A 52,391-nucleotide genomic window follows, 5' to 3' on the forward strand; every position below is an offset into this window, starting at 1 on the left:
CGGGCAGGTCACGGCGGATGGTGTCACCGAAGGCGAGGTCGTCGAACACCTCGAGCACGCGGGCGCGGTCCCCGCCTCCGAGGGCGTAGTACGCGGGGTCCTCGGGCAGATCCAGGGTGGTGAAGGCGGCGTTCATCAAGCGGTTCCGCTCGACAGCCTCCAGATGGTCGCGCAGAGACTGGCCGGCCTTGCCCTTGATCTCACCGGCATGGGCGATCACCCCGGGCAGGTCGCCGTACTGGAGGATCCACTTCGCGGCGGTCTTCGGGCCGACGCCCGGGACGCCGGGGAGATTGTCCGCCGCCTCCCCCACCAGCGCCGCGAGATCCGGGTAGCGCTCCGGGGGAATGCCGTACCTCTCCACCACGCCCGCCGGGGTCATCCGACGCATCTCGGTGACGCCCTTGATCGGCTGGAGCAGCGTGACCTTCTCGCCGACCAGCTGGATCGCATCGCGGTCGCTCGTGACGATCAGGGCTTCGTCGCCCGCCGCCTCGGCGCGCGTGGCGAGGGTGGCGATGATGTCGTCCGCCTCATAGTCCTCGTAGGTGAGCCAGCGCACTCCCAATGCGTCCAGGACCTGCTGGATCAGAGCGATCTGACCATGGAAGGCGGCGGGGGTCTCGTCCCGACCGCCCTTGTACTGGTCATAGATGCGGTCGCGGAAAGTGCCGCCGGGCAGATCGAACGCCACCGCCAGGTGCGTCGGCCGCTCGGAGGCGACCACGTTGATGATCATGCGGGTGAACCCGTACACGGCATTGGTGGCCTGGCCTCGGCCGTCGCTGAAGCCCTCCGCCGGCAGGGCGAAGAAGGCGCGGAACGCCATGGCATGCCCGTCGATGAGGAGGATGCGCTGGTCGTCGGTGTCACTCGCATTCATGGGGAGCAGTCTCCCATGTCGTGCCGACACCCGCTCCCCCGCCGGGCTGTGGCACGCTCTTTCCATGACCGACAGCAACCGCCCTGATCACACCGCCGCGCCACCACTCAGCCCAGAGCTGCGGGCGCACTTCGCCCCGCTCCTGCGCGGCACGCTGGTGGAGCGGTGCGGGATGGAGCTGCTGACGCTGGATGCCTCGGGCGGGACGATCAGCATGCCGGTGACGGGCAACCTGCAGCCGGCCGGGCTGCTGCACGGCGGTGCGACGATCGCACTGGCGGAGACCATCGCGTCCTTCTCGGCGATCCTGCGGGCCCGTGAGGTCCACGGCGAGGGGGCGCAGGCGGTGGGGACCTCCGTCTCCGCTCTGCACCATCGCTCGGCGAAGCAGGGCAACGTGATGGGAACCTGCCGGGCCCTCCACCTCGGGCGCCAGGTGGCCAGCTATCTGGTGGAGGTGCACGACGAGCAGGGCACGCTGCTGAGCACGATCACCGTCTCCACCCAGCTGCTCGCACCACGCTGACGCCTCCCACCGATCTGACCGGCCGGCATGCGACGCGTCACGCTCCCGCCCGTCCTACTCGGGCGCCTCGAAGTTCTTCGCTGTGCCGGGCTCCAGCACATTGGCCTCTGACCAAGTGTACTCACGGAGCTCTCCGAGCCGGGCGTCGAACTCAGGCCCCAGCTCGAACTTCCCCATCCTCCCGGAGTACGCGACCGTCGCAGTCTCCTCCGCCTCCAGGCCCGTCCTCATCACCTGCCGGCACATGCCGTAGTCGGTGCAGGCCTCCGAGCCGGTCAAGATCGCCGGGATCGCCCCCGCGAGCGCGGTCCCCTCGACCGAGAGCGCATGCTGAGCTGCCAGGCAGGCCATCGTGAACGCGTCGTATCCCTGCTGCGAATAGGCGTATCCGGTGCGCAGGAAGTCGGCATTGAGGTTGAGCATCATATTCTGGTGCTCCTTCGTGATCTCTGCGCCGGGTTCATAGCTGGTCGCCGAGGTGAGGCATTCGGGCACGAGGTCCTCCGCCACCTGCTCCCGCGAGAAGTCGACCGTCGCCGCCGGCGCGAGGCGCTTGGGGAACTCGACCTTGGGGCGCTGGCCGGGATCTAGGGTCGCCGAGTAGAGCGCCGACAGGAAGGGCGCCGCCTCTGCACCGCCGTTGAAGATCAGCAGAGCAGGCGGAGCGTCCATCACCGCCTTCACCCGGGCCGCGATGTCACCGAAGTTCCCGACCTCGTAGAACTGCTGGGAGACCACGCTCCCGTTGCGTGGGACGAGTTCCTGCTCGAGCTCGTAGAGCAGGCTCCGGCCCTGCAGGGTGTCCTCCGAGAGATAGGCGATCGTCCCCTGCGGCCCGGCCTTCTCCGCCGTGCTGCCCAGCGCGATATCCGCATACTGCAGCGCCATCGTGAGGTCCGAGGGAGAGAGCCGCACCAGCAGGTTCGCCGTCTGCACCTCGGGCTGGCGCAGATCGCGTCCGGAGGTGAACACATCGATCACCGCAATCCCCGCCTCGACCAGGGCCGGCATCGCCGCGATCAGCGACTCCTCATCGATCGAGGTGATCACACAGGTCACACCAGAATCGGCCATGCCCTGGATGACCGGGGTGAGATCCTCCCCCGGCTCCTGCATCACATACCGGTCGGAGAGCTCGACCTCGTACCCGAACAGCCCGTCCCATCGCGCGTTCACGTCGATCCTGGCCATGGTGATCGACACCGCGATCGCTTCCTCGAACTTCGCCATCCGGCCGTAGTTCGCACCGATCTGGCCGATCACCAGAGGCGTCTCGGGCTCCGAGAGGGCTTCAGCGGTAGGCGGGGGCGTGGTCGCACGGCGGCGGCCTCGACGCATCCCGCCTTCGCCGCAGGCCGTCAGCGCGCCGGCACCGAGCATCCCCGCTCCGAGCCCGCGCACCAGCGTACGTCGTGAGATCGCCATAGCCCCGCTGCTCCCCTTCTCGTCCCGGCCCACCCCGGCCCTGGTGACCTCAGTCCTTGCTCTGACCGCCCAGCTGATCGATCACGGCATCCGCCACCTCGCGCATCGTCAGGCGACGATCCATCGAGGTCTTCTGGATCCAGCGGAACGCCTCCGGCTCGGACAGTCCCATGTTGGTCTGCAGCAGGCCCTTGGCGCGGTCCACGCGCTTGCGGGTCTCGAAGCGCTCCCCGAGGTCGGCGATCTCGGACTCCAGCTGCGTGATCTGCTGGAAGCGCGAGATCGCGATCTCGATCGCCGGGAGCAGATCAGCGGGGGTGAAGGGCTTGACGACGTACGCCATCGCGCCGGCGTCCCGTGCGCGCTCGACCAGCTCGGTCTGCGAGAAGGCGGTGAGCATGACGACCGGCGCCAGGTTCTCCTCGCCGATCCGCTCGGCCGCGGTGACGCCGTCCATCTGCGGCATCTTGACATCCATCACCACCACATCGGGGCGCAGCTCGCGGGCCTTCGCCACGGCGCTCTCGCCGTCACCCACGGCTACCAGCACCTCGAATCCGGCCTCGGCGAGGGTCTCGACGATGTCCATGCGGATGAGGCTCTCGTCCTCAGCCACCACGGCAGTGCGACGCGGCGCACCGTCACCGGGCAGAGTCTCGTCCTGGGCGTCGTCGGGAAGTGAAGTCATATCGTCAGTCATGTCGCCCTGTGTCTCGGTGTGGGCCTGGCGTACAGGTGGCGTGCACCCGCGCGTTCGAGGCCGGTGGTCATCAGCGGTATCCTAATCCAGCACTCCCTCGTGGGGGGCCAGCCGGGTTGGCGGAATGGTAGACGCGGCGCACTCAAAATGCGCTGTCCGTGAGGGCGTGCGGGTTCGAGTCCCGCACCCGGCACCAGTTCCAACATCACAATGGCGCCCGACGGCTTTGCAGCCGCGGGCGCCATTGTCGTGATGAGGGTCTCGCTCAGCCCTCCTGACTCGCTGCGCTCCTACCGCTCGCGAGCTCACAGAACGTCGCTCAGCCCTGCTGGATCAGCCCTGCGGGCCGGCGGCGATGTTGCTCGCCTCGATGCGAGCCGACTCGGTGCCGTCGAGGTCACCGATGCGGTGCACGCGCAGGGTGTTGGTCGAGCCGTGGACGCCGGGGGGCGAACCGGCGGCGACGATGACCAGGTCGTTCTTCTGGAGGCCCTTCTGCTCGCGGAGCAGATCGTCGACCTTGCCGACCATTGCGTCGGTGTCGTTCTGCATCGGCACCAGGTGCGACTCGATGCCCCAGGTCAGGGACAGCTGGCGGGCGACCTCGGGGTACGGGGTCAGCGCCAGCAGGGGGATGGTGGGCCGCAGGCGAGAGAGCCGGCGGGCGGTGTCTCCGGACTCGGTGAAGGTCACCAGGTACTGCGCGGAGAGCTGATCGCCGATCTCGGCGGCCGCGCGGGTGATCGCACCGCCGCGGGTGTGCGGAATGGTGCCCAGCGGGAGGATGCGGTCTGCGCCGTTCTCCTCCGTGTTGGTGATGATGCGTGCCATGGTGCGCACGGCCTCGAAGGGGTACTTGCCCACGCTGGTCTCGCCCGAGAGCATGACCGCATCGGCACCGTCGAGGATCGCGTTCGCGCAGTCCGATGCCTCTGCACGCGTGGGACGCGGGCTCTCGATCATCGACTCGAGCACCTGGGTGGCGACGATCACGGGCTTCGCGTTGCGGCGGGCCAGCTCGATGGCGCGCTTCTGCACCAGCGGGACCTGCTCCAGCGGCATCTCGACACCCAGGTCGCCGCGGGCGACCATGATGCCGTCGAAGGCGCCGACGATCGAGCGCAGCGCCCGGACCGCCTGCGGCTTCTCGATCTTCGCGATGACGGGGACGCGGCGGCCCTCTTCCTGCATGATCCGCAGGACGTCATCCATGTCATGCGCGTCACGCACGAAGGACAGCGCGACGAGATCTGCGCCGAGGCGGAGGCCGAAGCGGAGGTCCGCCACGTCCTTCTCGCTCATGGCGGGCACGGACACGGCGACACCGGGCAGATTGATGCCCTTGTTGTTAGACACCGGTCCGGGGACCTCGACGACGGTGACGACCTCGGTCTCGGTCACCTCGGTGACGCGCACCGAGACCTTGCCGTCGTCGATCAGCAGCACGTCGCCGGGGCGGCAGTCGCCCGGCAGGCCCTTGAAGGTGGTCGAAACCCGTTCCCGGGTGCCCTCGATGTCATCGGTGGTGATGGTGAGGCTGTCGCCCACCTCGAGCTTGTGCGGGCCGTCGGTGAACTTTCCGAGCCGGATCTTCGGACCCTGCAGATCGACCAGCACGGCGACGTTCTTGCCGAGGTCCTCCGCGGCACGACGGATGTTCGCGTAGACCTTCGCGTGATCATCGTGCGTTCCGTGGCTGAAGTTCATCCGGGCGACATTCATCCCCGCTTCGATCAGCGTTCGGACCTGCTCGTAGGAATCGGTCGCCGGCCCGAGTGTGCAGACGATCTTGGCTTTCCGCATGTCAACCCATCTGTAGTTCGTATGTAGGGCCGCGACCCTAGTCAGCGGGCCCGCGCGCGTGCGCTGCCCAAGGGCCGCAGCATCGCGTGTCGAACCCTAGTCTTTCATACTGTGACAGGCTTCTCGCCGGGGCGCACGGGCTGTGGCAGGGACGTGACCCCCATCAGGTGCTCATCCACCGCTGCGGCGCATGAGCGACCCTCCGCGATCGCCCACACGATGAGGCTCTGACCGCGTGCGCAGTCCCCCGCGGTGAACACCCCGTCCACACTGGTGGCCCAGTCGGCATCGTGCACGATGTTGCCGCGTGAGGTGATGTCCACTCCCAGCGTGGTGAGCAGCCCCTCCTCACTGGCACCGGTGAAGCCCATGGCGATCAGCACGAGCGTGGCGGGCAGCACCGTCGCGGTGTCCGGGGTGGGCACGCGGGTGCCGTCGACGAAGCGGGTGCGTGCGACCTCGAGCCCGCTGACCGCGCCCTCGGAGTCGACCTCGAAGCCGGTGGTCGAGGCGAGATAGGAGCGGTCGCCGCCCTCCTCGTGCGCGGTGGACACCTCGAACAGGACCGGGTGGATGGGCCAGGGCTGGCGCTCGTCCCGCGCGGACGGCGGCTGGGTGCCGATCGCGAGGGTCGTCACCGAGCGGGCCCCCTGCCGCAGGGCGGTGCCCAGGCAGTCGGCGCCGGTATCGCCGCCGCCGATGATCACGACGTCCTTGCCCTCGGCCGAGAGCGGATCCTCGATCCAGTCCCCCTCCACCAAACGGTTCGCCTGGGTGAGGTATTCCATCGCCGGGTGGATGCCAGTGGCCTCGCGGCCGGGGACGGTGAGCTCGCGCGGGACGCTCGCACCGGTGGCGAGCACCACTGCGTCGAAGCGGGAGCGGAGCTCCTCGACGCTCAAGGCGCCCTCCCCCGTGCCGCCCACGTCGATACCGGTGCGGAAGCGGGTGCCCTCGGCGCGCATCTGCTGAAGGCGTCGGTCCACGAAGCGCTTCTCGAGCTTGAACTCGGGGATGCCGTAGCGCATGAGGCCGCCGAGGCGGTCGTCGCGCTCGAGCACCACCACGGAGTGACCGGCCCGGGTGAGCTGCTGAGCGGCGGCCAGGCCCGCAGGGCCCGAGCCGACGACGGCGACCGAGCGGCCGGTCTGGCGGGTGGGCTCGACCGGATCGAGCCAGCCCTCCTCGAAGGCCCGCTCGACGATCGAGAGCTCGATGTTCTTGATCGTCACCGGTGGCTGGTTGATGCCCAGCACGCAGCTGGACTCGCACGGCGCCGGGCAGGCGCGGCCGGTGAACTCCGGGAAGTTGTTGGTGGCGTGCAGGCGCTCGCTCGCCTCCCGCCAATCCTCCCGGTAGACCAGGTCGTTCCACTCGGGGATCAGGTTGCCCAGCGGGCAGCCCTGGTGGCAGAAGGGGATGCCGCAGTTCATGCAGCGCCCGGCCTGGCGGGAGACGACGTCGAGGGTGCCCTTCTCACGAGCCTCGTACACCTCGCGCCAGTCCATCAGTCGCAACGGCACGGGCCGGCGGGCCGGCAGCTCACGGTCTCGGTAGCGCAGGAATCCGCGGGGATCAGCCATGGGTGGCCTCCAGTATCTCGTTCCAGACATCGTTCGCATCGGGGTCGTTGCCCCGGGCCACCGCATCCTCACGGAGCGCGGTGATGGTGAGGAAGGCGCGCGGCGCGATCTCGGTGAGCCGACCGAACAGCTCCTCCTCGTCCGCGAGCAGCGCGGCCGCCCGGTCGGAGCCGGTGCGCGCGGCGTGATCACGCACCGCCTCAAGCACGAACTCGCGGTGCTCGTCCTTGACGGCGCTGAGCTCGAAGCCGGCGGCGTCGGCCGGATTCAGGCGGCTGGGATCCAGATCCAGCACGAACAGCGTGCCGCCGCTCATCCCGGCGCCGAGGTTGCGTCCCGTCGGGCCCAGCACCAGCACCGCACCGCCGGTCATGTACTCCGCGCCGTGGTCGCCGATGCCCTCGACCACGAGGGTGGCTCCGGAGTTGCGCACCCCGAACCGTTCCCCTGCCGCGCCGGCCAGCAGCAGACGGCCGCTGGTCGCTCCGTAGGCGCAGGTGTTCCCCGCGATCGGTGCGGAGGTCAGCGACGGCGAGGTCCCGGCACCGTGGCCCACAGCGATGATCCCGCCCGAGAGGCCCTTGCCGACGTAGTCGTTGGCGTCCCCGGTCAGATGCATGCTGATGCCTCGCGGCAGGAAGGCGCCGAAGGACTGCCCGCCGGTGCCGTCGAGATCGAGCACGATCGAGTCGTCGGGGAGCCCGTCGCCGCCGGTGCGGCGCGTGACCTCATGACCGAGCAGGGTGCCGGCGCTGCGCTGCACGTTGCGGAGCGTGTCGCGGAGGCAGATCGAGCGCTCGATCCCCTCGATCACGGCGTCGGCCTGCGCGATCCAGGAATGGTCGGGAGCACGGTCCAGGTGATGGTCCTGGCCACGTCGACGACGGGGGAAGTCCCCCTCGTGGATGGTCGGCGCGGCGAGGATCGCCGCGAGGTCCAGTCCCTCCCGCTTGGCGGCGCCGAGCGCGGTGCCGGCATGCCCACCCTCGGCCAGGGCAAGCAGGTCGCTGCGACCGATCGCCTCGTCGAGGGAGCGCAGTCCCAGGGCCGCCAGGTGCTCGCGCACCTGCTCGGCGATGAAGCGGAAGAAGGTCACCACATGCTCCGCCTTCCCAGTGAAGCGTGCGCGCAGCTCCGGGTTCTGGGTGGCGACGCCCACGGGGCAGGTGTCCAGGTGGCAGACGCGCATCATGACGCAGCCGGAGACGACCAGCGGGGCCGAGGCGAAGCCGTACTCCTCTGCGCCCAGCAATGCGGCGATCACGACGTCACGGCCGGTCTTCAGCTGGCCGTCGACCTGCACCGTGATCCGGTCCCGCAGGCCGTTCAGCAGCAGAGTCTGCTGCGTCTCGGCGAGGCCCAGCTCCCACGGGGTGCCCGCGTGCTTGAGCGAGTTCAGCGGACTCGCGCCGGTGCCGCCGTCATGGCCGGAGATCAGCACGACATCCGCATGCGCCTTGGAGACGCCCGACGCGACCGTGCCCACGCCGAAGCGGGAGACCAGCTTGACGTGAACGCGCGCAGCCGGGTTCGCGGACTTCGCGTCGTGGATCAGCTGGGCCAGGTCCTCGATCGAGTAGATGTCGTGGTGCGGCGGCGGGGAGATCAGCCCGATGCCGGGCGTGGAGTGCCGGGTGCGGGCGATCCACGGGTACACCTTCTCCGGCGGCAGCTGCCCGCCCTCACCGGGCTTGGCGCCCTGGGCGATCTTGATCTGGATGTCCTTGGCGAAGGTGAGGTACTCGCTGGTGACGCCGAAGCGGCCCGAAGCGATCTGCTTGATCGCGCTGCGGCGCTCCGGGTCGCGCAGGCGCTCGGGGTCCTCGCCGCCCTCGCCGCTGTTGGACATGCCGCCGAGCTGATTCATCGCGATCGCGAGCGTCTCGTGAGCCTCCTGGGAGATCGAGCCGTAGCTCATCGCGCCGGTCATGAAGCGACGGGTGATCGCGTCGACCCCCTCCACCTCCGTCAGCGGCACCGGCTCCAGGGCCCCGGTGCGCAGGCGCAGCAGGCCGCGGATGGTCATCAACCGCTCGTGCTGGTCGTCGACCTCGTCGGTGTAGCGGCGGAACTCCTCGTACTGACGGGTGCGCGTGGAGTGCTGGAGACGGAAGACCGCCTCGGGGGTGAACAGGTGCGGCTCGCCCTCGCGACGCCACTGGTACTCGCCGCCCACGGGGAGGCTGCGGTGCGCGGGGCGCTGGCCGTCCACCGGGTAGGCGAGTGCGTGGCGGGCCGCGTTCTCCTGAGCGATCACGTCGAGCGTGATGCCGCCGATCCGGCTGATGGTGCCGGAGAACCACTCCTCCACAAGGTCGTGGGCGAGACCGACAGCCTCGAAGATCTGCGCGCCGCGGTACGAGGCGACCGTCGCGATGCCCATCTTGGACATGATCTTCAGGACGCCCTTGCCGAGGGCCTTGTTGAGGTTCGCGACCGCCTTCTCGGGGGTCACGTCGCTGATCACGCCGCGCTCGACGAGCTCCTCGACGCTCTCCATCGCGAGATAGGGGTTGATCGCGCTCGCGCCGTAGCCGATCAGCAGCGCGGCATGGTGGACCTCGCGCACATCGCCCGCCTCGACCAGCAGCGCCGCAGAGGTGCGCCGCCCGGTGCGCACCAGGTGGTGCTGGACCGCGCTGGTGAGCAGGAGGGACGGGATCGGGGCGAGGACCTGGTTCGCATCGCGGTCCGAGAGCACCAGGAAGGTGGCGCCCTCGTCGATCGCGCGGCCCGCCTCCTCACAGATCTCGTGCAGGCGCAGCTCGAGCGCCGCGGTGCCGCCTCCCACGGGGTACAGGCCGCGCAGGCGCACGGTGTGGAAGTCGGCGGTGTCCGGGTTCGCGTCGATCGCGATGATCTTCGCGAGCTCGTCGTTGTCGAGGATCGGGAAGTCGAGGGACAGCTGGCGGGCATGCTGCGGGGTCGCGTCCAGCAGGTTGCGTGAGCGACCGAGCGTCACGCCCAGAGAGGTCACGATCTCCTCGCGCAGGGAGTCCAGGGGCGGGTTCGTCACCTGCGCGAACATCTGGGTGAAGTAGTCGAACAGGAGACGCGGACGCTCCGAGAGCACGGCGATGGGGGTGTCCGTGCCCATCGCACCGAGCGGCTCGGCGCCCATAGACGCCATCGGCGCGAGCAGGATGCGCAGCTCCTCCTCGGTGTAGCCGAAGGTCTGCTGGCGGCGCACCACGGAAGCGCGGGAGTGGGTGATGTGCTCGCGCTCGGGAAGCTCGGAGAGGGAGACCTTCTGCTCGCGCACCCAGGTGCGGTACGGGTGCTCGGTGGCGACCTCGCGGGTGATCTCCTCGCTGGGCACGATCTCGCCGCGCTCGAGATCGAGCAGGAAGATCTCCCCCGGCGCGACGCGGCCGGTGCGCACCACGCCGCTGCGCGGCAGGTCCACCAGACCCGTCTCCGAGCCGAGCACCACCAGGTCGTCCTCCATCACCCAGTAGCGCAGGGGACGCAGCCCGTTGCGGTCCAGACGCGCGCCCACCCGGGTGCCGTCGGTGAAGACGGCCGCGGCCGGGCCGTCCCATGGCTCCTGGAGCGCGGCATGGAACTCGTAGAAGGCTCGCAGGTCCGGGTCCATCGACTCGTCGTTCTCCCACGGCTCGGGGATGAGCATCATGAGGGAGTGCACGAGGGAGCGGCCGCTGAGGTGGAGCAGCTCGAGCGCCTCGTCGAGGCTCGCCGAGTCCGAGGCTCCAGGGGTGTTCACCGGCAGCAGGCGGGCGAAGTCCTCGCCGAAGGCACCGGTGACCATCGACCCCTCGGCCGCACGGAGCCGGTTGCGGTTGCCGATCACGGTGTTGATCTCGCCGTTGTGCGCGAGGGTGCGGAACGGCTGGGCGAGCGGCCAGGCCGGGAAGGTGTTCGTGGAGAACCTCGAGTGCACGACGGCGATCCGGGTGGCCAGGCGGGGATCGCGCAGGTCCGGGTAGAACTCGTCGAGCTGGAAGGGCGTGAGCATGCCCTTGTAGACCATCACTCGCGTGGAGAGGGAGGGGAAGTACCCGGCGGTGGCGTGCTCGACCCGGCGCCGCACCGCGAAGGCGGCCCGCTCGAGGTCCAGCCCGTTGCGCGCCTCGGCCGCATCGGCGAGGAAGACCTGGACCATGTCCGGCCGCACGGCCTCCGCCGAGGGGCCGACGAGCCCGTCGGTGGTGGGGACCTCGCGGATGCCCAGGAGCTGCAGCCCCTCCTCCGCGGAGATCCGCTCGACGGCGCCGAGGACCTCGGCCCGGCCCGCGGCGTCGCGCGGCACGAAGGCGGTGCCCGCGGCGTAGGAGCCCGCGGGCGGCAGGTCGAGCCCGCTGACCTCGCGCAGGAAGGCGTCCGGCAGCTGGAGGATGATGCCGGTGCCGTCGCCGGTGTTCTCCTCGGCGCCGACTGCGCCGCGGTGGTCGAGGTTGCGCAGCGCCGTGAGGGCGTGCTCGACGATGTGGTGTCCGGGCTCGCGGAGGGTGGCGATCATCGCCACGCCGCACGAGTCGACCTCGGAGTCGGGGTGGTAGAGGCCCTGCGGGCCGGGGAAGGACGAGAAACGGGAGGTGAGCGGGAGCATGACGCAGAGAGCCCTTCGGAGTGGGCGGCCAGTGACGGGTTCGTCGGATTCGACGAGCACCCGGTGCCGGGGCTCGCCACCCGTCCTGGCGATCTGCGTCGCTCGGGGGTGCGGTGCCTACGGTCCGGGTGAGGGATCCGTGGCTGGGGACGGAGGCGTGCCGGACTTCTCCGTCTCGTCCTCGTCAGGGCCGTTGCCCGCCGTCTGCGCGGGCAGCTCGAAGGAACCGTCCGCGGCGACGACCTCTCCCCCACGCTGCTGCTTGCGATGGGTGAGCAGGAGGAACATGGCGACGCCCACCAGCGCCATCACGATCGCGACCACGGTGTGGATGCGCAGCGGGCCGATCATCAGCACCGGCTCGGAGCGGATCGCGTCGATCCAGGCGCGACCGGTGGAGTAGATCGCGACGTAGGCCCAGAAGATCCTGCCGCCGGCCCACTGGTAGCGGCGGCTGAGCAGCAGCAGCACGGCCAGGCCGGCGAGGAGCCACAGCTGCTCATACAGGAAGGTGGGGTGGTAGGTGCCGGGCACGCAGCCGCCGATGGTCTGTCCGTTGGTCACGCAGGTGACGTCCCAGGCCCACCAGGCGTTCAGCGGCGGGCCGTAGAGCTCCTGGTTGAACCAGTTCCCGGTGCGTCCCAGCGCCTGGGCGATCATCAGGGTGGGGGCGACGGTGTCGGCCAGGGCGGTGAAGGAGACGCCCTTCACCTTCGCCATGATCCACACTGCCAGCGCACCACCGGCGACTCCGCCGTAGATGGCGAGTCCGCCCTGCCAGATGTAGAGCACCGCGAGCGGGTCGCCGTCGGGTCCGAAGAAGGGCGCCGGCGAGGTGAGCACGTGCCAGATGCGGGAGCCGATGATGCCGGCGATCACCGCGACGAAGATGATGTCGAACAGCGTGTCGCCGTCTCCGCCGCGCTTCTCCCAGCGCTTGGTCGCCCACCACATCGCCACCGCGATCCCGGAGAGGATGCACAGGGCGTAGAAGTGGATCGTCAGCGGGCCGAGGGAGAGCGCAGAGATCGGAGAGCTGGGGATCATCGCGGCATCTCCTGTTCTCGGCTCATCGGGCTATCGGGGCTTCAGGTCATTCGCTGGCGGTCACGCGCGGGCGCGTTCGACGCCGGCGCGGAGGTCATCGGCCACGGCCGCGAGCGCGGTGCGGGCTGCGGCGTCGTCGTCCTGGTTCTCGAGCAGGGCACGGACGAACGCGGACCCGACGATAACTCCATCAGCGTACGCGCCGACCTGGGAGGCCTGTTCACCGTTCGAGACGCCGAGTCCCACGCAGACGTTCTTCGCGCCGGCCGCGCGAGTGCGCTCGACCAGGCCCTCCGTCGCTGCGGAGACGCTCGCGCGGGTTCCGGTCACGCCCATGGTGCTCGCTGCGTACACGAAGCCCCGGGTGTGCGAGACCACATGCTCGAGCCGATCACGGGGCGAGCTGGGCGCGACCAGGAACACCCGGTCCACGCCGTGCTTCTCGCTCGCGGCGATCCAGTCCGCGCCTTCATCGGGGATCAGATCCGGGGTGATCACGCCGGCGCCGCCGGCTGCGGCGAGATCGCGGGCGAAGGCGTCGGGCCCGTAGGCGAGGATCGGGTTCCAGTAGCTCATCACGAGGATCGCGGCGCCGCGGCCGGAGAGCGCCTCGACGGCCTGGAGCACGTGGCGGGTGCGGGTCCCGCCCTCGAGTGCGGCGGCGGCGGCCTCCTGGATGACCGCTCCGTCCATGACCGGATCGGAATAGGGCAGTCCCAGCTCGATCATGTCGGCGCCGTGGTCGATGAGGATCCGCGCGGCCTCGATCGAGCGCTCCAGATCCGGGAAGCCGACGGGGAGGTAGGCGATCAGCGCGGCCCGGTTCTCGGCGCGGGCGCGGTCCAGGACCTCGTCTGCGCGCAGGCGGTGGTTCTCAGCGGTGGTCATCGGGACTCCTCTGCCGGGTCGGTGGTCTCACGGGCCGCAGCGCGCAGCGCGGACAGATCGGCGCGGGCGGGCTCGTCCCCGACCAGGCCGAACCAGCGCGAGGCGGTGTCCACGTCCTTGTCCCCGCGGCCGGAGAGGCTCACCAGGATGACGGCGTCCTCGCCGAGCTCACGGCCCAGCACCAGCGCACCGGCCAGGGCGTGGGCGGACTCGATCGCGGGCATGATGCCCTCGGTCATGGACAGCAGGGCGAAGGCCTCCATGGCGGGGCCGTCGTCGATCGCGCGGTACTCGGCGCGGCCGATGTCCGCCAGCCAGGCGTGCTCGGGGCCGACGCTGGGATAGTCCAGGCCAGCGGAGACCGAGTGGGAGGGGATCGTCTGGCCGTCCTCGTCCTGCATCACGAAGCTGCGGGCTCCGTGGAGCACGCCGGGGGTGCCGCCGGTGATGGTCGCGGAGTGGCGACCGGTGGAGATCCCGTCGCCGCCGGCCTCGCAGCCGATCAGGCGCACCAGCGGGTCGGTGTCGTCGAGGAAGGCGTGGAAGATCCCCATCGCGTTGGAGCCGCCGCCCACGCAGGCGACCACCGCGTCGGGCAGGCGGCCCACCCGCTCGAGGGTCTGCGCCCGGGCCTCCTCGCCGATGATGCGGTGGAAGTCGCGCACCATGGCCGGGAAAGGGTGCGGGCCGGCGACGGTGCCCAGCAGGTAGTGGGTGGTCTCGACGTTCGCGACCCAGTCGCGGAATGCCTCGTTGATCGCGTCCTTGAGGGTGCGTGAACCCTGCTCGACAGCGATCACCTCCGCACCCAGCAGGCGCATCCGTGCGACGTTGAGCGCCTGGCGCTCGGTGTCCTCGCCGCCCATGTAGATGGTGCAGTCGAGGCCGAACAGCGCTGCTGCGGTGGCCGTTGCGACCCCGTGCTGGCCGGCACCGGTCTCGGCGATCACCCGCGTCTTGCCCATGCGCTTGGTCAGCAGCGCCTGCCCGAGGACGTTGTTGATCTTGTGGCTGCCGGTGTGGTTGAGGTCCTCGCGCTTGAGCAGGATGCGGGCACCGCCGGCGAGCTGGGAGAAGCGCGGCGCCTCGGAGAGCAGGGAGGGCCGCCCGGTGTATTCGGCGGCGAGGTGCTGCAGCTCGGCGATGAACTCGGGGTCGATGATCGCCTTCTCGTACATCTCGGTGAGCTCATCGAGGGCGGGCACCAGCGCCTCGGGCAGGAAGCGGCCACCGAAATCACCGAAGTAGGGACCCGCCTCGGAGCGCAGCTCGGAGAGCGGGCGCGTGAGGTCGGTGACGACTCGTTCGGAGAGGGAACGTTCGTGGTCGGGGCTGCTCATGCCTGAGCTCCTTCCGTGAGGGGGCGGCCGCGACGGGCCACCTGGCGGTACGACGTCACTGCAGCGGCCGGGTCTCCCGAGGTGACGAGCGCTTCGCCGACCAGCACCGCGTCGGCGCCGGCGGCGGCGTAGGCCTCGACGTCCGCCACCGAGAGGACGGCGGACTCACCGATCGCGAGCGGCCCCGCCGGGATGCGGCGCAGCAGGTCCGCGGCCCGCCCGAGGTCGACGCTGAGGTCCTTGAGGTTGCGGGCGTTGACTCCGATGATGTCCGCTCCGAGCGCGAGTGCACGGTCCAGCTCCTGGTCGGTGTGGACCTCCACCAGCGCCTGCATGCCGAGCTCCATGATGAGCTCGTACAGCTCGCGCAGCTGGGCGTCGTCGAGGGCGGCCACGATCAGCAGCACCAGGTCGGCACCGTGGGCACGGGCCTCGAACACCTGGTACGGCTCGACCACGAAGTCTTTGCGCAGCACGGGCACCTCGACCCGGGCACGGACCGCATCGAGATCGGCGAGGGTTCCGCGGAAGCGGCGCTGTTCGGTGAGCACACTGATCGCGGAGGCGCCTGCGCGGGCATAGACGGCGGCGAGCTCGGCCGGCTCCGGGATCTCGGCGAGAGCTCCCTTGGAGGGGCTGGCACGCTTGACCTCGGCGATCAGGCCCATAGTGGTGCCATCACCGCGCAGGCTCGCCCGGGCATCCAGAGCCGGACCGGCAGCCCTGGCCAGGCGCTGGATCTCGACATCGGGCACGGCGGCGCGACGCGGCGCGAGGTCCTCGCGCACGCCGTCGATGATCTCATCGAGGACGGTTCCGGTGGTGGTCACGCATGCCTCCTGCAGCAGGTCGGAGCGGTACGGCACGCTGTGCCGCGGGTTCCGCAAGGGTGGCCGGCGGGCGGGGTCAGCCGCCGACGAAGGAGATCGGGGCGAGGAACCAGAAAGCTGGCAGGTTCCTCAGCACCGCGAACAGGACTGCGATGCCGACCAGACCCAGCAGCACCGGCTTCGAGGGCATCAGGTCGGTGCGCAGTCCTCGGGCACGACGCACCGCCCAGGTCAGGAGCCCGGCCGCGACCAGAGGGATCGCAATGGTCACCAGCGCATTGCTCCGCAACGCGAGCAACAGATCACCGGCGAGCAGGGAGTGCACGGCACGGATCGCTCCGCAGCCGGGGCACTCCAGCCCCGTGAGGTGATTCAGGATGCACAGCGGGATGTGGGTGCGGAACGGGTCGAAGACCAGCTGCACCCCGGCCGCGACGGCCACGCCGCCGATGCCGATCGCGAGCGGCAGGAGAGCCCGACGAGGGCTGCGGGCGGGAGCGTGGAGCACGGCGCCGCCGTGCCCACTCCTCGCCGCGTCGATCACCTGGCGTCGGCCTCGGCGGGCACATTGCCCCGTGCGTTGGTGCCGCCATCGGCGGGCACATGTCCCCGCGCGTTCGCGCCGCCATCGGCGGTGACCTCGGCGGAGAGCTGGCTGTAGCCGCGGGGCTGGCCGAGCCCGGCCAGGGAGAGCACAACACCGACCACGATGGCCAGCACGATGATGCCGGCGCCGATCCAGATCAGAATCGTCATGTCCGACAGGATCATGCCGGCCGCGATGGGGATCGAACCGAGGACGATGCCGAGGTTCATGGTCCAGCCCGCAACGGTCTTGCCCTCGTTGTGATGAGGGGGCGGCGGCACAGCGTAGGTCTTCGGCATGATCCTTCTCCAGTCAGGGTCCCGGTCGGGGCCATTGTGCCACGTCATCCGCCGTCCGAGGCGCCCGGTCCGCGGCGTGGCGCGAGGCCCCGTCGCATCCGGTGAGGAGGATCACCCGGCAGTGCCGGGCCGCCCCTGAACGGGAGGTTCGGGACGGTCCTCGCCCTCGCCCTCACCGCGAGCGGTGTCCTCGCTGTCCACCTCACCGCTGCTGAGGCTCGGGTCCTCACCGCGGGTGAGCGCGTCCCACGCTGCGGCAGGGTCCTCGGCGGGATCACCGCGACGCACAGGCGCCGCCAGTGCCGCGCTGCGATAACGGCTGCCGGTCGGCCAGGACCGGCCGACCACGAGTACGAGCACGCCGATCACGGCGACGGCGAGAGCCGGGATCAGGGTCAGCAGCGGCCAGGAGGTCGCCTCTGCCTGCACCGCGGCTCCCAGCACCCCGGTCGCGGAAGCCACTGCGGAGCCCGCGGCGTCCTGCGGGGCCTGCGCCGCAGAGAAGGCGGCGAAGGCCGCTCCCACGCCGGTCACGATCAGCACCGGTCCGGTGAGGAACCGCAGCCAGGCCGACGAGAGCGAGGTGGCGAGGGAGGCCGCGATCGCCGCCAGGGAGAGCGCGAGCACTGCCGGAGCCGCCTCCGACCCCAGCACCTCGACCTGCTGGGCGGTGCCGGTCAGATCGGGTGCGGTGGCGTGGATCCAGGTGGTGCGGGTCGCCCCGGCCAGCAGCGCGGAGGCTGCGGTCGCGGCGAGCACGGTGGCGCGGCGACCGAGGCGGGCAGGGTGCCGGGCCGGGGGCTGCTCGCTCATGCCGGGCGGAGGGTCTCGGCCGAGGCCGCGGCCCGCAGCGCGGCGGCGGCCTTGGACTGGGTCTCGCGGTGCTCCATGGTCGCGTCGGAATCTGCGACCACTCCCCCACCGGCCTGGACGTGAGCGGTGCCGTCCTTGATCACCGCGGTCCGGATCGCGATCGCCATGTCCATGTCACCGGCGAAGTCGATGTAACCGACGGTGCCTCCGTAGACGCCGCGTCGCACGGGCTCCAGGCGGTCGATGATCCGCATCGCCGAGGGCTTCGGCGCACCGGAGAGGGTCCCGGCCGGGAAGGTCGCGCGCAGCGCGTCATAGGCCAGTGCACCCTCGCGCAGATGGCCGGTGACGGTGGAGACGATGTGCTGGATGTGGGAGAAGCGCTGGATGTGCATGAAGTCGCGCACCACCACGGTGCCCGGGGCGCAGAACTTCTGCAGATCATTGCGGGCGAGGTCGACCAGCATCAGGTGCTCGGAGCGTTCCTTCGGGTCGGCGAGCAGTTCGCTGCCCAGGCGCTCGTCCTCCTCCGGCGTCGCGCCGCGCGGACGCGAGCCCGCGATCGGGTGGGTGGTGGCGGTGGTCCCGCGCACCGTCACCAAGGATTCGGGGCTGGCTCCGACCACGTCGATCGGCTCGCCCTCGGCGTCGACGGTCCGCAGCAGGTACATGTACGGGCTGGGGTTCATCCGCCGCAGCACGCGGTACACGTCCAGCGGGTCGGCGGAGACCGGCAGCGAGAACCGCTGCGAGGGCACCACCTGGAAGATCTCGCCGTCGATGATGTCCTGGACGGCCTCGTGGACGGCCCGCTCGTACTCGAGCTGGGAGGTGCGGGCCTTGGGCTCGAGCTCGCGCAACGCGTCATAGACGATCGGCCCGGTGCTCACCGGGGTGCGCAGCCGTTCGCGCATCCTCTCGAGCCTCGCGAGCGCGTCGTCGTAGGCGGCGTCGACCCCGTCGGCCGTGGCGTTGAGGTTCAGGGCGTTGGCGACCAGCACCACGGTCGAGTCATGGGCGTCATGGACCACCACGTCCTGGGCGAGCAACATCGAGAGGTCCGGCAACCCGATCTCGTCCGGTGGGGAGGCGTCCAGCTTCTCCCAGTGCCGCACGGCGTCGTAGGCGATGAAGCCGACCAGCCCACCCGAGAATGGCGGCAGATGCGGCTGCCGGGCGGCGTGGAAGGCGCTGGTGACCGCACGCAGCGCCTCCACCGGGCTGCCCGCGGTGGGGACCCCGGCCGGGACGTCGCCGCGCCAGTGCGCCTCGCCGTCGCGCTCGGTGAGGACGGCGCGCGCCCTGGTGCCGATGATCGAGTACCGCGATGCCTCTCCCTCGCCTGCCGATTCGAGCAGGAAAGTGCCACGGGTGTCGCCATCGGCGGTGAGCCGACGGTAGAGCGAGACCGGGGTGTCCTCATCGGCCAGCAGGCGGACGCTGAGCGGCACTACCCGCTGCCGGGCGGCGAGCTCACGGAAGGTCGCCCGGTCCGGGGTGATCACGCCGAGCGCGTCCCCCTCCCGGCCGCCGACCTGCTCCGGATAGGCAGCCGCGCGGACGGGCTCGGCGGGCTCGGCAGTACCGTCGGTGCCCGGGCCGGTCAGGGGAAGGTCAGTCATGCCTGCGCTCCGTGGGGTCGAGGACGACGGCATCGAGATCGCCGCCGTCGAAGCAGGTGTCGGTCCCGCGATGGCAGGCCGCGCCGACCTGGTCCACCCGGATCAGCAGGGTATCGGCGTCGCAGTCCAGCGCGACGGAGCGGACCCACTGGACGTGACCGCTGGTGTCGCCCTTGCGCCAGTACTCCCCGCGGGAACGGGACCAGTAGGTGACGCGGCCGGTGCTGAGGGTGCGGTGCAGCGCCTCGTCATCCATCCAGCCCACCATCAGCACCCGCTGGTCGGTGGCGTCCTGCACCACAGCGGTCAGCAGGCCGTCGACGTCCCGCTTGAGGCGGGAGGCGAGGGCGGGGTCGAGACCCGAGACGGGCAGGGAACCGTCAGCGGAGGCGCGATCAAGGGTGCTCACAGTGCGCGCTCCAGCTCCTCGGCACGGTCGGCACGTTCCCAGGTGAACTCCGGCAGCTCACGGCCGAAGTGGCCGTGCACCGAGGTCAGCGAGTAGATCGGACGCAGCAGGTCCAGAGCGTCGATCAGGGCGGCGGGGCGCAGATCGAAGACCTTCCGCACCGCAGCGGCGATCTGGTGCGAGGGAGCGTGGCCGGTGCCGAAGGTCTCGACGTACAGACCCACCGGCTCGGCGACCCCGATCGCGTAGGCGACCTGCACCTCGCAGCGGTCCGCGAGACCGGCGGCGACGATGTTCTTCGCGATCCAGCGCATGGCGTAGGCGCCGGAGCGGTCGACCTTCGAGGGGTCCTTGCCGGAGAACGCGCCCCCGCCGTGACGGGCCATCCCGCCGTAGGTGTCCACGATGATCTTTCGACCGGTCAGTCCCGCATCGCCCTTGGGCCCGCCGAGCACGAAGCGGCCGGAGGGGTTGATGTGGGTGGTGACATCCGTGGTGTCCAGGCCCAGCGCTTCGAGGTCCTCGAGCACCGGGGCGATGACAACCTTGGAGATCGCCGGTGCCAGCTGGGTGAGCAGGTCGACCTCCTCGCTGTGCTGGGTGGAGACCACGATCGCCTCGACACTGCGGGCCACGCCGTCCTCGTCGTAGCCGATCGAGACCTGGGTCTTCCCGTCGGGGCGGAGGTAGGGCAGCACCCCGTCGCGGCGAGCGGTCGAGAGGTTGCGGGTCAGGCGGTGCGCGGCGTGGATCGGCAGCGGCATCAGCTCCGGGGTGTCCCGGCAGGCGTAGCCGAACATCAGTCCCTGGTCTCCGGCGCCGAGCCGCGCGAAGGCCTCTGCCGTGGAATCACCGCGAGCTTCGAGCGAGTTGTCGACACCCTGGGCGATGTCCGGGGACTGCGCGCCGATCGAGACCTGCACACCGCAGGAATCGGCGTCGAAGCCCTTCTCGGAGGAGTCGTAGCCGATCTCCCGGATCACATTGCGCACGATCGTCGAGACGTCGCTGTATCCGGAGGTGCGGACCTCCCCGGCGACGTGGACGAGCCCGGTGGTGACCAGCGTCTCCACCGCGACGCGCGCATCGCGGTCCTGGGCCAGCAGATCGTCGAGGATCGCGTCGGAGATCTGGTCGCAGATCTTGTCTGGGTGCCCTTCGGTGACCGATTCGGACGTGAAGGTGCGCAGCTTGCTGGAGGTCATGAGGATCAGGGTACTTCCGGGAGGGCGGTGACGAGTTCGTCGAGCACCGCGTGGGCGACGGCGGTCTTGCTGCCCTCGGCACAGGCAACTTCCTGACCGTCGCGGTCGAGAATGCGCACGGAGTTGTCGGGCGCGCCGAACACTCCGGTGCTGATGTCGTTGAAGACCAGCAGGTCCGCGCCCTTGCGTCGCGCTTTGGCGCGCGCCAGGTCGAGAGCCGTGGAGCCGTCGCCGCCAGTCTCGGCCGCGAAGCCGACGATCGCGGGCCGCTGGGAGTCTGCGCGGTCGAGCACACTGTGACGCAGGATGTCCTCGGTGCGGCGCAGGGCGATGGCCGGCACGGACTCGTCATCGCCGTCGTCCTTCTTGATCTTCGCGTCCGCGCGCGCGGCAGCGGTGAAATCGGCCACTGCTGCGGCCATCACCAGCGCATCCACCTCACCTCGATGCGCCGCGACGACGCTCGCGAGCTCGGCGGCGCTGCCCACATCGAAACGTTCGGCACCGGGCGGGGTGTCGAGGTCGACGTTGGCGGCGACCAGGCGCACCCGGGCGCCGCGGACGAGGGCCGCATGCGCGAGGGCCCAGCCCTGCTTGCCCGAGGAGTGGTTAGCGAGGAAGCGCACCGGGTCGAGATCCTCGCGGGTGCCGCCGGCGGTGATCAGCAGCTCGCGGCCGCTGAGGTCCCTTCGCACGGCTCCGTGCTGGTCGCGCGGGGCCGTGATCGCCGCTCTCGCGGCCTCGAGGATCGCCGCCGGCTCCGGGAGCCGGCCGGGCCCGGAATCCGGGCCGGTGAGGCGGCCGACGGCGGGCTCGATCACGGTGACGCCGCGTGCGCGCAGCACTGCCACGTTCTCGCGGGTCGAGGGGTGCTCCCACATCTCGGTGTGCATCGCGGGCGCGACCACCACGGGCGCACGCGTCACCAGCAATGAGGCGGTCAGCAGGTCATCGGCACGACCCATCCGCATCCGTGCGAGCAGATCTGCGGTGGCAGGGGCGATCACCACCAGGTCGGCCTCCTGGCCGAAGCGCACGTGCGCGACCTCGTCGACGTCCTCGAAGACCGAGGTGAGCACCGGATGGTGGCTGAGCGCCTCCCAGGTCGCCGCCCCGACGAATTCGAGGGAGGCGGGAGTGGGGAGGACGCGGACGTCCGCCCCTTCACCGACAAGACCGCGCACCAGGTGCGCGGTCTTGTATGCGGCGATGCCGCCGCCGACTCCGATCAGGACGCGGGCCCCGGCGAGGGGGCGCGACAGGATGCTCATCGGTTCAACCCGGCGATGGCCGAGTCAGAGCGTGAAGCCGGAGGGCGGGACCTCAGGAGCGTCGTCGCCGAGCATCAGCGGGGCCGGAGCATTCGGATCCGGCTCGTTCTGCGCGGCGTACTCCTCCTCGTCGATCTCGCGGACGGTCAGCAGGCCCTCATCGATCTCACGCAGTGCGATCGAGAGCGACTTCTCCTGGTTGTCGACATCCACCAGCGGACCGACGAACTCGAGCAGCCCTTCGGAGAGCTGCGAGTAGTACGCGTTGATCTGGCGAGCGCGCTGGGAGGCGTAGAGCACCAGGGCGTACTTGGAATCGACAGTCTCGAGGAGACGGTCGATCGGGGGGTTCGTGATGCCTTCGGGCTGAGCGACTGTTCCGGCCACGGATGTCCCTTCATGAGTTTCGGCGTGCGACGCTTCAGGATACGCCCTTGTGAGCTCGGGGGCGAGGGCGAGAGCGTGCGGGGTCAGGTGAGGTCGCGCACGCCGAGCAGCCCGGCGAGCTCATCGGCGGCGCGGTCCACGGTGTCGTTGACGATGGTGACGTCGAACTCGCCCTCTGCGGCGAGCTCGATCTTCGCCGTCTGCAGGCGGCGCTCGCGCTCCTCGGAGTCCTCGGTGCCACGCCCGACGAGTCGGTCCACCAGGGTGTCCCAGTCCGGCGGGGCCAGGAACACGAAGCGTGCCTCGGGCATCGACTCGCGGATCTGGCGGGCGCCGGCAAGATCGATCTCGAGCAGGACCGGGCGCCCTTCGGACACCTTCTGCTCGACAGGGCCCCGCGGGGTGCCGTACTTGTTGCGACCGTGCACCACGGCCCACTCGAGCATCTGCCCCTGTTCGATCAGCGAGGAGAAGTCCTCCTCGCTCACGAAGCGGTAGTGCACGCCGTCGACCTCACCGGGGCGCGGGGCGCGGGTGGTGGCGGAGACGGACAACCAGATCTGCGGGTATCGCGCGCGGATCGCTGCGGAGACGGTGCCCTTGCCGACGGCCGTGGGCCCGGCGAGCACAGTCACCGGGGCCGACGCCTTCACGGCGCCGGCCCCGGTGGTGGAGTGGTCGATCACTCGGAGAAGTGTGCGACGAGCTTCTCAGCCTGATGGGAGCCGAGGCCGCGGATCTTGCGGGATGGGGAGATGCCGATCTCCTCCATGATCTGCTGGGCCTTGACCTTGCCGACACCCGGGAGGGCCTCCAGCAGGGCGGAGACGCGCAGACGACCGACGACCTCGTTGGTCTCGGCCTCCTTGAGGACCTTCTTGATCTCCTCGCCGCGGTGTCCGGCGCTGTCCTTGAGCCGGGCCTTGATGGCGGCGCGCTCGCGACGAGCCTCGGCTGCCTTCTTCAGGGCGTCGGCCCGCTGCTCAGGGGTGAGGGGAGGGAGAGCCACAGTTCTTACCTCTTGTTCTCTTGCTGGTGACGGGGAGATCCGGGAGGACCTCGATGTGGGAAGAGCGTAACCCCATATTCGTGGTCGAGCGCACTTTTGACAGGCTTCGTCGCTGGTCCGGTGCAGATCGGTCACTCCCGAGGGGGTCCGAGCGGGGGTCGTGACCCCCACCCGGACGGTTCCTCAGGAGGCGTCGGCAGGACCGGCGTACTCGAAGCGCAGCTGTTCGGCCCGTCGGCTCAGGGCGTCCGGGTCAGGGCCTGCCGCCAAGAGTCCTCGCGAGAGTGAGACCAGGACGTGACCTGCACTTTCGCCGAATACCTCACCCATCTGGGCGGGACCGGCGCCCTGTGCCCCGAAGCCCGGTGCGAGCAGCGGGACCGAGGGTGCGACGCGATCCAGGCCGAGCCGGCGATAGCTGTCGCCGACGGTCGCGCCCACGACCAGGCCGATGCTCGACCACTCCCCCGGCGCCGCAGCTCCGAGCGCCTCGGCGTGTCGCGCGATCTCCTGCGCCACCGGCGTGTCTGCAGAGGTGAGGGCGTGCTGGACCTGGGGACCATCCGGGTTCGAGGTCAGCGCCAGCACGAAGAGGCCCTTGCCGTGCTGGGTCGCGAGCTGCGCCGCCGGGTCGAGGGACCCGGTGCCCAGGAAGGGGCTGACGGTGATCGAGTCGGCCTCGAGCGGGGCACCCGGGAGCAGGTGGGCGTCCGCATAGGCGGCCATGGTCGAGCCGATGTCTCCGCGCTTGACGTCCAGGATGCTGAGCACCCCGGCTTCTCGCGCGGCCTGCAGCAGCTCCTCGAGCACTGCGACCCCGGCGGAGCCATGGCGCTCGAAGAAGGCGGACTGGGGCTTGATCGCGGCGACCCTGCCGGTCACCGCGGTCAGCACGATCCGGGAGAACTCCCGCAGGCCCTCCGGTGTGTCCGGCAGCCCCCACGCCTCCAGCAGCGAGGCGTGGGGGTCGATGCCGGCGACCAGCCGGCCGTGCTCCGCGACGGACTGCTGCAGCCGGGAGCCGAAGCTCCTCCCCTGCAGCGTCATGCGCCGACCTGGGCGGCACGCACCGCGTTCAGCCGTGCGGTGTGGTCCTGCAGGCTCGTCACCTCGAAGGGCTCGACCGGTCGTGCCTCGATCGCCTGCACCGCGGCCTGGAACTCCTGGAGGGTGGTGATCATCGGCACGTCCATGCTGGTCGCGGCGGCGCGGATGGCGTAGCCGTCCACCCGGGCGTTGGAGCCGGAAGGTGTGTTCATCACCAGGTCCACCGTGCCGTCTTCGATGAGCTCGATGACGCTCGCCTCGTCGCCGGCCTCGGAGGCCTTGCGCAGCACCCGGCAGGGGATGCCGTAGCGGCGCAGCACCCTTCCGGTGCCCGCGGTGGTGAGGATCTCGAATCCGAGCGCCGCCAGGCGCGCCACCGGGAGTGCGAGCGACCGCTTGTCCCGGTCCGCGACAGAGACGAAGGCGGTGCCGGAGGTGGGCAGGCCCTGACCGGAGATCGCGAGCTGAGACTTCGCGAAGGCGAGGGGGAAGGTCGAGTCCAGCCCCATCACCTCACCGGTGGATCGCATCTCCGGCCCGAGCACGGAGTCCACCGCCTTGCCTTCACGGGTGCGGAAGCGCTTGAACGGGAGCACCGCCTCCTTCACCGCGATGGGAGAGTCGTCGGGCAGGTCCATGCCGTCGCCCTCGAGCGGGAGCACTCCCCCGAGGCGCAGGTCCGCGATCGAGGTGCCGGCCATCAGCAGCGCCGCGGCCTGCGCGAGCGGCACCCCGGTGGCCTTCGCGACGAAGGGCACCGTGCGGGAGGCGCGCGGGTTGGCCTCGAGCACATAGAGCACCCCGTGGGAGAGGGCGAACTGGATGTTGAGCAGTCCGCGCACGCCCACGCCCTCGGCGATCGCGAGCGTGGAGGTGCGGATGCGGTCCATGACCGCATCGCTGAGGGTGATCGGCGGGAGGGTGCAGGCCGAGTCGCCGGAGTGGATGCCGGCCTCCTCGATGTGCTCCATCACGCCGCCGATGTAGAGGTCGGTGCCGTCGTAGAGGGCGTCGACGTCGATCTCGATCGCGGTGTCCAGGAAGCTGTCGATGAGGATCGGGGCCTCGGCCCGGCCGCCGTCGGGCAGGTTGCGGGCCACGTAGTCCACGAGCCCCGCCTCGTCGAACACGATCTCCATGCCGCGCCCGCCGAGCACGTAGCTCGGGCGCACCAGCACCGGATAGCCGACCTTCGCGGCGACCTCGGTCGCATCGCTGAGCCCCCAGGCGGTCCCATAGGGCGGAGCCGGCAGATTCGCCTCGGCGAGCACCGCTCCGAAGTGACCGCGGTCCTCGGCGTTGTCGATGGCCGACGGGCTGGTGCCGATAATGGGCAGTCCCTCGGCCTCGAGGCGGCGGGCGAGCGAGAGCGGGGTCTGGCCGCCGAGCTGCACGATGACCCCGGCGACGGGGCCGGCAGCCTTCTCCGCCTCGTACACCTCGACGACGTCCTCGAAGGTGAGCGGCTCGAAGTAGAGGCGGTCGGCGATGTCGTAGTCGGTCGAGACCGTCTCGGGGTTGCAGTTGATCATGACCGTCTCGTAGCCGCCGCCGGGCAGCTCCGGGTTGCCCAGCGCCATCGCAGCGTGCACGCAGGAGTAGTCGAACTCGATGCCCTGACCGATGCGGTTGGGGCCCGAGCCGAGGATCAGCACCGCGGGACGTTCGCGCGGTTCGACCTCAGTCTCCTGGTCATAGGTGGAGTAGTGGTACGGGGTGGCGGAGGCGAACTCCGCGGCGCAGGTGTCGACCGTCTTGTAGACGGGGTTGATGCCCAGCGCCTCACGGACGCCCTTGACCACGTCACCGCTGCGCCCGGTGAGCGCACCGATCTGATCGTCCGAGAGCCCGTGGCGCTTCGCCAGGGACAGCAGCTGCGCGTCCAGCACCTCCGCGCCGCGGATCTCCGCGGCGATCTCTGCGACCAGCTGCATCTGATCGAGGAACCAGCGATCGATCGCGGTGGCCTCCACCAGCCGGTCGAGCGTCTCGGCCGGATCGAGGATCCCCTCGGCCGCGGACCACAGGATCCGAGCGATGTCGACCAGCCGCTCCGCCGTGGGGGTGCGCGAGGCCTCCAGCAGCTCGGTGACCTCCGCGGGTGACGGCGGGGTCCCCAGGTACGAGAGGGAAGCGCCCTTGACGTCGATCGAGCGCTGCGCCTTGCCGAGCGCCTCGGTGAAGTTGCGGCCCATGGCCATCGCCTCGCCGACGCTCTTCATGGTCGTGGTCAGCGTCGGATCCGCCGCCGGGAACTTCTCGAAGGCGAAGCGGGGCACCTTGACGACCACGTAGTCCAGCGCGGGTTCGAAGCTCGCCGGGGTGGTGCCGGTGATGTCGTTGCGGATCTCGTCGAGCGTGTAGCCGATCGCGACGCGGGCTGCGATCTTCGCGATCGGGAAGCCGGTGGCCTTCGAGGCCAGTGCCGAGGAGCGCGAGACGCGCGGGTTCATCTCGATGACCACCACGCGGCCGGTCTCGGGATGGGTCGCGAACTGGACGTTGCAGCCGCCGGTGTCGACCCCCACCTCGCGGATGATCGCGATGCCGAGGTCCCGCAGGATCTGCATCTCGACGTCGGTGAGGGTGAGGGCGGGGGCGACGGTCACCGAGTCGCCGGTGTGCACGCCGACCGGGTCGACGTTCTCGATCGAGCAGATCACGACGCAGTTGTCGGCGCTGTCGCGCATCAGCTCGAGCTCGAACTCCTTCCAGCCCAGGATCGACTCCTCGAGCAGCACCTCGGAGGTCGGCGAGTAGTGCAGGCCGTCCCCGCCGATGCGGCGGAGGTCCTTCTCGTCATAGGCCATGCCGGAGCCGAGCCCGCCCATGGTGAAGCTGGGGCGCACCACCATCGGGTAGCCGAGCTCCTCGGCGCCGGCCAGCAGATCCTCCACGGAGTGGCAGATCTTCGAGCGGGCGGATTCGCCACCGACTCGCTCGACGACCTCCTTGAACAGCTGGCGGTCCTCCGCCTTGTTGATCGCGTCGAGGCTCGCGCCGATCATCTCGACCCCGAACTCCTCCAGGGTCCCGTTCTCCGCGAGTGCGATGGCGGCGTTGAGCGCGGTCTGGCCACCGAGGGTGGGCAGCAGCGCGTCGGGCCGCTCCTTCTCGATGATCGTCCGGATGATCTCCGGGTCGATCGGCTCGATGTAGGTGGCGTCGGCGATCTCCGGGTCGGTCATGATCGTGGCCGGGTTGGAGTTGACGAGGATGACCCGCAGGCCCTCCTCGCGCAGCACCCGGCAGGCCTGGGTGCCGGAGTAGTCGAACTCCGCGGCCTGGCCGATCACGATCGGGCCGGAGCCGATGACCAGGACGGACGAGATATCGGTGCGACGGGGCATCAGGACTCCTTGGATGCAGAGCCGGCGCGGTGCGCGACGGCGAGCTCTGCCAGACGATCGAAGAGGGGCGAGGCGTCGTGCGGGCCGCCGGCCGCCTCGGGGTGGTACTGGACCGAGAACGCGGGCCGGTCGAGGCAGCGAAGGCCCTCGACCACCTGGTCGTTGAGGCCGACATGGGAGACCACCACGCGTCCGTAGCGGCCGCCGTCGTGGGGGGCGATGTGCTCACCCTCGATCGGGAGGTCGACGGCGAAGCCGTGGTTGTGGGCGGTGATCGCCACCTCGCCGGTCTCGCGGTCCTGCACGGGCTGGTTGATGCCGCGGTGGCCGAACTTCAGCTTGTAGGTGTCGAAGCCGAGGGCCCTGCCGAGCAGCTGGTTGCCGAAGCAGATGCCGAAGAAGGGCAGGCCGGCGTCGAGGACGCCGCGCAGCAGCTCGATCGGTGCGGTCGCCGCCGCGGGGTCCCCCGGGCCGTTGGAGAAGAACACGGCATCCGGGGCCAGCGCCACCAGGTCCTCAAGCGAGGTCGAGGCGGGCAGGAGGTGCACCCGCAGCCCGCGCAGGAGCATGCTGCGCGGGGCGGCGCTCTTGATGCCGAGGTCGAGGGCGGCGACGGTCGCGACCACCTCGCCCTCGGGCTCGAGGGTCACGGGCTGGGCGATGGTCACCTCCTCGATGAAGCTCGCGCCGGTCATCGCGGGCTGGTCACGGACCTGGGAGAGCAGCTCCTGCTCGGAGCTCGCCAGGGCGTCCCCGGAGAAGATCCCGCCGCGCAGGGAGCCATGCTCGCGCAGCCGGCGGGTGAGCATACGGGTGTCGATGTCGCTGATGCCCACGATGTCGCTGCTGATCAGCAGCTCATCCAGGGTCTGCTCGGCGCGATAGGAGGAGGCGATGCGGCTGGCGTCGCGCACGGCGTAGCCGCGCACCCACACCTTCCGTGACTCCATGTCCTGGGCGTTGGCCCCGGTGTTCCCGATATGAGGGGCGGTCTGCACGACGATCTGTCCGGCGTAGGAGGGGTCCGAGAGGGTCTCCTGGTAGCCGGTCATACCGGTGGTGAAGACGACCTCGCCGAGGCGGGAGCCTCGCGCTCCGTAGGCGGAGCCTCGCAGGATGGTGCCGTCCTCGAGGATCAGCAGCGCCTTCTCCGTGCGCAGGCGGTGGCTGGGGGCCCTGGTGGGGGCGAGGGATTCTGGGGACGCGGGGGAGGTCATGCGTTCTCCTTCCGGGAGAGCAGGAGGTCGTGGTCGGAACGTCGCGCGAGGCGGAGTCCGGTGTCGAGGAGCTGGTCGCCGAGGCGCCAGCGGATGATCAGGAGGCCGTCGCCACCGATGAACTTCCCGGCCATGCCGGGGCCCGAGGTGAGCTCGGTGACGACCGTGCCGGGGATGGTGAAGCTGCTGGTGCCCTCACGCTCCAGTCGCCAGGAGCCCTGGTCGCCGAGGGTGACCATGGCGTTGGCCCGCTGCCCGAGACCATGGGCGACGATCCGCTCGAGCGGCTGCTCGGCGAGCACGGTGTCGACGTAGACGGCAGCGACCGGACCGTGGGCCACGGCCTCCCCGAGCTGTTCGAGGGTGGCGTCCTCCGGGACGGGAAGATGCTGCTGGGACCGTCCGCGTCGGTGCCAGCCCCAGGCCATCGCGGCCAGGATCAGCACGAACAGCGCCGCGAGCAGCAGGACGGGGATGAGCTGGTCGCTCATCGTTCGACCACCTCGCCGTCGCGCACGGTCGGGCGGCCGGCGAGCACGGTGAGCCGGTTCAGGCCGGGCAGCTCGAGGCCGGCGAAGGGCGAGTTGCGGCTCAGCGAGGCGTGCTGGGCCGGGTCCGCGACGCGCACCGGCCGCGGATCCCAGACCAGGACGTGGGCCGGGGCGCCGGGCTTAAGGGCCTGTCCCTGTTCCTCGTCGCGTCCGATCTGCGCCGGCTTCTCGGACATCACCCGGGCCACATCCCGCCAGCTGAGGCGACCTTCGTCGACCATCGTCAGCTGGACCAGCGCGAGTGCCGTCTCCAGGCCGGTCATCCCCATCGCCGCCTGATCCCACTCGCGGTCCTTGGCGTCGCGCGGGTGCGGGGCGTGATCGGTGGCGACGATGTCGATCGTGCCGTCGGCCAGGCCCTCGCGCACTGCCTCTACGTCCTCGGCGGTGCGCAGCGGCGGGTTGACCTTGAACACCGCGTCGAACTGCCGCACGTTCTCGTCGGTCAGCAGCAGGTGGTGCGGGGTGACCTCGGCGGTCACCTCGATGCCGCGCTGCTTGGCCCAGCGGATGATGTCGACGCTGCCGGCGGTGGACAGGTGGCAGACATGCAGCCGAGAGCCGACGTGCTGCGCCAGCAGCACGTCGCGCGCGATGATCGATTCCTCGGCGACAGCGGGCCAACCGGCCAGCCCCAGCTCGGCGGAGACGGCTCCCTCGTGCATCTGGGCGCCCTCGGTGAGGCGGGGGTCCTGGGCGTGCTGGGCGATGACGCCGTCGAACGACTTCACGTACTCCAGGGCGCGGCGCATCAGCACGGGATCGTGCACGCATTTGCCGTCGTCGCTGAACACCCGGACCTTCGCGCGGGAGTTCGCCATCGCGTCGAGCTCTGCGAGCCGCTCGCCCGCCAGACCCACGGTCACCGCTCCGACCGGGCGCACGGAGCACCAGCCGGCGCTGTCGCCGCGCCGGGCGACCTGCTCCACGACGCCGGCGGTGTCGGCGACCGGGGTGGTGTTGGCCATGGCGTGCACGGCGGTGAAGCCGCCGCGGGCTGCGGCGCGGGTGCCGGATTCGACGGTCTCGGCCTCCTCACCGCCGGGCTCGCGCAGGTGCGTGTGGAGGTCGACCAGCCCGGGCAGCACAATGCAGCCGTCGGCGTCGATGACCTCGGTGCCCTCGGGTGCCTCGAGGTCGGCGCCGATCGCCTCGATGCTTCCGGCGACCAGGAGCACGTCCTGGACGTCCTCGCCGTACGGGCGGCCGCCCCGGATCAGGAGCGGGGCGGGCAGGCCCTTGCCTCCGGCGTCGATGGTGCTGGGGTTCTCAGTGGTCACGGGGAGCCTCCCGGGCGTCGGTGGCGAGCAGGTGGAAGAGGACGGCCATCCGGACGAAGACGCCGGAGGCGACCTGTTCGACGATGACGCTGCGCGGGGAATCCGCCACCGCCCCGGCGATCTCGAGCCCCCGGTTCATCGGTCCGGGGTGCAGCACGATGGTGTGGTCGGGCAGGGCCGCTGCCCGGGCGGTGGACAGTCCGTAGCGGCGGGAGTACTCCCCCACCGTCGGGAAGAAGCCGCCGCCGACCATGCGCTCGCTCTGCACCCGCAGCATCATCACGGCATCCGGCCCGGTCGCGAGCGCCTGGTCGAGGTCGTAGCTGATCTCGCAGGGCCAGGCGGAGGCGCCGACCGGCACCAGGGCGGGCGGGGCGACCAGCGTCACCCGCGCGCCGAGCAGGGTCAGCAGCAGCACGTTGGACCGCGCCACGCGCGAGTGGATGATGTCGCCGACGATGACCACGTGCGTCCCGGCGAGGTCCGCGGTGGGATCCCCCGGCCGCAGGTGCCTGCGCATCGTGAAGGCATCGAGCATCGCCTGGGTGGGATGCTCGTGCGCGCCGTCTCCGGCGTTGATGATCGGCTGCTCGATCCAGCCGGCGTGGGCGAGCAGGTGCGCGGCGCCGGAGGAACCGGAGCGCACCACCACCGCATCGGCGCCCATGGCCTGCAGGGTCAGCGCGGTGTCCTTCAGCGACTCGCCCTTGGAGATGCTGGATCCCTTGGCCGAGAAGTTGATGACATCCGCCGAGAGCCGCTTGGCGGCGGCCTCGAAGCTGATCCGGGTGCGGGTCGAGTCCTCGAAGAAGAGGTTCACCACGGTCGTGCCCACCAGGGTGGGCAGCTTGCGGATCGAACGGGACTGGGTCTGTGCCATGTGCTCTGCGGTGGCGAGCACTGCGAGCGCCTCATCCCGGGAGAGATCGGCGATGGAGATGAAGTGCTTCATGCCTGCACCTCCTCGGACCGGGCGCCGACCGGGCGCACGATGTCGACGGCATCGACCCCGTCGGTCTCGGCGAGCTGGACGTGCACCCGTTCGTTGCGCGCGGTGGGGAGGTTCTTGCCGACGTGATCCGCACGGATCGGCAGCTCCCGATGACCGCGGTCGACCAGCACCGCGAGTCGTACCGCGGCGGGCCGCCCGATCGCCCCGAGGGCGTCGAGGGCCGCGCGGATCGTGCGCCCGGAGTACAGGACGTCATCGACCAGGACCACGATGCGCCCGTCGATGCCGGAGCGCGGGATCCGGGTCGGGCTCGGAGCACGCGTGGGATTGTTCCGCAGGTCGTCGCGGTACATGGTGATGTCCAGCGCGCCGTACAGCTCGGTGAGGTCCTCGCCGTCGGGGCGGCCCTCTGCGCGCGCTATCTGCTCCGCGAGGCGCCGGGCCAGCGGCACTCCCCGATGGGGAATGCCGAGCAGGACCAGGTCATCGGCGCCGTGACCGCTCTCGAGGATCTCGTGGGCGATGCGCGTGAGCGCCCGCCGGATCTCTTCGGGGCCGAGCACGCGCGAGCTGTCCGCGGCGGGCACCGGATCGTTCGTCGCAGGCCGGCGGCCCGCGTGGGGATCGTCATTCATCGTTCGTCTCCCTTCGACGCCTCTCAGGACGTGTCGTTAAAGGGTCTGTCGCTCATGGGAGCGGTGCCGAGTCTAGAGGGCGGGCAGCGGGCGAAGCCCGGGTGACCGCCCCTCGGACTGACGGCGGGGATGGCGGCGGCGACCCGGGCGGGTCGCGCCGCCGTCAGCTCAGGAGAGCAGGCCGCGCACTTCGACCAGCCGCTGGAGGAGCCCGTTGACGAATCGCGGTGAGTCGTCGGTGGAGAGCACCTCGGCGATCTTCGTGTACTCGCCGATGATCGCTCCCCGGCCGGACTCGTCCTCGCCGTAGAGCAGCTCCGCACTGCCCAGACGCAGGATCGCGCGGTCCACCGCGGGCATCCGGTGCAGGGGCCAGTCCCGGGAGTGGGTGGCGAGGTCCTCGTCGATGTCCACCGCATTCGGGGCATAGAGCTCGACGAGCTCACGGGAGCGCTGCGGCAGCGGGGTCTGCGCCGCCGTACGGCGCAGCCGCTCCTCCAGCACACCGAGCACCTCGCGCTGCTTGGCATCGGCCTCGAAGAGCACGTCGATCGCCCGGATCCGGTCACGCGAACGGCTGTGGAGCCGGTCGGACGGAGCGGGGATCGTGCGCTCGAAGGTGACCTCCGCGCCTTCCCGGGTGGGGTGGGGCAGCCCGGGGACCCGGCGCATCGCCGGGACCCCGGAGTCCTCCTGTGGGGAGTCTGAGGTCACTTGACGCGCTCGAGGTAGTCGCCGCTGCGGGTGTCGACCTTGACCTTGTCGCCCTCGTTGAGGAACAGCGGGACCTGGATCTCGCGTCCGGTCACGAGCGTGGCGGGCTTGGTGCCACCGCTGGAGCGGTCGCCCTGCAGGCCGGGCTCGGTGAACTTGATCTCGAGGACCACGGAGGCCGGCAGCTCGACGAACAGCGCCGCACCCTCGTGGAAGGCGATCACCACGTCCTGCTCCTCGATCAGGAAGTCCTTGGCCTCGCCGACGGTCTCCGCGGTGAGGCTGGTCTGCTCCCAGCTGCTGGTGTCCATGAACACGAACATGTCGCCGTCGAGGTAGGAGAACTGCATGTCGCGGCGATCGACCGTGGCGGTCTCGACCTTGAGGCCTGCGTTGAAGGTCTTGTCCACGCCCTTGCCGGACATGACGTTCTTCAGCTTGGTGCGCACGAAGGCCGGGCCCTTGCCGGGCTTGACGTGCTGGAACTCGACCACGCTCCACAGCTGCTGGTCCAGCACCAGGACCATCCCGTTCTTCAGATCGTTCGTCGTCGCCATGAGTCTCCTCGGTAGTCGTCTGGGCGTGCCCAGGATAGCGCGCAGGCACGGCTGCGCCGGGGTCGGAAGGGCACTCAGCGAGCCGACGTGAGGTCGATCATGCTCAGCAGCCTCACGGCCAGCGGATGCGCGGCGCTCTCCTCGCGCCAACCGCTGGTCTTCACGGCCCGCGAGACCGTCTGCTGGGTGACCCCGAGGCGCTGGGCCAGCTGCGCCTGGGTGGCGCCGGGATCCTCGCGCAGCTCGCCGACGGTCTCCCGCTGGCGGCGATTGCGGGTGCGGATCATCCAGACCACCAGGCGCAGCACGGCCTCGGCGTCCGCGGCGGTGTCGCGGTGACGGTCATCAGCCGCGCGCACAGCCACGGGGACCTGCGAGGTCGTGACTGCCGCCTGCAGCGCCGCAGTCGCGGCCACGACTGCGGGTCCGGAGATCTCGCGCACGGAGCCGGGCAGCGGGCGGGTCACGGCGCCGATGCCCAGGCCTGCCGCGAGCGGGCCGATCTCCGCCGCGCGCAGGAGCACCTCGAGCGCGACCTCGGCCCGCCCGGCGAGGACCAGGGCGTCGGGGCCCATGGTGCGCTCGGGCGGCAGCGACACGTCGAGCCCGTCCAGGGCGGCGAGCAGGGCGGGGATCGGATCACCCTCGTCGCGGCCGTGGCCGCGACGGCCGGAGAGGGACAGGACGAACACGGCGACTCCTCGAGGACTGACGTCAGGAACGATGGATATCAGGTGTTCGTGACGATACAGCGATTTATCGCTGACTCACGGCATGCGGGTGCCGTCCCTCGTGTCGCTTTCCGTGCCGTGCCCTGCTCAGGCCAGCTCGATGAGCTCCTGGTACTCCGCGTTCCACAGGTCCTCGACCGCGTCGGGCATCATCAGCACCCGCTCGGGGTTCAGTGCCGCTACGGCGCCGGGATCGTGCGAGACCAGCACCACGGCGCCCTCGAAGGCCGCGAGCGCTCCGAGGATCTCCTCACGGCTGGCGGGGTCGAGGTTGTTCGTCGGCTCGTCCAGCAGCAGCACGTTCGCGCTGGAGACCACGAGGGTCGCGAGCGCGAGACGGGTCTTCTCGCCGCCGGAGAGCACCCGGGTCGGCTTGTGGACATCCTCCCCGGTGAAGAGGAAGGAGCCGAGGATCTTGCGGGCCTCGACCTCGGGCAGCTCATAGGCGGCAGTCATCATGTTCTGGAGCACCGTGCGGTCCAGATCGAGGGTCTCGTGCTCCTGTGCGTAGTAGCCGATCCGCAGGCCATGGCCGGGGAGCAGCCCGCCGGTGTCCGGCTCATCGACTCCGGCGAGGATCCGCAGCAGAGTGGTCTTGCCGGCGCCGTTGAGCCCGATGATGACGACCTTCGAGCCGCGATCGATCGCGAGATCCACGCTGGTGAAGATCTCGAGGCTGCCGTAGGACTTCGAGAGGTCCTCCGCCATCAGCGGTGTCTTGCCGCAGGGGGCGGGCTTGGGGAAGCGCAGCGAGGCGACGCGGTCCTGCTGGCGCTCCCCCTCGAGCCCGTCGAGCATCCGCTCGGCGCGCTTGAGCATGTTCTGCGCGGCGACCGCCTTGGTGGCCTTCGCACGCATCTTCTCGGCCTGGGCGGTGAGCTGGGTGGCCTTCTTCTCGGCGTTCGTCCACTCGCGCTTGCGACGCTTCTCGTCATCCTCGCGCTGGCGCTGGTACAGCTTCCAGCCCATGTTGTACATGTCGATCGAGGCGCGATTGGCATCGAGGTAGAAGACCTTGTTCACGACGTGCTCGACCAGCTCCACGTCGTGGCTGATGATGATCAGCCCGCCGCGGTAGCCCATCAGGTACTCCCGCAGCCAGACGATCGAGTCGTGATCGAGGTGGTTGGTCGGCTCGTCCAGGATCATGGTGGTGGCCTGGGAGAACAGGATCCGGGCGAGCTCTACGCGGCGCCGCTGGCCACCCGAGAGGGTGCCCAGCTCCTGCTCGAGCAGCCGGTTGGGCAGCCCCAGGTTCGCGGACATCCGCTTGGCCTCGGCCTCGGCCGCGTAGCCGCCCGCCGCATCGAGCTCGGCCTCGATCCGCGGGTAGCGGTTCATGGCCTTCTCGCGGCGAGCCTCGGTGAGGCTCATGTCCCCCATCTCCTCCTCGGCGCGGCGGAGCTTCTTGAAGATCCCGTCGAGCCCGCGGGCGGAGAGGATGCGGGACAGCACCGGTTCGGTGTCCTCCCCGCTGTGGGTGTCCTGAGGCAGGTAGCCGAGCTCGCCGGTGACCTCGACACTGCCCTCGGACGGGTCCAGCGTTCCCGAGAGCACCTTGGTCAGAGTCGTCTTGCCGGCGCCGTTGCGGCCCACCAGCCCCACCCTGTCGCCAGCGGTGATCTGGAAGGAGACGTCGCTCATGAGCAGCCGGGCGCCGACGCGGATGGCGAGGTCGTGCACGGTGATCACTGGATGATGCTCCTGTTCGAGGGTGCGGCGGCTCGGTGCGCAGCGGACGGACGCTCCTGCGCGGAGCGACGGACGGGCCCGCGCGAAGCCTGGACCACTCTAGGGCCGCCGCCTCTCCCAGAGCACGAGAATTGCGCCGACGGTGCCGCGTTCCACAGCTCAGCTCCCCCAGGCGCCGAGTTGGTGAGATGCTGGCCCGAGCGGTCACGATCGAGACCGAAGAACGCAGCAGAGAGGCGCGCCATGCGGATCGGGGTACCCCGGGAGATCAAGAACAATGAGAATCGTGTGGGTCTGGGCGCTGCCGGCGTCCATGAGCTCGTGGACCGTGGCCACGAAGTCGTGGTCGAGACGGGCGCCGGCATCGGTTCGCGAGTGACCGACGAGGACTATCGTGCCGCCGGAGCCACGATCCTCGACTCGGCCGCGGAGGTCTGGGCGCAGGCCGAGATGATCATCAAGGTGAAGGAGCCGCTCCCCGAGGAGCACGACTACCTGAGGAAGGGGCAGATCCTCTTCACCTACCTCCACCTCGCCGCGGATCAGAAGCTCACCGAGGCGCTCCTGTCCTCGGGGGCCACGGCGATCGCGTACGAGACGGTGCAGCTCCCCGACCGCTCACTGCCGCTGCTCGCGCCGATGAGCGCGATCGCGGGTCGTCTCGCCACGCAGGTCGGCGCCTACCACCTGATGGCGCCGCTCGGCGGCGCCGGGGTGCTGATGGGCGGAGTCCCCGGGACGAGCGAGGCGAACGTGCTGGTCATCGGCGGCGGTGTGGTCGGTGAGCAGGCCGCGATGATGGCCAACGGCCTGCATGCGAATGTCACCGTGATGGATCTGAACGTCTCCCGCCTCGGGCAGATCGCGACCATGCACCATGGCGACATCCGCACCCGCTATTCGACGGCCCTGGACCTGACCGAGGAGATCAGGCGGGCGGACGTCGTGGTCGGCTCGGTGCTGATCCCGGGCAAGCGTGCGCCCAAGCTGGTGACCGATGAGATGGTCTCCACGATGAAGCCGGGCTCGGTGCTCGTGGATGTCGCGATCGACCAGGGCGGGTGCTTCGAGCACTCCCGTCCCACCACGCACGACGATCCCACCTTCCGCGTCCACGACACCGTCTACTACTGCGTGGCGAACATGCCGGGCTCGGTGCCGGTGACCGCCACCGCGGCGCTGAACAATGCCACGCTGCCGTACATCCTGAAGATCGCCGGGGCCGGCTGGCGCGACGCGATGCGCTCCGACGATGCGCTCGCCAAGGGCCTGCACACCCACGAGGGCATGCTCGCCCATGCGGGCACCGGCGAGGCCCACGGTCTCGAGGTCACCTCAGCGGAGCAGATCATCGCCTGAGACTGGCCGGGGTTCAACGAGAAATGTCCCCGGACGACGGATGCGAATCATCGCATCGGTCCTCCGGGGACATTTCTGCTGCCGGCCGAGCGCACAGCCGAGTACACGGCGGCGCGGGACGGCGCTGGCGTGCTGAGCCTCAGCTCAGAGGTTGAAGCCGATCGCGCGCAGCTGCTCGCGGCCGTCCTCGGTGATCTTCTCCATGCCCCACGGCGGCATCCACACCCAGTTGATGCGGTGCGTCTCGGTGATGGGGTCCAGCGCCGCGAAGGTCTGCTCCTCGAGCACGTCCGTCAGCGGGCAGGCGGCGGAGGTCAGGGTCATGTCCACGACGGCATTGCCGTCCTCGACGGTGACGCCGTAGACGAGGCCGAGATCGACGACGTTGATCCCGAGCTCGGGATCGATCACGTCCTTCATCGCCTCGATGACGTCGGCGGAGCTCACCGTCGCGTCAGGGGTCTTCTGTTCGGTCATCGCATCCTCCCGAGGGGATAGGGAGCGCAGGTGCTGCTCCCGAAAGGGGTGGGGCCGGTCCGGCCCGGGACTTCCTCCCGAGCCGGACCGACGAATGGCGTCAGGCGCCGACGAGGAAGCGGTCGTAGCCCTCGGCCTCGAGGCGCTCGGCCAGCTCCGGGCCGCCCTGCTCGGCGATCCGGCCGTTCACGAAGACGTGGACGAAGTCCGGCTTCACGTACTGCAGGATGCGGGTGTAGTGGGTGATCAGCATGATGCCCACCTCGGAGTTCTCCTTGACGCGGTTGACGCCCTCGGAGACCACACGCAGCGCGTCGACGTCGAGACCGGAGTCGGTCTCGTCGAGGATCGCGATGCTGGGCTTGAGCAGCTGCATCTGGAGGATCTCGTGGCGCTTCTTCTCGCCGCCGGAGAACCCTTCGTTGACGTTGCGCTCGGCGAAGACGGGATCCATCTTCAGATCCGCCATCGCGCCCTTCATGTCCTTGACCCAGGTGCGCAGCGCGGGGGCCTCGCCATCGATCGCGGTCTTGGCCGTGCGCAGGAAGTTCGAGACGGTGACGCCGGGGACCTCGACCGGGTACTGCATCGCGAGGAAGAGACCCGCACGGGCGCGCTCGTCGACGCTCATCTCGAGCACGTTCTCACCGTCGAGGAGGACCTCGCCCTCGGTGATCTGGTACTTGGGGTGACCGGCGACGGCATACGCGAGGGTCGACTTGCCGGAGCCGTTGGGGCCCATGATGGCATGGGTCTCGCCGGCCTTGATGGTGAGGTCGACGCCCTTGAGGATCTCCTTGGTGCCCTCAGGAGTATCGACGGTGGCGTGGAGGTTCTTGATCTCGAGGATCGACATAGGTGGTTCTCCTTGACCAGGGATGCTGGTGGGTTCGTGAAGTCGGAAGGGCGCCGTGGAGAGGCGCCCGGAGTGATCAGGTGCCGGGGGCGACGGTCGGATCCACCAGGATCTCGCCGCTGCTCTCGTCGATCCGCACGGGAAAGACCCGCACGGGAAGGACCGCAGGAAGCTGCAGGGGACGACCTGTGACCAGGTCGAACTGGCTGCCGTGCTTCCAGCATTCGATGGTGCAGCCCTCGACGTCGCCATCGCTCAGCGCGATCTCGTCGTGCGAGCAGATGTCCTCGAGGGCGTGGACGCCCCCGTCCTCGGCGCGCACCAGGGCGATCTCGATGCCGTCGACGACGACATCGATCGCCTCGCCGGGGGCGAGGTCTGCCAGGGCGGCGACGGGGACGAAGGCGTCCGACATCAGTTCATGCTCCGTGCGAGTTCGCCCTCGATCGAGGCCGAGAGCCGCTCACGGATCTCGGGGACGTCGATCTGCTGGATGATCTCGGCGAAGAAGCCGCGCACCACGAGCCGACGCGCCTCGATCTCGTCGATTCCGCGAGAACGCAGGTAGAACAGCTGCTCGTCGTCGAAACGACCCGTCGCAGCGGCGTGGCCCGCGCCTTCGATCTCACCGGTCTCGATCTCGAGGTTCGGCACCGAGTCGGCGCGTGCCCCCTCGGTGAGCAGCAGATTGCGGTTGAGCTCGTAGGTGTTGGTGCCCTCGGCCTCCTTGCGGATCAGCACATCACCGACCCACACCGAGCGGGCGTTCTTGCCCTGCAGCGCGCCCTTGTAGGCCACGTTGGAGGTGCAGCGCGGGGCGCTGTGGTCGATGAACAGGCGGTTCTCGAAGAACTGCCCCTCATCGGAGAAGTACAGGCCGAGCTTCTCGATCTCGCCACCGGTTGCCGCATACTCGCCGATCGCGTTGAAGCGCACCGCGCTGCCACCCAGGGTGACGGCGACATGCTTGAGCTTCGCGTCACGACCCACGCGGGCGTGATGGGTCGCGATGTGCACCGCGTCGTCATCCCAGTCGTGCAGGGTGATGACGGTCATCTGCGCGTTGTCGCCGACGATCATCTCGACGTTCTGCGCATACTGCGCGGAACCGGCGTGGTTGAGCACGAAGGTCGCCGAGCTCGACTCCTTCGCCTCGAGCACGATGTGCGCGTTGGCGCGACGCTCGGCGCCCCGGCCGGTCATGTCCACGCGGAACGGCGTGTCATAGGTGGCGTTCTTCGCGGCGACCAGGTGCAGTGCCTGCTCGGTGCGTGCCGACGCGACCGCGGAGGCCAGGTCCTCGGGCACCAGGACGGTGCCGCGGGGAGCCTCGCCGGGCGCCAGAGTGGAGATCTCGGGAGCCCCTTCGGGCACCATGACCTGGTAATCGACCGCAGGATCGCCCTCGCGGTCGTCGGTCGCGACGTCCTGGAACAGGGGCGCGAAACGGCGCAGCGGGGTGAAGCGCCACTCCTCGATGTCGCTCTTGGGGACCTCGTGGTCGGAGACCTCGAAGGAACGCTTTCGCGCGCCTCGGTTCGACGCGGCATGGGCGGCGGAGACGTCCTGTCCCGGCAGGGTCAGATTCTCCTCCTCCAGCTCCGGCGCCGCGGTGGTCTCGACATCGTCGAGGGCGGACTGGGCGACGACGGGGGCGGCTCCTGCGGCGTGGCCCACGGCCTCGTTCGCGGCCGGATCCCCAGCGTTCTCGGCACCCTTCACATCAGTGGTCGTCATCAACCGACTGCTCCTTCCATCTGCAGCTCGATCAGGCGGTTCAGCTCCAGTGCGTACTCCATCGGGAGCTCGCGGGCGATGGGCTCGATGAACCCACGCACGATCATGGCCATCGCCTCGGTCTCGTCCATGCCGCGACTCATCAGGTAGAAGAGCTGCTCCTCGGAGACCTTGGAGACGGTGGCCTCGTGGCCCATCTGGACATCGTCGACACGGACGTCGACGTAGGGGTAGGTGTCGGTGCGGGAGATGGTGTCCACCAGCAGCGCATCGCACAGCACGGTCGAGGCGGAGTGCTCCGCGCCCGGCATGACCTGCACGAGACCTCGGTAAGAACTGCGTCCACCACCGCGGGAGACCGACTTCGAGACGATCGAGCTCGATGTGTGAGGCGCCATGTGCACCATCTTCGAACCGGTGTCCTGGTTCTGGCCCTCGCCCGCGAAGGCGACCGAGAGGGTCTCGCCGCGGGCGTGCTCGCCCATCAGCCAGACGGCCGGGTACTTCATGGTGACCTTGGAGCCGATGTTGCCGTCGACCCACTCCATCACGCCGCCCTGTTCGACGATCGTGCGCTTGGTGACCAGGTTGTACACGTTGTTCGACCAGTTCTGGATCGTCGTGTAGCGGACGCGTGCGTCCTTCTTCACGATGATCTCCACGACGGCGCTGTGCAGCGAGTCCGACTTGTAGATCGGCGCGGTGCAGCCCTCGACGTAGTGCACGTAAGAGCCCTCGTCGGCGATGATCAGCGTGCGCTCGAACTGGCCCATGTTCTCGGTGTTGATCCGGAAGTAGGCCTGCAGCGGGATCTCCACATGGACGCCCTTGGGGACGTACACGAAGGAGCCGCCGGACCACACCGCGGTGTTCAGTGCGGAGAACTTGTTGTCACCCGAGGGGATGACGGTGCCGAAGTACTCCTTGAAGAGCTCCGGGTGCTCCTTGAGCGCGGTGTCGGTGTCCAGGAAGATGACGCCCTGCTCCTCCAGATCCTCGCGGATCTGGTGGTAGACGACCTCGGACTCGTACTGCGCGGCGACGCCGGAGACCAGACGCTGCTTCTCGGCCTCGGGGATGCCGAGGCGGTCGTAGGTCTCCTTGATGTCCGCAGGCAGATCCTCCCAGGAGGTGACCTGCTTCTCGGTGGAGCGGACGAAGTACTTGATGTGGTCGAAGGCGATGCCCGAGAGGTCGGGACCCCAGGTGGGCAGCGGCTTCTTGTAGAACAGCTTGAGTGCCTTCAGACGGCGCTCGAGCATCCACTCCGGTTCGTCCTTGCGGGCCGAGATGTCGCGCACGACGTCCTCGGACAGACCGCGGCGCGCGCTGGCACCGGCGGAGTCCTCGTCATGCCATCCATAGGCGTACTGGCCCATGGAGTCGATGATCTCGTCCTGTGTGAGCTTTTCTGGTGCGCTCGTCATGGTGTCCTTCCCTCGGTGAGCGGAATATGAGTCGTGCAGACGTGAGCCCCCTGCGCCAGCGTGGCAAGACGCTGGACAGGCGCTCCGATGATTCGGGAGATGACGCGGGATTCAGCTTCGCACAGCTCGGGGTGATCTGCGGCGACGTCGAGGACCGGGCAGTGCCCGTGGCACAGCTGGGCCGTGACGAGGGTACGCGGAGCGGCTCCCGCCTGGGGGCCCCTGCCGGGCAGCGGCACATGGAGTGGGCGCACCGAAGTGGCGTACCCTCGCTCCGTGAGCAGTTCGGAGAGCAGCTCGAGCTTGCGGGTGACGGTGATGTCCTCCCCCGCCTCCTCACGCTGTGCGACGCGCTCGGCCAGCACGCTCTCCCAGTCGGCGATGCGGCGTTCCGCCAGGGCGGTCACCGCCTCGCTTCCGCCCAGTCGGGCGAGCTCGTCCATCGCCATCACGGCGAGTTCGTCATACCCACCGGGCAGATCCTCGTGGGCCGAGGGCGAGAGCACGAACGACTTGCTGGGCCGCCCGCGGCCGCGCGGGGCGATGGGGAGGTCGTGCTCGGCGATGACCCCCTCCGCCTCGAGCGCCGCCAGATGGCGGCGCACCGCAGCACTGGTGAGGCCGAACTGCTCGGCCAGCCGACGTGCGGTGATCGGGCCGTGGGTCGAGATCGCATCCACGAGGCGGTCGCGCGTGGTCTGCGTGACGGCCGTCTCGATGCCTGGTGCTGTGCCTGATGCGGTCATTGCTGCCTCCTCCCGTCCATCGCCTTTCGATTTTACAACATAAGTGTTGCCAAATACGTACGGACCCCTGTGCGCCACAGCACGAAGGATCCCCTTACCTGGGCAGACACGCCTTCCGCAGCCGCCCGCAACTGCCACGAAAGGCGTCGCCGACAGGCCGCGCTTCCAATTGGTGCCGTTTTCAACTACCCTTCGAGGGACGCCTCCCCGACCTGAAGGGACCATCCCATGCCTGCTGAGAGCACGCACCCCGCCGGCCCAGCCACCGCCTCATCCGCTGCTTCGTCCACTGCCGCGCCCGCTGCTTCGTCCACTCCCCCGCCCACTGCCGCACCGACTGCCTCCGAGGAGCATTCGACGCGGGGCGCCTATGTCACCGTCGGCGGATCCTTCGACCGCGACATGAACTACATCGATGACCGGATCACGCGTGATGGCCGCGACGGCTGGCCCGTGGAGAAGGACCGGTACCGCCTGGTCGCGGCGCGCGCCTGCCCCTGGGCGAACCGCACCCTGATCTCCCGTCGCCTGCTCGGCCTGGAGGACGTGCTCTCCGTGGGCATGCCCGGCCCGACCCACGACAAGCGCTCCTGGACCTTCGATCTCGACGAGGGCGGAGTCGACCCGGTGCTCGGCTACGAGCGACTCCAGCAGGCGTATTTCGCGCGATTCCCGGACTACCCCCGCGGCATCACCGTCCCCGCCGTGGTGGACGTCCCCACCAAGGCGGTCGTCACCAATGACTTCCAGCAGATCACCCTCGACTTCGCCACGGAGTGGAGCGATCACCACCGCGCGGGTGCGCCGGACCTCTACCCCGAGGCGCAGCGCGAGGAGATCGACGCGCTGAACAAGTGGATGCTCCACCACGTCAACAACGGCGTGTACAAAGTCGGCTTCGCGGGCTCCCAGGAGGCGTACGAGAAGGAGTACCGCGCACTGTGGGAGGCGCTCGACGAGCTCGAGGAGCGCCTGGGCCGCAGCCGCTACCTGTTGGGTCCCTCGATCACGGAAGCGGATGTGCGCCTGTTCACGACCCTGATCCGCTTCGATCCCGTGTACCACGGCCACTTCAAGGCGAACCGGCAGACGCTCTCGAGCATGCCGAACCTGTGGAACTACACCAAGGACCTGTTCACGACCCCCGGCTTCGGGGACACCGTCGACTTCGAGCAGATCAAGCGCCACTACTACTTCGTGCACGAGGACCTGAACCCCACCCAGGTGGTGCCGCTGGGCCCGGCCCTCGAACCGCTGCTGGACCCCCACGATCGCGACCGCTTCGAGACCGACACCTGGGGCCCCGGAGGCACTGCCCCGGCGGCACCGCTGGCCGCCGAGGTGGTCGATCCCGCGCACACCCCTCTGCAGGTGACCGGCCGCTGAGAACCTCTCTGCCCGGCGCGCATGACCGGTCGCTCACGTCGGGTGCTGGTTCTGCGGGCCGCGGCCTACGATGGTGAGCGCCATGGACGACCACTCCCCTGCCCTTGTCGCCACCGACCTCTCCCTCAGCTACGGCTCCGTCCGCGCGCTGGACGGGCTCACCCTGACCGCAGAGCGCGGTGCCGTGACCGCGCTGCTGGGAAGCAACGGTGCCGGTAAGACCACCGCCATCTCCTGCGCCACGGGCCTGCTGCGCCCTGACAGCGGCAGCGTGCGGGTGCTGGGTGTCGACCCCTGGCGCTCCAGCCCGGAGCATCGCGCCCGGGTGGGGGTGATGATCCAGGACGGCGGGCTCGCCTCGGGTGCCGGGGCGATGCAGCTGCTGCGCTACGGCGCGGCCCTCCACGCCGCACCGTTGGACGTCGAGGAGGTGGCCGAGCATCTGGGCATCGACACCTTCGCGCGCACCCTGGTGCGGCGTCTCTCCGGCGGCCAGCGTCAGCGCCTGGCCCTCGCGCTCGCCATCATCGGCCGCCCGGACCTGGTCTTCCTGGACGAGCCCACCGCAGGGATGGACCCGTCGATCCGCCGCCGGGTGCGCGAGCTGATCCGTGGGCTCGCCCGCACCGGCACCGCCGTCGTGCTCACCACCCACCTGATGGATGACGTGGTGGGCCTCGCCGACGCGGTCCGGGTGATCTCCCGCGGCCAGGTCCTCGCCTCCGGCTCCGTCCAGGACGTGATCAACGACCACCGCTCGGCCGACGGTGCCATGGTCGTGCAGGCCACCGCCTCGGGCGTCGACCCTCAGGTGGCACCCGCGCTCGAAGCCGATCTGCGCACAGCCGCCGCACGCCATGGCGTGCGGCTGGAAGTGACCTCGGGCGGCGCGGCTGATCTGGAATCCGTGCTGCTGGATCTGATGGATGAAGAGCACGCGGCCGAGGAGCACGCGGCTCAGCAGCACGACGCCGAGGACCACAGCGTCGAGAGCCACCGGGTCGAGGACCTCAGCGCCGGACAGCCCGATCCCGAGATGCCTGAACCCGCGGCACGCCTCTCCACCTCCCGAGAGGAACACCGATGACCAACCCCACCTCTCCTGCGCCCGCCTCCCCTGCACCAGTGCGGCCGGAGCGGAGCCCCCGTCCTGCGCCCGCGCTGCGTCGGATCCTCTCCCACGCCGGGCTCGAGGCCAGGGTTCTGCTCTCCAACGGGGAGCAGCTCACCGTTGCCGTCGCGCTGCCGGCGATGGTGCTGATCGGGCTATGGCTGCTGCCGCTGGGCAGGCTCGAGGGCGTCGCCGCGGTCGACACCGCCGTCGCCGCGACCTTCGCCACGGCGCTGATCTCCACCTCCTTCACCTCGCAGGCCATCCTCACCGGCTTCGACCGCCGCAACGGCGTGCTGCGCTGGGTGGCGACCACACCGCTGGGACGCGGCGGGTACCTGGCCGGCAAGATCCTCGCGACACTGACCACCCATGTCCTCCAGGTGATCGTCCTCGGGCTGATCGCGCTGATCATCGGTTGGCGGCCCGAGCTGTCGGGGCTGCTCGGGCTGATCCCGGTGTGGCTCGTGGGCACCGTCGCCTTCGGTTCGCTGGGCATGCTGATCGCTGGCACGCTGCGCACCGAGGCGGTGCTGGCCGTCTCGAACCTGGTGTTCGTGCTGATGATCGCGGCCGGCGGCGTCGCCTTCCCCACCGCCGCCTATCCGCGGATCCTGGGAGGCCTGGTCGATCTGCTGCCCTCCGGTGCACTCGGTGAGCTGATGCGCGCATGTCTGGCCTCCGGACCGTTCTCCGTCGGCTCCGTCGTGGTGCTGCTGGTCTGGGCCGTCGGCGGGGTGCTCGCCGTCATGCGCTGGTTCCGCTGGACGGACAGCTGAGCGGCTGCAGAGCAACAGCAGAGCGGCTGCGGGACGCCCAGGATGCGTCGTCGGTCGCATCCGTCCGCTGCGCCCAGCGTTCTCACCGCGGCAGAATCTAGACTCGGAGCATGTCCAGTCCCGTCGCAGCCGCGCCGCGCGCCCCTGAGCGCTACCGGCGCCTGACCACCCTGCCCGATCCCCGCCTGCCCTCCTGGGGCCCGCAGCGCCGTGCCCGGGTGGCCGCGGTGGTGTTCTGGGGGAACCTGCTCTCGCAGATCGGGATCATCCTCTCGGGCGCCGCCGTACGGCTGACCGGCAGCGGGCTGGGATGCTCCACCTGGCCGAACTGCGAGCCAGGGCAGTTCACACCGGTGCTCACCATGGAGGCGGGCATCCACCCCTTCGTGGAATTCGGCAACCGTTCGCTGACCGGGGTGCTGACCGTGTTCGCGGTCGCACTGCTGCTGGTGAGCTGGCGCTGGCTCGGGCACAAGGGCACCGGCTTCCGCCGCCTGGCCTGCGTCCCCCTGATCGGCACCGCTGTGCAGGCGATCGTCGGCATGGTCGTGGTGTTCGCGGATCTACACCCGGGCATCGTCAGCCCCCACTTCCTGCTCTCCCCAGTGCTGGCCGCGGTCTCGATGGTGCTGCTGGTGCGCCTCTATGACGGCGACGGTGCGATCCGGCGGGCAGTCCCGGTGCGTGCTCTCCAAGTCTTCGTACCCCTCGCGGTGGTGGGCTTCGTAGTGCTGGTCCTGGGCACGATCGTCACCGGCACCGGACCTCATTCCGGGGACGCCGGAGACGTCACCCGGATTGCGCTGAACCCCATGATCGCCTCCCGGATCCACGCCCTGTCGGTCTATGCGTTCTGCGCCCTGCTCGCAGTCCTGCTGGTCGTGCTCCACCGATCCGCGGCGCGGCGTGAGGCGATCGTCGCGGCCTGGTGGCTGGTGGTCCTGACCGTGGTCCAGGGCATCATCGGCTATGTCCAGTACTTCCTCGGCCTTCCGGAGCTGATCGTGTTCCTCCACCTGATCGGTGCGGCGCTGTTCGGCGCCGGGATCGCATGGGTGGGAGCCCGCCTGGTCACCTGGCAGGAACCGCACCCGGCTGCAGCTGCAGCCGGCGACTCACCCCTCAGCACGGAGGCATGATGATCCTCGGCAAGCGCCGCCGCAGCTCCACGCAGGAGCTGCCGACCCTGGCCCAGGCCCGGCCGGCCGGAGAGTTCGTCGCCTCGGTGCTCTCGCACCTGCGCGACGTCGTGGACGTCGGCTGGAACCTCCTGGAAGTGGATGCCGAAGCCCATCGCATGATCCGCGAGGCCGGCGCGACCAGCTGCTACATCGAGTACCACCCGGTCTTCGGGGCCTCCCCGTTCGGGCACGCGATCTGCACCTCCGTCAACGACGGGGTGTTGCACGGCCGTCCCTACGACCGGCTCCTGGAAGATGGTGATCTGCTCTCCCTGGACTTCGCCGTCGAGGTCGAGGGCTGGGTCGCGGACTCCTGCCTCTCGATCATCGTGGGCACACCGCGCGAAGAGGACCTCCAGCTGATCCGCGACACCGAGCGGGTGATGTGGGCCGGCATCGACCAGGTCACCGCCGGGAACAGCGTGGGCGACATCGGCCATGCGGTGATGAACGAGGCCCACGCGCTCGGATACACCATCAATGAGCGCTTCGGCGGTCATGGGGTGGGGCGCACCATGCATGAGGCACCCTTCGTGCCCAATCACGGCACCCCCGGCGGTGGCCCCACGCTGGTGGCAGGACAGCTGATCACGGTCGAGCCGTTCCTGGTGCCCACCACCTCGGAGCTCAAGGTCGACGAGCGAGATGGCTGGACGCAGCTCTCGGCCGACGGCTCCCGCGGGGCCCATGCCGAGCACACCCTGCAGGTCACCACCGGCGCACCGATCATCCTCACCGCCCGGCCCGACGACCCCTCCCCGCGCAGCTCACTGGGCTGAGACGGAGCGCCGGCCCACGCGTGGGTGAAGGTGCAGCCCCGCGGCTCAGCTCCCCTGCAGGAGAGAGCGGATGCTCGCTGCGATGCCCGCGGCATCCAGGCCCTGAGCCGCGAGGATCGCATCGCGTTTCCCATGCGGGATGAACTCCAGGTCGACGCCAAGGCTGCGCAGGACCGGTCCGGGCGCGGAGAGCGTGGCACGCCGGGCGAGCCGCGTACCGAGGGCCGCACCGATCCCGTGCTCGGCCAGGCCGTCCTCGAGCGTGACGACCGCGCGCGCGGTCGCGGCGAGGTCCAGCAGCTCCTCCCCCAGCGGCAGTGACTGCACCGGGTCGAGGACCACGAGGTTCAGCTCTGGATGCGCCGCAGCGAGCTCTGCGGCGGCCTCGACGGCGCGGCCAGCCAGAGCACCGATGGAGACCAGCAGGATGTCGACGGGTGCGTGCGCGTCACCGGCGAGCACCTCCCCGGCAGGCAGCTGCGCGAGAGCCGGCAGCTCCGGCGGGCAGGCTCCCTTGGGGAAGCGCACCAGGGACGGGCCGAGGGTCCCGAGAGCGGCGGGGACCGCGGCATCGAGACGAACTCCGTCCCGGGGCGCCCACAGCGAGAGACCGGGCACCTTCGTCGCCAGGGCGAGGTCCCAGATCCCGTGATGGCTGGGCCCGTCATCGCCGGTGACACCGGCCCGGTCCAAGGTGATCGTGACGTCTTCGCCGTGCAGGGCGACATCGAGCAGCAGCTGGTCGATCGCCCGGTTCAGGAAGGTCGCGTAGAGGGAGACCACGGGTTTGCGGCCGCCGGCGGAGAGTCCGGCGGCCGTGTCGAGCGCGAGCTGCTCGGCGATCCCGACATCGAGCACGCGCCCCGGCAGCTCCTGCTGCATCGGGGTGAGGCCCACGGGGTCGATCATCGCGGCGCTGATCGCGACCACGCGCTCATCGGCGCGGGCGGCATCGAGCATCGCGGCGCCGAACCGGGAGGTCCAGGTCTCCGTCGGCGCTCCCGGTGCGGCCTGCTCCTGGATGGTGAAGGGACTGGTGGCATGCCAATGGTCCACGGTGTCCGATTCCGCGCGAGCGAAGCCGGCACCCTTCCGGGTCAGGACGTGGACGAGCACCCCGGAGCTCGTGGGATCCTCCGCGGCACGTCGAGCTGCGGTCAGGGCGTCGGCGAGGGCGGTGAGGTCATGGCCGTCGACCGGTCCGAGATAGGTCAGCCCGAGCGAGGTGAAGAGATCCTCTCCGGCACCGATCCGGCCGGCGCGGAGCTCGGCGAGATGCTCGGCGATCCCGCCCACGGTGGGGGCATAGGAGCGGGTGTTGTCGTTGAGCACCACGACAGTGCGCGAGCCCTGATCGGAGGCGAGCAGGTTGAGGGCCTCCAGGCCCACCCCTCCGGTGAGAGCGCCGTCCCCGATGACTGCGACCGCGGCCCCGTCGGCCCCGGCGAGCCGGTGGGCGCGATCCAGTCCGTGGGCCCAGGCGATGGATCCCGAGGCGTGGGAGTTCTCCACCAGATCGTGGACCGACTCCGCGCGGTCCGGGTAGCCCGCGATGCCGCCCGCGGTGCGCAGCCCCGGCAGATCGGCGCGCCCGGTGAGCATCTTGTGCACATAGGCCTGATGACCGGTGTCGAAGACGATCGGCTCGTCCGGGGAACGGAACTCGCGGTGCAGGGCGATCGTCAGCTCGACCACGCCGAGGTTCGGTCCCAGGTGGCCTCCGCTGCGCGAGCAGATCTCCAGCAGACGCCGACGCAGAGTGCGTGCCAGCCCCGGCAGCTGTGCGGCGTCGAGCGCCCGCAGCGCCTCGGGGCCGCCCGGAATTGGAACCTCTGACGGTGGGGTGGAAGCATCCGCAGCCGGTGCCGACGGGGTCACTGCAGCTCGCCCGCGGTGCGGGGTGGCGGAACGGTGCTCAATGGTGGACACGCGTGGTCCTCCCTCAGGGACGGGGCCGGAACTCGGCCAGCCTATGTCCTCGTGACCTGTGGTGACGCTCGAGGTGATCACATCTGTGCACATCTTCACCGGTGATTCACGGGTCCCGCCCTCGGTGTGCATCGCGGTGCAGAGGGGCCGAGCAATGGTGCACTCGGGCACTCGCCCGCGCCGCATATCGGCGCTCAGGACTCAGGACTCAGGACCCAGGACCCAGGCTTCAGGCTTCAGGGGTCCGGACTCCCGACTCAGGACGCGCCATGACGCGACGACGCCCCGACCCTTCAGGGCCGGGGCGTCGTATGGCGCCGATCAGGCGGCGGCTGCGCGCAACACGTCAGTCAGGCTCTACTGCCTGCCTGGCTTCCTGCCGCTCGTTCCTCGCAGCACGTCAGTCAGGCTCTACCGTCTGCCTGGCTTCCTGCCGCTCGTTCCTCGCAGCACGTCAGTCAGGCTCTACCGTCTGCCTGGCTTCCTGCCGCTCGTTCCTCGCAGCACGTCAGTCAGGCTGCGACCAGCGAGCGGAGCACGTACTGCAGGATGCCGCCGTTGCGGAAGTACTCCGCCTCACCGGGGGTGTCGATGCGCACGGGCGCGTCGAACTCCACCGAGGAGCCGTCTTCCTTCACAGCGACGACCTTGACCGTCTTCGGGATGGAGCCGTCGTTCAGAGCGGTCACGCCGGTGAACGAGAACGTCTCCGTGCCGTCGATCCCGAGGGACTCGGCGTTCTCCCCCACGGGGTACTGCAGGGGAAGCACGCCCATGCCGATGAGGTTCGAGCGGTGGATCCGCTCGAAGCTCTCCGCGATGACGACCTCGACGCCGAGGAGCTTGGTGCCCTTGGCCGCCCAGTCACGGGAGGAACCGGTGCCGTACTCCTTGCCGGCGAGGACCACCAGCGGGATGTCCTGCTCGGCGTAGGCCTGGGCCGCGTCGTAGATGAACTCCTGCTCGCCGGTCAGCAGGTTCTTGGTGTACCCGCCCTCGACGCCGTCGAGCAGCTGGTTCTTGATGCGGATGTTCGCGAAGGTGCCGCGGATCATCACCTCGTGGTTTCCTCGGCGCGAGCCGTAGGAGTTGAAGTCCTTGCGGGCAACTCCGTGCTCCTGGAGGTAGTGACCAGCCGGGGAGTCCAGCTTGATCGCACCGGCGGGCGAGATGTGGTCAGTGGTGGTCGAGTCGCCGACCTTGACCAGCACCCGCGCACCGGAGACGTCGGATACGGGCTCCGGCGTCGCCGACATTCCCTCGAAGTACGGGGGCTTGCGCACGTAGGTCGACTCGTCATCCCACTCGAAGGTCGCACCCTCGGGAGTGTCGAGGTTGCGCCAGCGCTCGTCGCCGGTGAAGACGTCCTTGTAGTCCTCGGTGAACATCTCCTGGGAGATGGACTCCGCGATGACCTTCTCGACCTCGGTGGGGTTCGGCCAGATGTCGCGCAGGAAGACGTCCGCGCCGTCCTTGTCCTGCCCCAGTGGGTCGTTCTCGAAGTCGAAGTCCATCGTGCCCGCGAGCGCGTAGGCGATGACCAGCGGCGGGGAGGCCAGGTAGTTCATCTTGACGTCGGGGTTGATGCGGCCCTCGAAGTTGCGGTTGCCCGAGAGCACCGCGGTGACCGCGAGATCCTTCTCCGCGATCGCGTCGGAGATCTCCGAGTCCAGCGGGCCGGAGTTGCCGATGCAGGTGGTGCAGCCGTAGCCGACCAGGTGGAAGCCGAGCGACTCCAGGGCGGGCCAGAGCCCAGCCTTGGTGTAGTAGTTCGTGACGACCTGGGACCCGGGGGCCATGGAGGTCTTCACCCAGGGCTTCGCGACCAGTCCGCGATCCACCGCGTTCTGCGCGAGCAGGCCCGCCGCCATCATCACCGAGGGGTTCGAGGTGTTGGTGCAGGACGTGATCGAGGCGATCGAGACGATGCCGTGATCGATCGAGAAGTCCCGACCGCTGACCTGCACCGGATTCGATGCCCGGCCGGTGACGTGCTGGTGCTCGGGAGCCGAGCCGCCGGAGTCGTTGTCCGAACCCTGGCTGGCGGGATCCGAGGCGGGGAAGGTGCCAGCGGTGTCCGCGCCGTTCTCGGAGGCCTCGTGGTCACGCGCGTAGGACGGGAGCACCTCGCGGAAGGACTCCTTGGCCTCGGTCAGCACGATGCGGTCCTGCGGACGCTTCGGGCCGGCGATCGAGGGCACCACGGTGGACAGGTCCAGCTCGAGGTACTCGGAGTACGCGACCTCCTTGGAGGCGTCGTGCCACAGGCCCTGGCGCTTGGCGTAGGCCTCGACCAGCGCGAGCTGCTCCTCGGTGCGGCCGGTGAGACGCATGTAGTCGACGGTCACCTCGTCGATCGGGAAGATCGCACAGGTGGAGCCGAACTCGGGGCTCATGTTGCCGATGGTCGCGCGGTTGGCGAGCGGCACCTGGGTGACGCCCTCGCCGTAGAACTCGACGAACTTGCCCACCACGCCGTGCTCGCGGAGCATCTCGGTGATCGTGAGCACCACGTCGGTGGCGGTCGCGGCCGGCGGGATCTCGCCGGTGAGCTTGAAGCCCACCACGCGCGGGATCAGCATGGAGACCGGCTGGCCGAGCATCGCGGCCTCGGCCTCGATGCCGCCGACGCCCCAGCCGAGCACGCCCAGGCCGTTGACCATGGTGGTGTGGGAGTCGGTGCCGACGCAGGAGTCCGGGTA

46 protein-coding genes and 1 tRNA gene (1 of these 47 only partly in view) are annotated in these 52,391 nt (G+C 69.8%); 8 read left to right on the forward strand and 39 right to left on the reverse strand.

Going from position 1 to position 52,391, the window contains the following annotated elements; all coding sequences use genetic code 11:
* Positions 1-883, reverse strand: the 5' portion of a protein-coding gene (gene polA, locus ACTH43_RS06270) for a DNA polymerase I (protein ID WP_441444066.1). It extends 1,835 nt beyond the left edge of the window; 883 of the gene's 2,718 nt are visible here — the first part of the coding sequence; its start codon is at positions 881-883; its stop codon lies beyond the left edge, outside the window.
* Positions 884-947: 64 nt separating this feature from the next.
* Here polA and ACTH43_RS06275 point away from each other — a divergent pair, with 64 nt between their 5' ends.
* Positions 948-1,409: a hotdog fold thioesterase gene (locus ACTH43_RS06275; protein ID WP_441444067.1), complete on the forward strand. Its 462-nt coding sequence runs from the start codon at positions 948-950 to the stop codon at positions 1,407-1,409.
* Between the two features lie 54 nt (positions 1,410-1,463).
* Here the strand turns inward: ACTH43_RS06275 and ACTH43_RS06280 are convergent, their stop codons facing one another.
* Together ACTH43_RS06280 and ACTH43_RS06285 are read right to left on the reverse strand one after the other, a co-directional pair.
* Positions 1,464-2,834 carry an ABC transporter substrate-binding protein gene (locus ACTH43_RS06280; RefSeq protein ID WP_441444068.1) on the reverse strand — a complete coding sequence of 457 codons (1,371 nt, stop codon included), beginning with the start codon at positions 2,832-2,834 and terminating at the stop codon, positions 1,464-1,466.
* Positions 2,835-2,883: 49 nt separating this feature from the next.
* On the reverse strand, positions 2,884-3,522 hold the full coding sequence (locus ACTH43_RS06285; RefSeq protein ID WP_441444069.1) for an ANTAR domain-containing response regulator: 639 nt from the start codon (positions 3,520-3,522) through the stop codon (positions 2,884-2,886).
* A gap of 122 nt (positions 3,523-3,644) precedes the next feature.
* On the opposite strand from ACTH43_RS06285, the gene ACTH43_RS06290 reads away from it, so the two are divergent.
* Positions 3,645-3,730 (forward strand) — tRNA-Leu (locus ACTH43_RS06290).
* Between the two features lie 137 nt (positions 3,731-3,867).
* Here the strand turns inward: ACTH43_RS06290 and pyk are convergent.
* From pyk to ACTH43_RS06430, 28 genes are all read right to left on the reverse strand, one after another.
* Entirely contained in the window at positions 3,868-5,337 is a 1,470-nt protein-coding gene (gene pyk / locus ACTH43_RS06295) for a pyruvate kinase (RefSeq protein WP_441444070.1), read from the reverse strand.
* A 104-nt stretch (positions 5,338-5,441) separates the two neighbouring features.
* Entirely contained in the window at positions 5,442-6,920 is a 1,479-nt protein-coding gene (locus tag ACTH43_RS06300) for a glutamate synthase subunit beta (RefSeq protein WP_441444071.1), read from the reverse strand.
* The gene (gene gltB, locus ACTH43_RS06305; protein WP_441444072.1) at positions 6,913-11,490 is read right to left on the reverse strand and encodes a glutamate synthase large subunit; all 4,578 of its coding nucleotides are present in this window, start codon (positions 11,488-11,490) and stop codon (positions 6,913-6,915) included. The genes ACTH43_RS06300 and gltB overlap by 8 nt, the downstream gene beginning before the upstream one ends.
* 117 nt (positions 11,491-11,607) lie before the next feature.
* Positions 11,608-12,537 (reverse strand): prolipoprotein diacylglyceryl transferase, encoded by a 930-nt coding sequence (gene lgt, locus ACTH43_RS06310; protein ID WP_441444073.1) that lies wholly within the window; start codon positions 12,535-12,537, stop codon positions 11,608-11,610.
* A gap of 60 nt (positions 12,538-12,597) precedes the next feature.
* The gene (trpA, locus tag ACTH43_RS06315; RefSeq protein WP_441444074.1) at positions 12,598-13,425 is read right to left on the reverse strand and encodes a tryptophan synthase subunit alpha; all 828 of its coding nucleotides are present in this window, start codon (positions 13,423-13,425) and stop codon (positions 12,598-12,600) included.
* Positions 13,422-14,765, reverse strand: coding sequence for a tryptophan synthase subunit beta (gene trpB / locus ACTH43_RS06320; protein ID WP_441444075.1), 1,344 nt, complete (start codon positions 14,763-14,765; stop codon positions 13,422-13,424). The genes trpA and trpB overlap by 4 nt, the downstream gene beginning before the upstream one ends.
* Positions 14,762-15,595 carry an indole-3-glycerol phosphate synthase TrpC gene (trpC, locus tag ACTH43_RS06325; protein ID WP_441444076.1) on the reverse strand — a complete coding sequence of 278 codons (834 nt, stop codon included), beginning with the start codon at positions 15,593-15,595 and terminating at the stop codon, positions 14,762-14,764. Before trpC ends, trpB begins: the two co-directional genes overlap by 4 nt.
* 76 nt (positions 15,596-15,671) lie before the next feature.
* A complete protein-coding gene (locus ACTH43_RS06330; protein WP_441444077.1) occupies positions 15,672-16,103 on the reverse strand; it encodes a DUF2752 domain-containing protein in 432 nt (143 codons plus the stop codon).
* A gap of 32 nt (positions 16,104-16,135) precedes the next feature.
* The gene (locus tag ACTH43_RS06335; protein ID WP_441444078.1) at positions 16,136-16,480 is read right to left on the reverse strand and encodes an HGxxPAAW family protein; all 345 of its coding nucleotides are present in this window, start codon (positions 16,478-16,480) and stop codon (positions 16,136-16,138) included.
* A gap of 111 nt (positions 16,481-16,591) precedes the next feature.
* Positions 16,592-17,293 carry a Trp biosynthesis-associated membrane protein gene (locus ACTH43_RS06340; protein ID WP_441444079.1) on the reverse strand — a complete coding sequence of 234 codons (702 nt, stop codon included), beginning with the start codon at positions 17,291-17,293 and terminating at the stop codon, positions 16,592-16,594.
* Positions 17,290-18,915, reverse strand: a complete 1,626-nt coding sequence (locus ACTH43_RS06345) for an anthranilate synthase component I (protein WP_441444080.1) — start codon at positions 18,913-18,915, stop codon at positions 17,290-17,292. The genes ACTH43_RS06340 and ACTH43_RS06345 overlap by 4 nt, the downstream gene beginning before the upstream one ends.
* Entirely contained in the window at positions 18,908-19,324 is a 417-nt protein-coding gene (hisI, locus tag ACTH43_RS06350; protein WP_441444081.1) for a phosphoribosyl-AMP cyclohydrolase, read from the reverse strand. Before hisI ends, ACTH43_RS06345 begins: the two co-directional genes overlap by 8 nt.
* Positions 19,321-20,529, reverse strand: a complete 1,209-nt coding sequence (metK, locus tag ACTH43_RS06355) for a methionine adenosyltransferase (RefSeq protein ID WP_441444082.1) — start codon at positions 20,527-20,529, stop codon at positions 19,321-19,323. Before metK ends, hisI begins: the two co-directional genes overlap by 4 nt.
* A 5-nt stretch (positions 20,530-20,534) precedes the next feature.
* Positions 20,535-21,800, reverse strand: coding sequence for a bifunctional phosphopantothenoylcysteine decarboxylase/phosphopantothenate--cysteine ligase CoaBC (coaBC, locus tag ACTH43_RS06360; RefSeq protein WP_441444083.1), 1,266 nt, complete (start codon positions 21,798-21,800; stop codon positions 20,535-20,537).
* Positions 21,801-21,824: 24 nt separating this feature from the next.
* Entirely contained in the window at positions 21,825-22,187 is a 363-nt protein-coding gene (gene rpoZ, locus ACTH43_RS06365; protein ID WP_299303474.1) for a DNA-directed RNA polymerase subunit omega, read from the reverse strand.
* Between the two features lie 83 nt (positions 22,188-22,270).
* On the reverse strand, positions 22,271-22,870 hold the full coding sequence (gene gmk, locus ACTH43_RS06370; RefSeq protein ID WP_441444117.1) for a guanylate kinase: 600 nt from the start codon (positions 22,868-22,870) through the stop codon (positions 22,271-22,273).
* Positions 22,870-23,196, reverse strand: a complete 327-nt coding sequence (mihF, locus tag ACTH43_RS06375; RefSeq protein WP_345080401.1) for an integration host factor, actinobacterial type — start codon at positions 23,194-23,196, stop codon at positions 22,870-22,872. Before mihF ends, gmk begins: the two co-directional genes overlap by 1 nt.
* Positions 23,197-23,379: 183 nt before the next feature.
* Positions 23,380-24,243, reverse strand: a complete 864-nt coding sequence (gene pyrF / locus ACTH43_RS06380; RefSeq protein ID WP_441444084.1) for an orotidine-5'-phosphate decarboxylase — start codon at positions 24,241-24,243, stop codon at positions 23,380-23,382.
* On the reverse strand, positions 24,240-27,593 hold the full coding sequence (gene carB, locus ACTH43_RS06385) for a carbamoyl-phosphate synthase large subunit (protein ID WP_441444085.1): 3,354 nt from the start codon (positions 27,591-27,593) through the stop codon (positions 24,240-24,242). Before carB ends, pyrF begins: the two co-directional genes overlap by 4 nt.
* A complete protein-coding gene (carA, locus tag ACTH43_RS06390; RefSeq protein WP_441444086.1) occupies positions 27,593-28,810 on the reverse strand; it encodes a glutamine-hydrolyzing carbamoyl-phosphate synthase small subunit in 1,218 nt (405 codons plus the stop codon). Before carA ends, carB begins: the two co-directional genes overlap by 1 nt.
* Positions 28,807-29,301 (reverse strand): PH-like domain-containing protein, encoded by a 495-nt coding sequence (locus ACTH43_RS06395; RefSeq protein ID WP_441444087.1) that lies wholly within the window; start codon positions 29,299-29,301, stop codon positions 28,807-28,809. Before ACTH43_RS06395 ends, carA begins: the two co-directional genes overlap by 4 nt.
* The gene (locus ACTH43_RS06400) at positions 29,298-30,641 is read right to left on the reverse strand and encodes a dihydroorotase (RefSeq protein ID WP_441444088.1); all 1,344 of its coding nucleotides are present in this window, start codon (positions 30,639-30,641) and stop codon (positions 29,298-29,300) included. The genes ACTH43_RS06395 and ACTH43_RS06400 overlap by 4 nt, the downstream gene beginning before the upstream one ends.
* Positions 30,631-31,593: an aspartate carbamoyltransferase catalytic subunit gene (locus ACTH43_RS06405; protein ID WP_441444089.1), complete on the reverse strand. Its 963-nt coding sequence runs from the start codon at positions 31,591-31,593 to the stop codon at positions 30,631-30,633. Before ACTH43_RS06405 ends, ACTH43_RS06400 begins: the two co-directional genes overlap by 11 nt.
* Positions 31,590-32,228 (reverse strand): bifunctional pyr operon transcriptional regulator/uracil phosphoribosyltransferase PyrR, encoded by a 639-nt coding sequence (gene pyrR / locus ACTH43_RS06410; protein ID WP_441444090.1) that lies wholly within the window; start codon positions 32,226-32,228, stop codon positions 31,590-31,592. The genes ACTH43_RS06405 and pyrR overlap by 4 nt, the downstream gene beginning before the upstream one ends.
* A 168-nt stretch (positions 32,229-32,396) precedes the next feature.
* On the reverse strand, positions 32,397-32,942 hold the full coding sequence (nusB, locus tag ACTH43_RS06415) for a transcription antitermination factor NusB (protein WP_441444091.1): 546 nt from the start codon (positions 32,940-32,942) through the stop codon (positions 32,397-32,399).
* Entirely contained in the window at positions 32,939-33,499 is a 561-nt protein-coding gene (efp, locus tag ACTH43_RS06420) for an elongation factor P (RefSeq protein ID WP_441444092.1), read from the reverse strand. Before efp ends, nusB begins: the two co-directional genes overlap by 4 nt.
* A 74-nt stretch (positions 33,500-33,573) precedes the next feature.
* A complete protein-coding gene (locus ACTH43_RS06425; protein ID WP_441444093.1) occupies positions 33,574-34,191 on the reverse strand; it encodes a winged helix-turn-helix domain-containing protein in 618 nt (205 codons plus the stop codon).
* Positions 34,192-34,317: 126 nt separating this feature from the next.
* On the reverse strand, positions 34,318-35,922 hold the full coding sequence (locus tag ACTH43_RS06430; RefSeq protein WP_441444094.1) for an ABC-F family ATP-binding cassette domain-containing protein: 1,605 nt from the start codon (positions 35,920-35,922) through the stop codon (positions 34,318-34,320).
* A gap of 243 nt (positions 35,923-36,165) precedes the next feature.
* Here ACTH43_RS06430 and ald point away from each other — a divergent pair, with 243 nt between their 5' ends.
* A complete protein-coding gene (gene ald / locus ACTH43_RS06435) occupies positions 36,166-37,281 on the forward strand; it encodes an alanine dehydrogenase (protein WP_441444095.1) in 1,116 nt (371 codons plus the stop codon).
* A gap of 144 nt (positions 37,282-37,425) precedes the next feature.
* On the opposite strand, the gene ACTH43_RS06440 is transcribed toward ald, so the two are convergent.
* From ACTH43_RS06440 to ACTH43_RS06465, 6 genes are all read right to left on the reverse strand, one after another.
* A complete protein-coding gene (locus ACTH43_RS06440) occupies positions 37,426-37,758 on the reverse strand; it encodes a metal-sulfur cluster assembly factor (RefSeq protein WP_441444096.1) in 333 nt (110 codons plus the stop codon).
* A gap of 100 nt (positions 37,759-37,858) precedes the next feature.
* Positions 37,859-38,614, reverse strand: coding sequence for a Fe-S cluster assembly ATPase SufC (gene sufC / locus ACTH43_RS06445; protein WP_441444097.1), 756 nt, complete (start codon positions 38,612-38,614; stop codon positions 37,859-37,861).
* Positions 38,615-38,690: 76 nt separating this feature from the next.
* Positions 38,691-39,029, reverse strand: coding sequence for a non-heme iron oxygenase ferredoxin subunit (locus ACTH43_RS06450; RefSeq protein WP_441444098.1), 339 nt, complete (start codon positions 39,027-39,029; stop codon positions 38,691-38,693).
* A complete protein-coding gene (sufD, locus tag ACTH43_RS06455; protein ID WP_441444099.1) occupies positions 39,029-40,351 on the reverse strand; it encodes a Fe-S cluster assembly protein SufD in 1,323 nt (440 codons plus the stop codon). The genes ACTH43_RS06450 and sufD overlap by 1 nt, the downstream gene beginning before the upstream one ends.
* Positions 40,351-41,778: a Fe-S cluster assembly protein SufB gene (gene sufB, locus ACTH43_RS06460; RefSeq protein WP_441444100.1), complete on the reverse strand. Its 1,428-nt coding sequence runs from the start codon at positions 41,776-41,778 to the stop codon at positions 40,351-40,353. The genes sufD and sufB overlap by 1 nt, the downstream gene beginning before the upstream one ends.
* Positions 41,775-42,524: a helix-turn-helix transcriptional regulator gene (locus tag ACTH43_RS06465; RefSeq protein ID WP_441444101.1), complete on the reverse strand. Its 750-nt coding sequence runs from the start codon at positions 42,522-42,524 to the stop codon at positions 41,775-41,777. Before ACTH43_RS06465 ends, sufB begins: the two co-directional genes overlap by 4 nt.
* Positions 42,525-42,752: 228 nt before the next feature.
* On the opposite strand from ACTH43_RS06465, the gene ACTH43_RS06470 reads away from it, so the two are divergent.
* The 5 genes from ACTH43_RS06470 to map all read left to right on the forward strand — a co-directional run bounded on the left by ACTH43_RS06470 (position 42,753) and on the right by map (position 47,760).
* On the forward strand, positions 42,753-43,910 hold the full coding sequence (locus tag ACTH43_RS06470) for a glutathione S-transferase family protein (RefSeq protein ID WP_441444102.1): 1,158 nt from the start codon (positions 42,753-42,755) through the stop codon (positions 43,908-43,910).
* Positions 43,911-43,992: 82 nt separating this feature from the next.
* On the forward strand, positions 43,993-44,997 hold the full coding sequence (locus ACTH43_RS06475) for an ABC transporter ATP-binding protein (protein WP_441444103.1): 1,005 nt from the start codon (positions 43,993-43,995) through the stop codon (positions 44,995-44,997).
* The gene (locus tag ACTH43_RS06480) at positions 44,994-45,800 is read left to right on the forward strand and encodes an ABC transporter permease (RefSeq protein WP_441444104.1); all 807 of its coding nucleotides are present in this window, start codon (positions 44,994-44,996) and stop codon (positions 45,798-45,800) included. The genes ACTH43_RS06475 and ACTH43_RS06480 overlap by 4 nt, the downstream gene beginning before the upstream one ends.
* A 110-nt stretch (positions 45,801-45,910) precedes the next feature.
* A complete protein-coding gene (locus ACTH43_RS06485) occupies positions 45,911-46,939 on the forward strand; it encodes a COX15/CtaA family protein (protein WP_441444105.1) in 1,029 nt (342 codons plus the stop codon).
* Positions 46,939-47,760, forward strand: a complete 822-nt coding sequence (gene map, locus ACTH43_RS06490; protein ID WP_441444118.1) for a type I methionyl aminopeptidase — start codon at positions 46,939-46,941, stop codon at positions 47,758-47,760. Before ACTH43_RS06485 ends, map begins: the two co-directional genes overlap by 1 nt.
* Positions 47,761-47,805: 45 nt before the next feature.
* On the opposite strand, the gene ACTH43_RS06495 is transcribed toward map, so the two are convergent.
* A complete protein-coding gene (locus ACTH43_RS06495; protein WP_441444106.1) occupies positions 47,806-49,689 on the reverse strand; it encodes a 1-deoxy-D-xylulose-5-phosphate synthase in 1,884 nt (627 codons plus the stop codon).
* A 512-nt stretch (positions 49,690-50,201) separates the two neighbouring features.
* Positions 50,202-52,391: aconitate hydratase AcnA (acnA, locus tag ACTH43_RS06500; protein WP_441444107.1), on the reverse strand; the 2,190-nt coding region annotated here is incomplete at its 5' end.

It is taken from the genome of Brachybacterium sp., assembly GCF_052095815.1.
Taxonomy (GTDB): domain Bacteria; phylum Actinomycetota; class Actinomycetes; order Actinomycetales; family Dermabacteraceae; genus Brachybacterium.

What these genes read in the sequence shown, in the direction of transcription:
- ACTH43_RS06275 (WP_441444067.1), top strand. Translation starts at nt 948, where the DNA reads ATGACCGACAGCAACCGCCCTGATCACACCGCCGCGCCACCACTCAGC.
- ACTH43_RS06280 (WP_441444068.1), bottom strand. Translation starts at nt 2,834, where the DNA reads ATGGCGATCTCACGACGTACGCTGGTGCGCGGGCTCGGAGCGGGGATG.
- ACTH43_RS06285 (WP_441444069.1), bottom strand. Translation starts at nt 3,522, where the DNA reads ATGACTTCACTTCCCGACGACGCCCAGGACGAGACTCTGCCCGGTGAC.
- pyk (WP_441444070.1), bottom strand. Translation starts at nt 5,337, where the DNA reads ATGCGGAAAGCCAAGATCGTCTGCACACTCGGGCCGGCGACCGATTCC.
- ACTH43_RS06300 (WP_441444071.1), bottom strand. Translation starts at nt 6,920, where the DNA reads ATGGCTGATCCCCGCGGATTCCTGCGCTACCGAGACCGTGAGCTGCCG.
- gltB (WP_441444072.1), bottom strand. Translation starts at nt 11,490, where the DNA reads ATGCTCCCGCTCACCTCCCGTTTCTCGTCCTTCCCCGGCCCGCAGGGC.
- lgt (WP_441444073.1), bottom strand. Translation starts at nt 12,537, where the DNA reads ATGATCCCCAGCTCTCCGATCTCTGCGCTCTCCCTCGGCCCGCTGACG.
- trpA (WP_441444074.1), bottom strand. Translation starts at nt 13,425, where the DNA reads ATGACCACCGCTGAGAACCACCGCCTGCGCGCAGACGAGGTCCTGGAC.
- trpB (WP_441444075.1), bottom strand. Translation starts at nt 14,765, where the DNA reads ATGAGCAGCCCCGACCACGAACGTTCCCTCTCCGAACGAGTCGTCACC.
- ACTH43_RS06335 (WP_441444078.1), bottom strand. Translation starts at nt 16,480, where the DNA reads ATGCCGAAGACCTACGCTGTGCCGCCGCCCCCTCATCACAACGAGGGC.
- ACTH43_RS06340 (WP_441444079.1), bottom strand. Translation starts at nt 17,293, where the DNA reads ATGAGCGAGCAGCCCCCGGCCCGGCACCCTGCCCGCCTCGGTCGCCGC.
- ACTH43_RS06345 (WP_441444080.1), bottom strand. Translation starts at nt 18,915, where the DNA reads ATGACTGACCTTCCCCTGACCGGCCCGGGCACCGACGGTACTGCCGAG.
- metK (WP_441444082.1), bottom strand. Translation starts at nt 20,529, where the DNA reads ATGACCTCCAGCAAGCTGCGCACCTTCACGTCCGAATCGGTCACCGAA.
- coaBC (WP_441444083.1), bottom strand. Translation starts at nt 21,800, where the DNA reads ATGAGCATCCTGTCGCGCCCCCTCGCCGGGGCCCGCGTCCTGATCGGA.
- pyrF (WP_441444084.1), bottom strand. Translation starts at nt 24,243, where the DNA reads ATGACGCTGCAGGGGAGGAGCTTCGGCTCCCGGCTGCAGCAGTCCGTC.
- carB (WP_441444085.1), bottom strand. Translation starts at nt 27,593, where the DNA reads ATGCCCCGTCGCACCGATATCTCGTCCGTCCTGGTCATCGGCTCCGGC.
- carA (WP_441444086.1), bottom strand. Translation starts at nt 28,810, where the DNA reads ATGACCTCCCCCGCGTCCCCAGAATCCCTCGCCCCCACCAGGGCCCCC.
- ACTH43_RS06395 (WP_441444087.1), bottom strand. Translation starts at nt 29,301, where the DNA reads ATGAGCGACCAGCTCATCCCCGTCCTGCTGCTCGCGGCGCTGTTCGTG.
- ACTH43_RS06405 (WP_441444089.1), bottom strand. Translation starts at nt 31,593, where the DNA reads ATGAAGCACTTCATCTCCATCGCCGATCTCTCCCGGGATGAGGCGCTC.
- pyrR (WP_441444090.1), bottom strand. Translation starts at nt 32,228, where the DNA reads ATGAATGACGATCCCCACGCGGGCCGCCGGCCTGCGACGAACGATCCG.
- efp (WP_441444092.1), bottom strand. Translation starts at nt 33,499, where the DNA reads ATGGCGACGACGAACGATCTGAAGAACGGGATGGTCCTGGTGCTGGAC.
- ald (WP_441444095.1), top strand. Translation starts at nt 36,166, where the DNA reads ATGCGGATCGGGGTACCCCGGGAGATCAAGAACAATGAGAATCGTGTG.
- ACTH43_RS06440 (WP_441444096.1), bottom strand. Translation starts at nt 37,758, where the DNA reads ATGACCGAACAGAAGACCCCTGACGCGACGGTGAGCTCCGCCGACGTC.
- sufC (WP_441444097.1), bottom strand. Translation starts at nt 38,614, where the DNA reads ATGTCGATCCTCGAGATCAAGAACCTCCACGCCACCGTCGATACTCCT.
- ACTH43_RS06450 (WP_441444098.1), bottom strand. Translation starts at nt 39,029, where the DNA reads ATGTCGGACGCCTTCGTCCCCGTCGCCGCCCTGGCAGACCTCGCCCCC.
- sufD (WP_441444099.1), bottom strand. Translation starts at nt 40,351, where the DNA reads ATGACGACCACTGATGTGAAGGGTGCCGAGAACGCTGGGGATCCGGCC.
- sufB (WP_441444100.1), bottom strand. Translation starts at nt 41,778, where the DNA reads ATGACGAGCGCACCAGAAAAGCTCACACAGGACGAGATCATCGACTCC.
- ACTH43_RS06465 (WP_441444101.1), bottom strand. Translation starts at nt 42,524, where the DNA reads ATGACCGCATCAGGCACAGCACCAGGCATCGAGACGGCCGTCACGCAG.
- ACTH43_RS06470 (WP_441444102.1), top strand. Translation starts at nt 42,753, where the DNA reads ATGCCTGCTGAGAGCACGCACCCCGCCGGCCCAGCCACCGCCTCATCC.
- ACTH43_RS06475 (WP_441444103.1), top strand. Translation starts at nt 43,993, where the DNA reads ATGGACGACCACTCCCCTGCCCTTGTCGCCACCGACCTCTCCCTCAGC.
- ACTH43_RS06480 (WP_441444104.1), top strand. Translation starts at nt 44,994, where the DNA reads ATGACCAACCCCACCTCTCCTGCGCCCGCCTCCCCTGCACCAGTGCGG.
- ACTH43_RS06485 (WP_441444105.1), top strand. Translation starts at nt 45,911, where the DNA reads ATGTCCAGTCCCGTCGCAGCCGCGCCGCGCGCCCCTGAGCGCTACCGG.
- map (WP_441444118.1), top strand. Translation starts at nt 46,939, where the DNA reads ATGATCCTCGGCAAGCGCCGCCGCAGCTCCACGCAGGAGCTGCCGACC.